Origin of the sequence: Pseudomonas sp. Y5-11, assembly GCF_022368695.1 — a bacterium.
Lineage (GTDB): Bacteria > Pseudomonadota > Gammaproteobacteria > Pseudomonadales > Pseudomonadaceae > Aquipseudomonas > Aquipseudomonas parakoreensis.
Genome location: NZ_CP058974.1, coordinates 83,250 through 140,920 on the forward strand (window position 1 = coordinate 83,250; position 57,671 = coordinate 140,920).

Consider the following 57,671-nt stretch of genomic DNA (forward strand, 5'->3'; position numbering starts at 1 on the left):
TGAGCGACTTCACCTACAGCTATGTGTCGCCGCATGCCGAGGATCTGCTCGGTTATCCACAGGCGCACTGGCTGATTCCGGGTTTCTGGCGCAACATCATCCACCCCGCCGACCTGACGCGTGCCCAGGCCATCTGCGATGAGGCAGTGCGCGAAGGGCGCGATCACACCCTCGATTATCGGGTGATTACCGCAGACGGGCGCTGCCTGTGGGTGCGCGATATTGTCAGCCTGATCGAGCACGGCCATGAGCCGGTGATGCGCGGGCTGATGATCGACATCAGCGAGACCAAACGTACAGAAGAAGCATTGCGGCTGTCGGAGCAGAAGTTCGCTTCGGTGTTCCAGCAATGCCCGGACATTCTGGTCATCGCGAGGCTGTCCGATGGCTGCCTGTTGGAGGTCAACGAAGCCTTTGAGGAACAGATCGGCCTGAAGGCCGAAGACGTCATAGGCCAGACCGCCACGGAACTCAATATCTGGGGCATTCCCGGAGTCGGTCCGGGACTGCTCCAGCGCTTGCAGGCCGGTAGCATCCGCAACCTGGAGATGCCCTTTCGCCGCAACAACGGTCAGGTATTCACCGGCCTGATCTCCGCCGAACCCTTCGACCTCGACACCACTCCAGCGCTGGTGGTGGTGGTGCGCGACATCACTCAGCTCAAGGAAACCCAACAACAACTGCAAACCTCCGAAGAGAAGTTCGCCAAGGCTTTTCATGCCTCACCGGACGGCTTGCTGCTGTCGCGTCAGAGCGATGGCTTGCTGCTGGAGGTCAACGAGGGCTTCAGCCGCATCACGGGATTCAATAGCGCGATGTCGGTGGATCGCTCGGCGCTGGACCTGGGGATCTGGGTCAACCTCAACGAACGCAAGCAGATGCTCGACCTGCTGCACCGCGACGGCTTCGTGCGCGACTTCACCTGCCATATCCGCCGCAGCGACGGGCAGATCCGCCTGTGCGAAGTGTCCAGCCGACCGCTGCCGATCGGCGAAGAAGACTGCATGCTGACCATCGCCCGGGACATCACCGAACGCCATCTGATGCAGGAAAAGCTGCAACAGGCCGCCACCGTTTTCGAGAGCACCGCCGAGGGCGTGCTGATCACCGACACCCAGCAGCACATCAGCGCGGTGAACCGTGCGTTCACCGAAATTACCGGCTACAGCGAAAGCGAAGCCCTCGGCCACACCCCGCGCCTGCTCGCCTCCGGCCTGCATGACAGCGCGTTTTACGCGGCGATGTGGCACCAGTTGACCGACGAGGGTCACTGGCAAGGCGAGATTTCCAACCGGCGCAAGAACGGCGAGCTGTACCCGAGCTGGCTGACCATTAGCGCCGTGCGCAACCGCGACAAATTCATCACCCACTTCGTCGCGGTGTTTGCTGACATCTCCAGCCTCAAACACGCACAAGCCAAACTCGACTATCAAGCGCACCACGACCCACTCACCGGCCTGCCGAATCGCACCCTGTTCGAAAGTCGCCTGCTCACCGCGCTGAACAGTCAGCAGGAAAATGGCGGTCAGGGCGCCGTGCTGTTTCTCGATCTCGACCGTTTCAAACACATCAACGACAGCCTTGGGCACCCGGTTGGCGACCTGTTGCTCAAAGGCATTGCCGTACGCCTGAAGGAGCAATTGCGCGATATCGACACCGTCGCCCGACTGGGCGGGGATGAATTCATTATCCTGCTGCCGGGCCTGCAACAAGCCAGTGATGCCGACAACATCGCAATCAAACTGCTCAACTGCTTTGGCGCACCGTTTCAGGCCGGTGAGCACGAGTTTTTCATCAGTGCCAGCATCGGCACCAGCCTCTACCCACGGGATGGCTGCGACGTTGCAACTCTGGTGAAAAACGCCGACGCCGCGATGTACCGCTCCAAGGCCAAGGGCCGCAACCGCGTCGAAAGCTACACCCGCGACCTCACCGCCCAAGCCAGCGAACGCGTGGCACTGGAACACGAACTGCGCCGGGCCATCGAACGCGAAGAGTTGTTCCTCTACTACCAGCCGAAAATCAGCCTCGACGACCATCGCCTGGTCGGCGCCGAAGCACTGATCCGCTGGCGCCACCCGACCTTCGGCGAAGTGCCGCCCGAGCACTTCATTCCGCTGGCCGAAGAGAACGGCATGATATTGCAGATCGGTGATTGGGTACTCGAGACCGCCTGCCGGCAGATGTTCGAGTGGAATCAGATCTACGACAGCCTCGGCCCGCTGTCAGTCAACCTCGCCGGTGCGCAACTGCGCCAGCCGAATCTGCTCGGGCGTATCGAACAACTGCTCAGGGACAACCGTTTGCAGCCGGATTTACTGCAACTGGAAATTACCGAAAACTTCATCATGAGTCAGGCCGAAGAGGCCTTGGCGGTGCTGCACCAGCTCAAACACCTGGGTGTACAACTGGCGATCGACGACTTCGGCACCGGTTATTCTTCACTCAGTTACCTCAAACGCCTGCCGCTGGACATCCTCAAGATCGACCAGTCTTTTGTTCGCGGACTGCCCGACGACCCGCACGACGCGGCGATCGTCCGCGCGATCATCGCCCTGGGCCGGAGCATGCAATTCACCGTGATTGCCGAGGGCGTGGAAACCCAGGCGCAACAGCAATTTCTGGCGGCTGAGGGCTGCGAACAGATTCAGGGCTACATCGTCAGCCTGCCACTGCCCCCGGAAGAATTCGCCGCAACGTTTCTTCGTGTAACCGTATCGGATTATTCGGATAGCACAGCCGAGAAACCGTCGTTATAATCCGCGACCTACTGAGGGCCTATAGCTCAGTTGGTTAGAGCAGAGGACTCATAATCCTTTGGTCCACGGTTCAAGTCCGTGTGGGCCCACCACATTTGAAAGCCGCGCTACATGCGCGGCTTTTTCTTGGGCGATCGGTTGGGGGGGGACAATCTTTGCGAGCGCAATGTTCGGAAGACTTCCCCGGAGTCTGTAGGCAAGTTCCGAAGCTGTGATTTAAAAGGCTTTGGTGTCTGTTGGGCTGTTCTTTGGCGGGATATTCTCGAGGCGTCGCTGCTTATCAGCGGTCGGGCTGGTCTACTCACGAAAAGGGAAGCAGATCCATCGACACTCGAATAGGCAGAGTTGAAAGTTCCCAAAAAGGGACCTATCGTTCCCTTTTTGGGACTTAAAGAGTTAACCATGCCGGCTATCCCGCTCAGCGATGCTCTCTTTACCGCGACCCAGCAGAAGGTATTGGCCATGTTGTATGGCAAACCGGATCAGAGCTTCTACGCCAACGAAATATCTCGCTGGGCACAGGTCGGCAAGGGCAGTGTCATGCGTGAACTGGAGCGTCTGCACGGTGCAGGCATTCTTACAATGAGTCGTCGGGGTAACCAGACGCACTACCAAGCCAACTCCGAATGTCCCATCTATGCAGAACTGCTGGGGATCGTGCGCAAAACTTTTGGTATTGCAGAGCAGTTACGTGCGGCCTTGGCTCCAGTGAGCGATCAATTGGTGTGGGCATTTATCTACGGCTCCGTCGCCAAGGGCAACGAGCATGGCGGCAGTGACATCGACCTGATGCTGATAGGCGAACACCTCAGTTACAGCGACTTGATGGAAAGGCTACTTCCCGTAGAGGAATACCTTGGCCGCACCATCAACCCTACGCTCTATACACTGGTCGACTGGCGAGCCAGAAAAGCGGCTGACAACAGCTTTGTTGTGCGAGTTGAACAACAAGACAAAATTGATTTGATTGGCCGTAACCCAGCGGAGATCACCAATGGGCAGCAGTGACAGTCTGGAAAACCTGGTGCGCAGCGGCGGCCTCAAAGCCGAGCCACCAGATCGCAAGGAATGTGAAGGCCTGATGCGATCAGCCACAGACCGTTTGAAGGATGCTCACAGTTGCGCACTGTCCTTTGCCAGTCGCTTCGACCTCGCCTACAACGCCGCACATGCCTTGGCACTGACTGCCATGCGCCTCAAAGGTTTTCGCTCCGACCGTCGCTATCTGGTGTTTCAGTGCCTTGTGCACACTCTCGGGCTGAACAAGGTCCAGGTTCGCCTGTTTGCACTTTGTCACGAGCGGCGCAATCTGGCCGAGTACGAAGGGTATATGGATGTGGACGAAACGCTCTTGGCGGAGCTGTTGGCGACAACTGATGCACTGTTACCTTTGGTGCAAAACGCGTTGCGCGCAGGCAAATAGTGCGCTGGCCCGTCCAGCAGTGAACAGCATTAGTCCCTCTCTCGGTTACAAGCGTCCAGTCAATCGAGCCTGTAACATGCTGGATCATTGACCCGCGCCTTTGGAGCCGCCCCTTTGCCCGACACCCGCCCCCCCGCCCTCGACGAAATCGACCGCCAGCTGATCGCCGCCCTGCAGATCAACGCCCGTGAAAGCGTGGCGATGCTTGCCCGGCAACTGGGCATTGCGCGCACCACCGTGACTTCACGGTTGGCGCGGCTGGAGAAGGCCAAGGTGATCACCGGTTATGGCGTGCGTCTGGGGCAGCGCGTGGTCGATGGCGGGTTGCAAGCGTATGTCGGGATCAAGGTGCAGCCGCGTTCCGGCAAGGAAGTGTTGCGCCGGCTGAGCGCGATGGCGCAGGTGCAGCAGTTGTGTGCGGTGAGTGGCGAATTTGATTATGTGGCGTGGTTGCGCACCGACTCGCCGGAGCAGCTGGATCAGCTGCTGGATCAGATTGGCAGTGTGGATGGGGTGGAGAAGACCACGACGTCGATCATTTTGAGTAGCAAGATCGATCGGGGACAGCCGGTTTAAATGTTTTGGCTGAGAGGGACTCTTCGCGAGCAGGTTCGCTTCTACACCTGGTCGATATGCAGTCACCCATCGTCATATTGATCAGTTAAATGGCAAAACGACGACACATTGCGTCTTATTAACGTGTTCCACGCTCCCTAGAATGGCTGGCATCTTTTCCTATACTCAGACGCGCGTCCTGCGTCGGGTCGCCAACAGGGTCAGCCATGAACAAGAACAATCGCCATCCTGCAGACGGCAAGAAACCCGTCACCATTTTCGGCCCGGACTTTCCGTTCGCGTTTGACGACTGGATCGAACACCCGGCCGGTCTCGGCAGTATTCCTGAACACCACCATGGCGCTGAAGTGGCAATTGTCGGCGCCGGTATCGCTGGTCTGGTGGCCGCGTACGAGCTGATGAAGCTCGGCCTGAAACCGGTGGTATACGAAGCTTCGAAGCTCGGTGGACGCCTGCGTTCGCAGGCGTTCAACGGTACCGACGGCATCGTTGCGGAACTGGGCGGCATGCGTTTCCCGGTGTCCTCCACGGCGTTCTACCACTACGTCGACAAGCTTGGCCTTGAGACCAAACCGTTCCCGAACCCGCTGACGCCAGCCTCCGGCAGCACGGTGATCGACCTGGAAGGTAAAACCCATTACGCACAAAGCCTGAAGGATCTTCCTGCCCTGTTTCAGGAAGTGGCTGACGCCTGGGCGGATGCGCTGGAGGCGGGCTCGCAGTTCGCCGATATCCAGCAAGCCATCCGTGACCGCGATGTGCCACGCCTCAAAGAACTGTGGAACAAACTCGTGCCGCTGTGGGACGACCGCACGTTCTACGACTTCGTGGCCACGTCCAAGGCCTTCGCCAAACTGTCGTTTCATCACCGCGAAGTGTTCGGTCAAGTCGGTTTCGGTACCGGCGGCTGGGATTCGGACTTCCCCAACTCGATGCTGGAAATTTTCCGCGTGGTGATGACCAACTGCGACGATCACCAGCACCTGGTGGTCGGCGGTGTGGAGCAAGTGCCGCAGGGCATCTGGCGGCACGTACCGGAGCGCTGCGTGCACTGGCCACAAGGCACCAGTCTGAAATCCCTGCACCGTGGCGCGCCGCGTTCCGGCGTGAAGAAAATCGCCCACGCGCCGGACGGCCGTTTCGCCGTCACCGACAACAACGGCGACACCCGCGAATACGCCGCCGTGCTGACCACCTGCCAGAGCTGGCTGCTGACCACCCAGATCGAATGCGACGAAACCCTGTTCTCGCAGAAGATGTGGATGGCACTGGATCGCACGCGCTACATGCAGTCGTCGAAGACCTTCGTCATGGTCGACCGCCCGTTCTGGAAGGACAAGGACCCGGAAACCGGTCGCGATCTGATGAGCATGACCCTCACCGATCGCCTGACTCGCGGCACCTATCTGTTCGACAACGGTGACGACAAGCCGGGCGTGATCTGCCTGTCGTATTCGTGGATGAGCGACGCGCTGAAAATGCTCCCGCATCCTGTTGAAAAACGCGTAGAGCTGGCGTTGAACGCGCTGAAGAAGATCTACCCGAAAGTCGATATCGCCGCGCGGATCATCGGCGATCCGATCACCGTGTCGTGGGAAGCCGATCCGTACTTCCTCGGCGCATTCAAAGGTGCCCTGCCCGGCCACTATCGCTATAACCAGCGGATGTACGCGCACTTCATGCAGGACGACATGCCAGCGGAGCAGCGCGGGATTTTCATCGCCGGCGACGATGTGTCGTGGACACCGGCGTGGGTCGAAGGCGCGGTGCAGACTTCACTCAACGCGGTGTGGGGCATCATGAAACACTTCGGCGGTTCGACACATAAAGAGAACCCGGGCCCGGGTGATGTGTTCAAAGACATCGGCCCTATCGCCCTGCCCGAGTAAGAGGAATCCCCGATGCGTGTAGCCCTTTACCAATGTCCACCGCTGCCCCTGGAACCCGCCGCCAACCTGCATCGCCTGCAGCAACTGGCAATGGAGGCCAAGGGTGCCGACCTGCTGGTGCTGCCGGAAATGTTTCTGAGCGGCTACAACATCGGCAAGGAAGCGGTCAGCACCTTGGCCGAGGTCTACAACGGCGAATGGGCGCAACAGATCGGTCGAATCGCCAAAGCCGCCGGGCTGGCGATCGCTTACGGATACCCCGAGCGCACGGCCGACGGGCAGATCTACAACGCCGTGCAGTTGATCGACGCGCACGGCGAGCGCTTGTGCAATTACCGCAAGACCCACCTGTTCGGTGATCTGGATCGGTCGATGTTCAGCCCCGGGGAGGATGACTTTCCAATCGTCGAACTCAACGGCTGGAAAATCGGTTTCCTGATCTGCTACGACCTGGAGTTTCCGGAGAATGCGCGGCGTTTGGCGTTGGCCGGCGCCGAGCTGATTCTGGTACCGACGGCGAACATGATTCCGTTCGATTTCGTCGCCGACGTCACCGTGCGTTCCCGCGCCTTCGAAAACCAATGCTACGTGGCGTACGCCAATTACTGCGGACAGGAAGGCGAGATCCACTATTGCGGGCAAAGCAGCATCGCTGCGCCGGACGGCAGCCGTATCGCCCAGGCCGGCCTCGATGAAGCGTTGATCGTCGGTGAGCTGGATCGGCAATTGATGGCCGATTCCCGCGCCGCCAACCGCTACCTCAACGACCGTCGCCCCGAGCTTTACCATGCGTTGGACAAGCGCTGACCCCACGCAATCCGCTAGCATGGGCACTTCACTGTTCTGGAAGTGCCCATGCCTGCGCCGACTCACACCCGCCCCCACACTGAAACCCTGGCCAACGGCTTGCGCGTGACCCTGCGTCAGGTGCCCGGTTTGAAGCGCAGTGCCGCTGCATTGCGGGTGGCCGCCGGTAGTCATGACGTGCCGCTGGAGTGGCCGGGACTGGCGCACTTTCTCGAGCATTTGCTGTTTCTCGGCACTGAGCGTTTTCCTGCGAGTCAGGCGCTGATGGCCTACGTGCAAAGTCACGGTGGCCAAGTGAACGCCAGCACCCGTGAACGCACCACCGACTTCTTTTTCGAACTGCCGACCTCCGCCTTCAGTGCCGGGCTTAAGCGTCTGTCAGACATGCTCGCCCAGCCGCGTATGAATCCGGACGATCAATTGCGCGAACGCGAAGTGCTGGACGCGGAATTTGTCGCGTGGTCGCAAGATCCCACAGCTCAGCAGGAACTGGCGTTGTACGACGGTTTGCCGGCAACACATCCGCTGCGCGGATTTCATGCGGGGAATCGCGACAGCCTGAAAGTTGAGTTACCAGCGTTTCAACAGGCGCTGAAGGATTTCCATCAGCAGTTTTATCGCAGCGGACAAATGACCCTGAGCCTGGTCGGGCCGCAGAGCATTGAGGCGTTGCGCACACTGGCGCAGCAGTTTGCCGCCGCGCTGCCGGTTGGGGATAAGGTCGAACAGGCAGCGACCCTGCCTTTGGCGGTGAACAGTTATCAACAGGTCGGCGAGCGAAGCAGCCATCTGTTGTTCGCTTTCGAAGCGTTGCCCGACTCGTCCGCCGAAGCGCTGGCGTTTCTCTGCCATTGGCTGAACAGCGCCAAGTCCGGCGGTTTGCTCGCCCATTTGCAGCAACAACGCCTCGCGGACGGTTTGAAAGCGGTGCCGCTGTATCAGTTCGCCGGGCAAGCGTTGCTGGACCTGCAATTTACCGCCCCAGCCGAATCCTTCAGCGCCATTCGTGAACAGTTTCTGGACTGGTTGAGCTTCTTTGCCGCGCAACGGGACTGGGCAGCGTTGCGCGAGGAATACGCCAAATTGCTGGAACGCCAGCAGCAAGTCAGTGGCGCACTGCATCTGGCGCGCCGCGACAGCGAACAGCTTGCACACGGCTTGTCGGAAAACGGCGTCGTTGTGCTCAAACACATCCTGCGCGACATCGGTGTTGTGGATAACTTCAGCGCGCATTGGCATCGGCCTGCCGCCAACCCATTCCTCGGTTCCAGCGAACCGCTGGCCAACGCCGAGCTGATCCGCGGCCAGACCAGCGCCCATCGTGGATTACGCACTTTCGCTCAGGATCGCTCGCGCGGGCGGCGTGAGCGTTCACCGATGCAGTTCAGTCAGGCGCTGCCGGACCACACTGATCACGGCGCGATCTACTTGCGTTGGCAAACCGCAGCGCAGGCTGGCGTCGATCTGCAAAGCAAGCTGCAACGCAGTCTGCAGGAAACTCAGGAAGATGCACGGCAGGCCGGCGTCGAAATCGCGTTCAGTGCCACCGGCACTCAGTGGCTGCTGAAACTGACGGGACTGCAGGAGCCGATGCCCGGTGTCCTGGAACACGCGCTGAAATGTCTGACGCAAATTGACGCCGATTCAGCCAACGCAGGGCCGGAAGCGCCGTTGATACCGATCCGTCAGTTGCTCAAGGCCTTGCCTGAACACTGCCTGCCATCGGCCGTCGAGTCGAACGACGCCAGACAGCTGTGGACAACTTCGCGCTGGGACGGACTGGCGCTTGGCCTCAACGCACAAACTCAATCGGCCATGGGCCTGGCCCTGAGCCGCATCCCCGGTACACCGGACAATCAACTGCCGACAGTGCCGACGATCAATGCGCAACATGTGTGGAGCCACATCGACACCGCCTCCAGCGAGCATGCGCTGCTGCTGTTCTGCCCGACCGCAGGCCACGAAATCGCTGACGAAGCCGCCTGGCGACTGCTCGCGCAGCTGTGCCAGACCCCGTTCTATCAGCGCCTGCGCGTCGAATTGCAATTGGGCTACGCGGTGTTCAGTGCCTTGCGGCAGGTACATGGTCAGAGTGGATTGCTGTTCGGTGTGCAGTCGCCAGAGACTGCGCCCGTTGAGCTGCTCGGTCATATTCAGCAGTTCCTCAAAAACATTCCTGCGCTGATCGAAAACCTCGACGAAGTGCATTTCACCCAACAACGCCAGTCACTCGCCGATCAGTTCGATGAGCGTCAGCTGTCCGGCAAAGACGCCGCCGAATTGTTGTGGCAGGCCAGACTCGCGGGCCACTCGTCGGATTATCTGGGACAACTGCACACGGCCATTGGTCAACTGCAACGCTCGACATTGCTGGCGGCAGCGCGGCGGTTGCTCAACGCCGAGGGCGGCTGGCGATGCCTGGCCAGCGAATCGTCACCCGGCGCACCGTGGCAAGCGACAAAATGATCATTACCAAGGCTGCAAGGAGCTTTCTCAAAGATTCACGGGCAATACCGTTGAAATTTTGAGTAACATAGCAGCCTAACTATTTGGAACATCCCTGCGCTGCCGTGGACTATAACTATGGACAGCGCTATCCCACCCACCCTGAAGGAGACACCCATGTCCTGGACAAAACCGGCTTACACCGACCTGCGTATCGGCTTCGAAGTCACCATGTACTTCGCCAGCCGCTGAGTTCTGCCTACGCAGACTTGCAGTGCAACGCCTCGGCTCGCCGAGGCGTTTTATTTTCAGCGTTGAAAGATGGGAGCGTTCATGTTCGTCCAGATTCTGGGTTCGGCCGCCGGTGGCGGATTTCCGCAATGGAACTGCAACTGCGTCAATTGCGCAGGCTTTCGCGACGGCAGCCTGAATGCCAAGGCCCGCACCCAGTCGTCCATCGCGATTTCCGACGACGGCGTGAACTGGGTGCTGTGCAACGCCTCGCCAGACATCCGCGCGCAACTGCAGAGCTTCGCGCCAATGCAACCGGGCCGCGCCCTGCGTGACACCGGGATCAGCGCGATCATCCTGATGGACAGCCAGATCGACCACACCACCGGCCTGCTCAGCCTGCGCGAAGGCTGCCCGCATCAGGTCTGGTGCACAGACATGGTTCACGAGGATTTGAGTACCGGTTTCCCGCTGTTCAAGATGCTCACCCACTGGAACGGCGGGTTGAACTGGAACCGCATCGAACTCGACCAGAGCTTCACCGTCGCTGCCTGCCCGAACCTGCGCTTCACTCCGCTGCCATTGCGCAGCGCCGCACCACCGTATTCGCCGCACCGTTTCGACCCGCACCCGGGCGACAACATCGGCCTGATCGTCGAAGACCTCAACACCGGCGGCAAACTGTTCTATGCACCGGGCCTGGGCAAGGTCGACGCGCCGCTGCTGGAAATCATGGCCGGCAGCGACTGCCTGCTGGTGGACGGCACGCTGTGGGATGACGATGAAATGCAGCGCCGTGGCGTCGGCACCCGCACCGGTCGTGAAATGGGCCACTTGGCGCAGAACGGCCCCGGCGGCATGCTCGAAGTGCTGGAGCAGTTGCCTGAGCAACGCAAAGTGCTTATCCACATCAACAACACCAACCCGATTCTCGATGAGGATTCGCCGGAGCGCGCGGAGCTCGCGCGGCGTAATGTTGAAGTGGCGTTCGATGGCATGAGTATTGTGCTGTAGCGGATGGCCCCATCGCTGGCAAGCCAGCTCCCACAGTGTTCTGTGGTGTACACAAAAACTGTGGGAGCTGGCTTGCCAGCGATGACGTCCGACCAGACACCCAAGATTTTAACGGTTGTTCCCCGGAGAACCGCAATGACCGACACCCCGCTGTCCCCCACCGAATTCGAAGCCGCACTGCGCGCCAAAGGCGCCTACTACCACATCTACCACCCGTACCACGTGGCGATGTACGAAGGACGTGCCACCCGCGAGCAGATTCAGGGCTGGGTCGCCAACCGCTTTTACTATCAGGTGAACATCCCCCTGAAAGACGCGGCGATCCTCGCCAATTGCCCGGATCGCGAGATCCGTCGCGAGTGGATTCAACGCCTGCTCGACCACGACGGCGCCCCCGGTGAAGACGGCGGGATTGAAGCCTGGCTGCGCCTCGGGCAAGCGGTCGGCCTCGACCCGGATCAGTTGCGTTCCCAGGAGCTGGTGCTGCCCGGCGTGCGTTTCGCTGTCGATGCCTACGTCAACTTCGCCCGCCGCGCCAGTTGGCAGGAAGCCGCCAGCAGCTCGTTGACCGAGCTGTTCGCGCCGCAGATCCACCAGTCGCGCCTCGACAGCTGGCCGCAGCATTACCCGTGGATCGACCCGGCCGGTTACGAATATTTCCGCACCCGCCTCGGTCAGGCGCGGCGCGATGTCGAGCATGGTCTGGCGATCACGCTCGAGCACTACAAGACCCGCGAGGGTCAGGAGCGCATGCTGGAAATTCTCCAGTTCAAACTGGACATTCTTTGGAGCATGCTCGATGCCATGAGCATGGCTTACGAACTGAACCGCCCGCCGTACCACAGCGTCACCGAACAACGGGTCTGGCACAAAGGAATCACCTTATGAGTTTCGATCGCAGCAAGATCCCGACCTGGCGTCCCGGCTACCGCTTCCAGTACGAACCGGCGCAAAAAGGCCACGTGCTGCTCTACCCCGAGGGCATGATCAAGCTCAACGACAGCGCCGCGCTGATCGGCGGTTTGATCGACGGTGAGCGTGATGTCGCGGCGATCATCGCCAAACTCGATGAGCAGTTCCCCGGCGTGCCCGAGCTCGGTGACGACATCGAGCAATTCATGGAGGTTGCCCGTGCGCAGCACTGGATCGAACTTGCCTGAGACATCGGTGCAAGTACCGCCAAAACCTGAAGTCGGCCTGCCGCTGTGGCTACTCGCCGAGCTGACCTACCGCTGCCCGCTGCAATGCCCGTACTGCTCCAATCCGCTGGATTTCGCCGAGCAGGGCAAAGAGCTGAGCACCGAGCAGTGGATCAAGGTGTTCCGCGAAGCGCGGGAGATGGGCGCCGCGCAATTGGGGTTTTCCGGTGGTGAGCCACTGGTGCGCCAGGATCTTGCCGAGCTGATTCGTGAAGCGCGGCAGCTGGGTTTCTACACCAACCTGATTACCTCGGGCATCGGCCTGACCGAGCAGAAGATCAGTGACTTCAAGAAGGCCGGTCTCGATCACATCCAGATCAGTTTCCAGGCCAGCGACGAGCAGGTGAACAACCTGCTCGCCGGCTCGAAAAAGGCTTTCGCGCAGAAGCTGGAAATGGCTCGCGCGGTGAAGGCCCACGGCTATCCGATGGTGCTGAACTTTGTCACCCATCGGCACAACATCGACAAGATCGACCGCATTATCGAGCTGTGCATCGCGCTCGAAGCGGACTTCGTCGAGCTCGCCACCTGCCAGTTCTACGGCTGGGCCCAGCTCAACCGTGTCGGCCTGCTGCCGACCAAGGAACAGTTGGTGCGTGCCGAACGCATCACCAACGAATATCGCGCCAAACTGGAAGCCGAAGGACATCCCTGCAAGTTGATTTTCGTCACCCCGGATTACTACGAAGAACGCCCGAAAGCCTGCATGAACGGCTGGGGCAGCGTCTTTCTGACGGTGACTCCGGACGGCACTGCGCTGCCCTGTCATGGCGCCCGTCAACTGCAGGTACAATTTCCCAATGTGCGCGACCACAGCATGCAGCACATCTGGTACGACTCATTCGGCTTCAACCGCTTTCGCGGCTATGACTGGATGCCCGAGCCGTGCCGCTCCTGCGACGAGAAGGAACAGGACTTCGGCGGCTGCCGCTGTCAGGCGTTCATGCTCACGGGGGACGCGAGTAACGCCGATCCGGTGTGCAGCAAGTCCGACCATCACGGCGTGATTCTCAAGGCCCGCGAAGAAGCCGAGACCGCCACCCAGACCATCGAACAACTGGCCTTCCGTAATGAACGAAACTCACGCCTCATCGCCAAGGGCTGAGCCTTTCAGCGCCACCCAGGCCGTCGCCGCCGGAATGGATTTCGCCGAACTGCAACTTGGCATTCACGGTTTGTTCTGGAATGAATATCGCCCCGAAGACGCCGCGTGCCGGATCTGGCACTGGCGCGACGACGCGGCGAAATGTCTGACGCCGAATGGCTTCAGCGTGCGTAGCCGGGTGTACGAATATGGCGGTGGCGCGTTTTGTCTGACGCCAGACGGGGTGGTTTTCGTCAATGAGACGGATCAACAGTTGTATCGGCAGACGTTGCAGGGTACGCCTGAAGCGCTGACGTCAGGCGAGTGTCGTTATGGTGATCTGCATTTTGCATGCGGGCAGGTTCTGGCGGTTGAGGAGCAGCAAGATCAGCATCGACTCGTCGCCATTGATCTGGCTGACGGCACCCGGCATTTGCTGACTGAAGGTGCGGATTTCTATGCTGCACCCACCATCAGCCCGGATGGCCGACGTTTGGCGTGGATCGAGTGGAGCCGACCACATCAGCCATGGACGTGTACGCGATTGATGGTCGCCGAGCGTCTGGCTGAGGGTGGCTTTGGCGCAACGCGTTGCCTGGCGGGAGCTGAACTTGAAGAGTCGATCCAGCAACCGCGATTCGACACTGAAAATCGCCTGTACTGCCTGACCGATCGCGGCGGCTTCTGGCAGCCGTGGGGCGAAACGTCTGACGGTTTGCAGCGGCTGCCCTGCGCCGAGGCCGATCATGCGCCCGCCCCTTGGCAACTGGGTGGTTGCACCTGGTTGCCGGTGGGCGATTCGTTTCTGGCGAGCTGGACCGAGGGCGGTTTTGGTCGCCTGGCGCTCGACGGCGACGACTTCACCGGCGACTACAGTCGTTTCCGGCACCTGGCGCTGGATCAGCAACTCATCTATTGCATCGCCGCCTCGCCAATCAGCCCCTCGGCGGTGATAGCCATTGATCGCTCCAGCCGCGAAGTGAATGTGCTGGCCGGTGGTATTGCGCCACTGCCGGCGGAACGCATCAGCCGGCCGCAGACCTTGCGCTACCCGAGCGGCAGCGGGGAGGCCCACGGTTTCTTTTATCCGGCGATGAACGACGAAGCGCAGCCACCACTGGTGGTGTTCATCCACGGCGGCCCGACCTCGGCCTGCTACCCGATGCTCGACCCGCGCATCCAGTACTGGACGCAACGCGGTTTTGCTGTCGCCGACCTCAACTACCGCGGCAGTAGCGGTTATGGCCGCGAATACCGTCAAGCGTTGCATCTGAGCTGGGGCGAGGTGGACGTCGAGGACGCCTGCGCGGTGGTGGCGTATCTGGCCAGACAAGGTCTGATCGACGGCGAGCGCGCGTTTATCCGCGGCGGTAGCGCCGGGGGTTACACCACGTTGTGTGCGCTGGCGTTTCATCAGGTGTTCCGCGCGGGCGCCAGCCTCTACGGCGTCAGCGACCCGGTGGCACTGGCCCGGGCGACGCACAAATTTGAAGGCGATTATCTCGACTGGCTGATCGGCGATCCCCAGCAGGACGTCGAGCGCTACGCCGCACGCACACCTTTGCTACACGCGAACAACATCCGGGTGCCGGTGATCTTCTTTCAGGGTGAACTGGATGCCGTGGTGGTGCCGCAACAGACCCGCGACATGGTCACGGCGCTGGAACGCAATGGCATCCCGGTCGAGGCGCATTACTACGCAGAAGAGCGCCATGGTTTTCGCCGGGCGGTGAATCAGGCACATGCGCTGGAGCAGGAGTGGACGTTTTATCGGCGGGCGATGGGGTTGGCGGACTGAATACCGCACTTCTTTCAAAATGGCGCCGCCCCCATCGCGGGCAAGCCCGCTCCCACAGGTTCTTTGGTGTACACAAAATGTGTGACCTACCGAAAACACTGTGGGAGCGGGCTTGCCCGCGATAGCAATCTATCTCGCGCCGCTGAACTCAGCGCTTGGCGATGATGTACACCGCATGCACGATCCCCGGGATATAACCACACAGCGTCAGCAGAATGTTCAGCCAGAACGCCCCGCCGAACCCGACCTGCAGAAACACACCCAGTGGCGGCAACAGAATGGCGATGATGATACGAATGAAGTCCATGGGTCAGCTCCTGAATGGGGGTTGGCTCACATGAGCCATACAAGCTAATCGACCTGCGCCGTTCGTCAGGGTTCAGTGCAAACGCCATTTGATCGCCACTATCGGGCATAAAAAAACGCCCCACGCCAAAAGAATCAGGCGTGAGGCGTGCGTTATACCGCGAGACGGTTCTTGAAATCGGGCAGGAAACTTCAGGTCAGACGGCAATCCCTTTGCGGCATTGCAGTTGCGCGGTGCGCACCCGCGAGAAGGCGCGGGCCAGGCGCAGGAGCATTTCGTCGATGTTGGCCTTGCTGACGGTGAGTGCCGGGGTGAAACGCAGGCAATCGGCTTGCGGCGCATTGAGCAGCAGGCCTTCATGCAGGGCGGCACTGACTACGGCATCGGCGCAATCCTCTGACAGGCTCAATCCCCAGAACAGGCCTTGACCACGCAGTTCGCCATGGCCGTAACGGTGCGCCAGACGCGCGAGTCCCTCGCGCAAGTGCTGACCGTGGTCTTTGACCTGTTCGAGAAAGGCCCGGTCCTGCACGCTGTCGAGCACCACCAGACCGGCCGCGGTCATCAGTGCGTTGCCGTGATGAGTGCCGCCCAGTTCCCCGGCATCAAAGCAGCAGGCCTTGCCTCGGGCCAGCAGCGCTGCCAGCGGCACACCACCACCCAGGCCCTTGCCGAGTACGACAATATCGGCGCGCACACCGTAAGACTGCTCGGCGAGCAAAGTGCCACAGCGGCCGATACCGGTCTGCACTTCGTCGAGGATCAGCAGAATGCCCAGTTCGCGGCACAGCCGTTCAACGCCTTTGAGGTAATGCTCAGTGGCCGGAATAACCCCGGCATCGCTCTGAATCGGCTCAAGCATGATCGCCACGGTTTGCGCATCGACAGCCGCATGCAGCGCCGGCAGGTCGTTGAATGGCACCAGATCGAAACCTGGCAGCAGCGGAGCGAAACGGTTGTGCAGGTTGCAACTGTCTGATGCGGAAATCGTCGCCAGACTACGGCCGTGACAACCTTGCTTCGCCACGATGATTCGCGACGCCCCACCACGATGCAGCTGGCCCCATTTGCGCGCCAGTTTGATTGCCGCTTCACAGGCCTCGCTGCCACTGTTGAGCAAGTAAGCCTGGTCGCTGGAAGTGCTGGCACACAAACGTTCGGCAAGGTTGAGCATGCCGCGATTGTGCAGATTGAAACCGGGATTGATCAGTGCCTGCGCCTGACTGGCAATCGCTTTGACCAGCGCCGAGGGGCTGTGCCCCAGACTGTTGGCACCGCCGGCCTGGGAGAAGTCGAGGTAGGCGCGATCATGACCGTCCCACAGCCAGGAACCCTGACCACGAACGAACACCTGCAGCGGGCGCTCGACGCTGGGCATCAAGCGCTCGGCATTCAGACTGTCGCCTGCCCCGGCGGGATGGATCTCGAACGCAAGGTCATCAAGACTCGGCGCCTGGCGCCGCAAACAGAACAGATTCATTGAAAAAAACCTCGTTTGAGGTTTTTTGAACTGCCTATGCAAACACTGTCGAAGCAAACGCTATTCATCGCGCTCTTTGGCCCTGTAAGCCTTGTGATTGCGGTTAGACTAGGCTCACAGCCGGCTTCGGGCCATTTCGATTTACCAGCATTTTCGATAAGCATTACTTATGGATTTCAAACAACTGCGTTATTTCGTCGCGGTCTACGAAGAAGGCCATGTGGGCCGGGCCGCTGAGCGCCTGTCGATCTCGCAACCGGCGCTCTCGCAACAGATCCGCCAGCTCGAGCAGAACCTCGACGTCACCCTGTTCGAACGTAGCAGCAAACGCCTGCTACCGACCCTCGCCGCGCACACCCTGTACAACCACGCCCTGCCACTGCTCGATGGATTGCAGCGCGCGCGCGAGGCATTGGGCAATTTCAAGGGCCAGGCTTTGCGCACCTTGGCGATCGGCGTACTGCAAACCGTACACACCAGCCTCGTCCCGCAAATGCTCGAGCGGGTGCGAAAGGCGCAGCCGCATCTGGTGGTGCAGATTTACGAGCTGACCGGTCTGGAGATCGAGCGCCGCCTGCTCAACGGCTCGCTGGATATCGGCATCAGCTACCTGCCACCGCGACAACCCGGGCTGCATGGCGTGATGCTGTATGAAGATGAGCTGACGCTGGTGATCCCGGCGGATCATCCGCTGCGTGAATTCAAGAAGGTCTCGATGCGACAGGCAGCGGAATTGCCGATGTTGCTGCTGGGCGAAGAGTTTCAGATCCGGCAGATCTGGCAGGCGCAACTAACCAGCCTGGGGCGACGCCCGCAAGTGCAGGCCGAGCTGAACAATATGCTGGGGATTCTCGACAGTTTGCCGCACACCAAACTGGCGACGGTGCTGCCCGGGCGCTCACAGAGGGAATACGACGATCAGGATCTGCTGTGGAAACCGCTGAGCGAGCCACGGGTGCCCCTGCAGGTTGGCCTGGTGTGTCGCGATGTGCAGCGCCAGCAGGCGTCTTTGGCATTGCTGCGCACGTTGCTGGAAGAGGTGATTCAGCGTGAAGACAAACCGCTGAAAGCCGCGCCACCACTGGATCCGTTGCTCTGAAAACTTTTCTTCAGACAAAAGAAAACCCCGCCGAAGCGGGGCTTTGCAGACTGTTTCCCTGACATCCATTTCACTCCGCCACCCTGGCAGAATCCTACGTGTCCGTGTTGTTGCTTTGCGCTTCCTGCGCGACGTCCATGAGTTGTAGATTAGCTGTGGATCCAATCTACGCCTATGGGAGAACAGCAGCACGTCATGTAAGAGAATGCTTACATGACGTTACATCATCAGAACTGCTCAGCACTCAGCAGGAACAGCGACTCGCTGCCGGCCTTCACCGATGCGCTCAGCGAGTGGATACGCGGCAGCAGACGGGCGAAATAGAAGCGCGCGGTGCCTAGCTTGCTGGCGTAGAAATCGTCCTGCGCTTCTTTGCCGAGTGCGGCTTTCGCCATCAGTGCCCACATGTAGGCATAAGCGGTGTAGCCGAACGCTTGCAAATATTCGACCGAAGCCGCGCCGATTTCGTTCGGATTGGTTTTCGCCCGATCCAGCAGCCACGCCGTCAGCTCGTCGAGGGTGCTGACGGCATCGTTCAACGGCTTGGTGAATTCGCCGAGGTCAGCGCTGGCGGTTGCGGTGAAGTGGCGGATCTCGTCAGCGAACAGCTTGTAGAACGCGCCGCCGCTGCCGACGATCTTGCGCCCGACCAGGTCCAGGGCCTGAATGCCGTTGGTGCCTTCGTAGATCTGGGTGATACGCACGTCACGCACCAGTTGCTCCTGACCCCACTCGCGGATGTAACCGTGGCCGCCGAAAATCTGCTGGCCGTGGACGGTGGTTTCCAGGCCCAGGTCGGTGAGGAATGCCTTGGCCACCGGGGTCAGCAACGCGACCAGATCTTCTGCGCGCTTGCGGGTGGTGGCGTCTTCGCTGAACTTGGCGGTGTCGAGTTGCATTGCCACGTAGGTCGAGAAGGCGCGACCGCCCTCGTTCGAGGCTTTCATGGTCAGCAGCATGCGACGTACGTCCGGATGAACGATGATCGGGTCGGCAACCTTGTCCTTGTTCTGCGCGCCGGTCGGCGAACGGCTCTGCAGACGATCGCGCGCGTATTCGACGGCGTTCTGATAGGAGCGCTCGCCGCTGGCCAGGCCTTGAATGCCGACGCCCAGACGTTCGTAGTTCATCATGGTGAACATCGCCGCCAGGCCCTTGTTCGGCTCGCCGACCAGATAACCCACGGCTTCGTCGAAGTTCATCACGCAGGTCGCGGATGCCTGGATGCCCATCTTGTGCTCGATCGAACCGCAGTTTGCCGGGTTGCGCGCGCCCAGGCTGCCATCGGCATTGACCATGAACTTCGGCACCAGGAACAGCGAAATGCCTTTCGGACCGGCCGGGGCGTCCGGCAGTTTCGCCAGCACCAGGTGGATAATGTTCTCGGTGAGATCGTGCTCACCGCCGGTAATGAAAATCTTGGTGCCGCTGACCTTGTAGGTACCGTCAGCCTGCGGTTCGGCCTTGGTGCGGATGATGCCCAGGTCGGTGCCGGCATGCGGCTCGGTCAGGCACATGGAACCGGCCCAGATCCCGGCATACATGTTCGGCAGGTAGGCGGCTTTCAGCTCTTCGCTGGCGTGGGCGTTGATCGACAGGCAGGCACCGGCGGTCAGCATCGGGTACAGACCGAACGACAGGCTGGCGGAGTTGACCATTTCTTCGACCTGCGCCGAAACGGCTTTGGGCATGCCCATGCCGCCGTAGGCCGGATCGCCACCGACACCGACCCAGCCGCCCTCAGCGTAAGTCTGATAGGCCTGCGGGAAACCGGCGGGCGTGGTAACGGCGCCGTCCTTCCAGTGGCAGCCTTCTTCATCGGCAGCACGGCTCAGAGGCGCGATGCTTTTGCTGGTGACCTTGCCGGCTTCTTCGAGAATGGCTTCTACGGTTTCTGCATCGACAGTCTCGGCCAAGGCCGGCAGTTCGGCCCAGAGTTTGGCGACTTCGAATACTTCATTGAGGACGAAGCGCATATCGCGCAGCGGCGCTTTGTAGTCAGCCATGGCAAACCTCGCAAGATCTAAACAGGTGATTCGTGGAAGAGTGTTTTCGTTGAGGCCGAGTGTACCTCAACAACTTTTGCGACACATAGGGTCAACCGGTGACTGATTTGTTATTTTTGGTCATCAACATTCAGCGATAAAACAAAGCCCGCAATCAGCGGGCTTTTGAGCGATGGCGTGTGGCTTGACTCAGCCCGCGGCGCTGTCCATGCGCACCGCGCCGCGACGGTTCTGACCGAACGCCATGACGCAGTTACGCCCGGCGCCCTTGGCGCTGTACAACGCCTGGTCGGCAGACTTGAGGACTTCTTCCGGGGTGCGCTGCTCGACGCGTTCGGCAACACCGATACTGACCGTCACCGAGACACTGGAAGCACCGCTGCCGCCACGCCGCTGACGACCTTGCTGGTCATCTTGCGGACGGTTTTCCTGATTACGCAACTGAATGTTGTAGGAAGCAATCGACTCGCGGATCACTTCCAGGTGCGGCATGCATTCCTCGAGGGTTTTGCCCGCAAACACCAAGGCGAATTCCTCACCACCATAGCGATATGCCCTGCCGCCACCGCTGATTTTCGACAGTTTGCTCGCGACCAGGCGCAGCACCTGATCACCAACGTCATGACCGTGAGTGTCGTTGAATTTCTTGAAGTGATCGACGTCGCTCATCGCCAACACATAATTGCGACCCAGGCGCTGCATGCGCTCATTAAGCGCACGCCGCCCCGGCAAACCAGTCAGCTCATCGCGGAAGGCCATTTGGTAGGCCTCATGCGCCACGGCGGCGGCAATCATCAGCATCACCTGACTGCACATGATGTTCAGGGTGAACGGCAGGATGAAGGTTTTCGGCAGCATCCAGAACAACCCGAGCAAGCCGACCAGTTGTGCCGCATGCAACGGGCGCGGGTTGCGCCAGTATTGCCAGGCCAGCAACAGGAACGCCGAGAGAAACACCGGATAGGACATCTGGATCAGGCTCATCCAGGCGCCGTGCAGCGCTGGCCAGCGGATTTCCGAGAGCCACATCAGCAACGCCTGGGGATAACTTTGCTCAAGGCCGAGGGCGACGCTGCCAAAGGCCAGCAGCACGGCGAATCGCGCGACCATGTCCTGAAAAAGATGGGTGCGCTCCTGCCACGCGGCGAACAGCCCGAATAACAACGGCAACAGCAGACAGACAAGGTGGAACACCACGGCGGCGTCTTCGCGCACTTTGCCGTTATCGCGGTAATAGTCAGTCTGGGTGTCGAGCAGAAAGTAGGCGATGTACACCGTGAGCATCAGAAACAGTTCGCGCTGACGCCGGTAAACCGCACAGTAAGCGCCGCCCAACAGCAGCACCAGGGTCGGCAGCACGTTGAACAGTGAAGTAAAGAATACGTTGAGGTCTTTGACGTACGCAGCCGCCAACCCCGCAAGCAATAACAGCAGTGAAGGCAGGAAATGACTGAAACGTACAGCGGAAGAACGCGGCAAGGGTAAAGCTCCGACCCGTCATATCAAAGAGATGGCATTGTGCCTGCAATGTGGCCAGTTAAGCACACACAATGTGATCCAGATCACAGGCAGTCTCTTTAACGGCAGAAAAGCCGGGTTGCTGAGCGATTCAGCAACAAAAAAACCGCTGCCCCCGGAGGAGCAGCGGTTTGGTCAGACCGCGTTGAGGCTTAGTAGCCCAGTGCGAAGTCTTCTTCTTTCATGTCCATCAGGTTATTGGCGCCCGACAGCATGGTGGCCACGTGGGTACGGGTACGTGGCAGGATGCGCTGGAAGTAGAAGCGCGCGGTTTGCAGCTTGGCGGTGTAGAACGCCTCGTCGGTGGTGCCGGCAGCCAGTTTTTCAGCAGCCAGGCGCGCCATGTCAGCCCAGAAGTAGGCCAGGCAGGCGTAACCGGAGTACATCAGGTAGTCCACGGAGGCCGCGCCGACTTCTTCACGGTCTTTCATGGCTGCCATACCGACCTTCATGGTCAGCTCGCCCCATTCCTTGTTCAGTGCAGCCAGCGGTGCAACGAATTCTTTGACGGCTTCGTTGCCTTCGTTGTTCTGGCAGAACTTGTGAACGATCTTGGTGAAGCCTTTCAGGGCCTCGCCTTGAGTCATCAGCACTTTACGGCCCAGCAGGTCGAGTGCCTGGATGCCGGTGGTGCCTTCGTACAGCATCGAAATGCGGCTGTCGCGAACGTTCTGCTCCATGCCCCACTCGGCGATGAAACCGTGACCACCGTAGATCTGCACGCCATGGTTGGCGGCTTCGAAACCGACTTCGGTCATGAACGCCTTGGCGATCGGCGTCATGAACGCCAGCAGTGCGTCGGCCTTCTTCTTCTCTTCTTCGTCGACGCCGTACTTGACGATGTCGACCTGTTTGGCGGTGAAGTACACCATCGCGCGGTTGCCTTCGGCGAAGGCCTTCATGGTCAGCAGCATGCGACGTACGTCAGGGTGCACGATGATCGGGTCAGCGGCCTTGTCCGGCGCTTTCGGGCCAGTCAGAGAGCGCATTTGCAGACGATCACGAGCATATTTCAGGCCGCCCTGGAAGCCGATTTCGGCGTGAGCCAGACCTTGCAGCGCGGTACCCAGACGTGCGGTGTTCATGAAGGTGAACATGCAGTTCAGGCCTTTGTTCGCCGGGCCGATCAGGAAACCGGTGGCGCCGTCGAAGTTCATCACGCAGGTCGCGTTACCGTGGATACCCATCTTGTGTTCCAGCGAACCGCAGCTCACTGCGTTGCGCGCACCGATGGTGCCATCGGCGTTCGGCAGGAATTTTGGAACGATGAACAGGGAAATGCCTTTGGTACCAGCCGGTGCGTCCGGCAGGCGGGCCAGTACGATGTGGACGATGTTGTCGGCCATGTCGTGTTCACCGGCCGAGATGAAGATCTTGGTCCCGGAAACCTTGTAGGAGCCATCGGCCTGAGGCTCGGCCTTGGTGCGCAGCATGCCCAGGTCGGTGCCGCAGTGCGGTTCGGTCAGGCACATGGTGCCGGTCCACTCGCCGGAAACCAGTTTGGTCAAATAGGCTTCTTGCTGCTCAGGGGTGCCGTGCTCGGAGATGGTGTTCATCGCGCCGTGCGACAGGCCTGGGTACATGCCCCACGACCAGTTGGCTTCACCGACCATTTCGCTCACAGCCAGACCCAGCGACTCCGGCAGGCCCTGACCGCCGTGCTCGACGTCGTGCGCCAGGCTTGGCCAGCCGCCTTCGACGAATTGCTTGTAAGCCTCTTTGAAGCCCGTCGGGGTTTTCACACCGGACTCGCTCCAGGTGCAGCCTTCGAGGTCGCCCACGCGGTTCAGCGGTGCCAATACCTGCTCACAAAACTTGGCGCCTTCTTCGAGGATGGCGTCAACCATGTCCGGCGTTGCTTCGGAGCAAGCTGGAAGGCTCTGATAGTGCGCTTCGTAGCCGAGCAGTTCGTCACGAACGAAGCGAATATCACGCAAGGGGGCCTTGTAGTCAGGCATAGCGATAAACCTCTGCTGATGTAACCGGGAATGAACGACCGCGTTGATTTGTTGTGACGGTCAAACAGTTGTTTGAAACATACGTTTACGCCGAAATCTTGTCAAGCGTCGATCTTTTGCCGTTCGTCATGACTTTTTTCAAACGCCGGACACAGCAAACGGCCATGTGCTGCAAAGCGCCACGGGTAATGAAAAAAGATTAGTTGAGGGAGAAGGACTTACAACGAAAAACGCCGCGACAAAGCGCGGCGTTCGGCAAACGATGAATGTGATAAATCAGGCAAACGTATCAATGATCGTCCCGAGCATTTCATCGGAAGCCTTGGCGACCTTGGTGCCCAGCTCCACCTGAAACTTGCCCTGGGCCATTTCGGCCATGGCGCTGCCCGGATCCATTTGCTGGCTGCGGTCGATACCGCGCAGGCGATCAATCTGCGCCTCGGAAGACTGGCTGGTAACCGAACGCTCGATCGTATTATTGGCGATCTGGCTGGCGGCCTGATCGACACGATTCTGCCCGGTTTGAATGGTGCTCAAACCCGCATAAAAAGCTGTGTTACCGGTGATTTCCATGGGAGTTCTCATCCTTGGGAAGGATCAATGGTTGCCATTGAAGCAGAGGCGTCAGAAAAACACCCGTCAAAAATACTGATGGCACAGTGCCCTGTCATAGCAAAAGCATTAGTCCAGCAGATCGAGCTGCAAGTGGGCAGCCACCGCTTCGGCACTGAGCGCCTTGAGTTTCGGCACGCGCCCCAGACACGGCGCTGGAAGCCGCTCGGCCAGCGTCGCCAGATTCTCTTCCAGCCGCGACGTCTTCGGATCGATGATATTCGCCACCCAACCGGCCAGTTGCAGACCATCGCGGGCAATTGCCTCGGCCGTCAGCAAGGCATGACTGATACAGCCCAGGCGCACGCCCACCACCAGAATCACCGGCAGCTTCAGCGCGATGGCCAGATCCGACAGATTGTCCTGATCCGCCAACGGTACCCGCCAGCCACCGGCCCCTTCAATCAAGGTGAAATCGGCATTCAGTGCCAGAATTTCGCGCATCGGCGCCAACAGCGATTGCACGGTCAGCGCGACACCCGCCTCGCGCGCCGCCAGATGCGGCGCGATGGCCGGCTCGAACGCCACCGGATTGACCTGTTGATAAGTCAGCGGCACCGAACATTCAGCCAACAACGCCAGCGCGTCAGCATTGCGCAAACCCTTGGCGGTTACCTCGCACCCCGAAGCCACCGGTTTGCCCGCCGCCGTACTCAGCCCCGCCAAGCGCGCAGCATGCAGTAACCCGGCAGCCACGGTGGTCTTGCCGACATCGGTGTCAGTCCCGGTGATGAAATAGGCTGCGCTCATAAGGGTTTCTCCAACACGGCGTAAACCACCTGGTAAGTCGCCGGCAATCCCTGCGGCTGACGGAACTGTTCATACGCCTCGATCAGGCCGAGGATCCGCGCCCGCCCGGTCAAACCACCCGGCCGCCCGGGGTTCAGATTGTGTGCACCGAGCGCCTTGAGTTCGTGGGTCAGGTTGCGCACATCCGGGTAGTGCAGCACATGCGCCTGATTCTGCAGATTCACCGAACGCAAGCCACTGGCGGCGCACAACTGCTCATACCGGGCGAATTCGCGGAAGCGGTTGACGTGCACCAGCCCATCCACCTGCCGCCAACTGTCGCGCAATTCGTACAACGTCCCGACACAAAGACTAGCAAACGCGAAAATCCCGCCCGGCTTGAGCACACGAAAAGCTTCGCTGAGCACCGATTCGAAGTCCGCACACCACTGCACCGCGAGGCTGGAGAAGATCAGCTCGCAGGTCGAATCCTGCAATGGCAGACGCTCCGCATCACCCGCGATGAAATGCTGCGCGCCGCCCAGTGGCCGTGCGTGATTGAGCATGCCCTCGGCGATATCCAGTGCCAGCCCCTGCCCCTCGACATATCGCTCGGCCAATGCGCGAGTGAAATAGCCGGTGCCACAGCCAAGATCCAGCCAGCGTGACGGCAGAAAATCTTCCGGCAACCGCTGCAGCAACTGTGAGCCGACGTCACGCTGCAATTCGGCAACACTGTCGTAGCTGGCCGCCGCACGGGAGAAAGAGGCCGCGACCTGGCGCTTGTCGGGCAAGCCGCCGGGCAGCGCAACTAGAGACAAATCAGTCATCACCGCACTCGTGTAGAAAAGCCTGGATCGCACCCGCCACGCCATGGGGATCTTCCAGAAGAAACGCATGACTGGCCTGTTCGATCAGACCAATTTCGATATCCGGCAACAGGGCGAACAACGCGCCCGCCGCTTCCGCCGGCACCAGGCCGTCCTGCCCGGCGAACAGGTGCAACTGCGGGCCGCGAAACGCCTGCAACGCTTCCCGGGTATCCAGTTGAGCGAGCAGTTCCAGCCCGGCCAACAAGGTTTCGGGGGCCGTATTCGGCGCGCCGCCCAGCAGCAGTCGCGACATGCCGCGCGGGTCCTGCGCGCCCTGAGCACACAACAGCGAGAATCGTTTGAGGGTCAGCCGCGGATCGGCCTGGCAGCCGGCAAGAAATGCATCGAACGTCTCGCCCGGCATTGCACTCGGCCATTGCTCGTGAGCCACGAAAGAAGGATTGCTCGCCAACGTCAGCAGACCGCAGCAACGCTCGTCGCGCCGTGCCGCCAATTCGGAGGCAAGCATGCCGCCCAGCGACCAGCCGCCTAGCCACACATCTTGAGGAATACGTTCATCGAGATCGTCGAGCCACTCCTGCACGTCGCTTGAATCAAGTTCGGGCAACGGCTCGATCTCGACATTCAGATGCTCGTCGAGCCCCTGTAATGCTGCGGCCAAAGGCTCCAGCGGCGAAACACCAAGGCCCCAGCCGGGCAGCAGAATCAGACGATCACGCATGGCTTGGCTCCGGCGGCAGTTGGGCAAAGCAATCGGCCAGTCCTTCCAACAATAGCTGCACCTGCGCCTCGCTGTGGGCAGCGGTCAGGGTCACGCGCAGGCGTGCGCTGCCCGCCGGGACAGTCGGCGGACGGATTGCCGTGACCATCAAGCCGCGCTCGCGCAGCATCTGCGACAGGCGCACGGCGCGACCGGCATCGCCGATCAGGATCGGCTGGATCGGGGTGAAGCTGTCCATCAATTGCAGACCGATCTGCTCGGCGCCGTGGCGGAACTGGCGGATCAGCGTCTGCAGATGTTCACGACGCCAGTGTTCCGTGCGCAGTAGTTCCAGACTTTTCAGCGTTGCGCAGGCCAGCGCCGGTGGCTGGCTGGTGGTGTAGATGTAGGGCCGGGCGAACTGGATCAGGCTTTCGATCAGCTCCTCACTGCCGGCGACAAAAGCACCCGCCGTGCCGAACGCCTTGCCGAGGGTGCCGACCAGCACCGGCACATCGTCCTGACTCAGGCCGAAATGCTCGACGATTCCGCCACCATTGACGCCTAGCGGGCCGAAGCCATGGGCATCATCGACCATCAGCCACGCGCCCTTGGCCTTGGCTTCCCGGGCCAGCGCGGGCAGATCGGCGATGTCGCCGTCCATGCTGAACACGCCATCGGTGACCACCAGCGTGTTGCCGGTAGCCTTCTCCAGACGCTTGGCCAGGCTGTCGGCGTCGTTGTGCAGATAACGATTGAAACGCGCGCCGGACAACAGACCGGCATCCAGCAACGAGGCGTGATTGAGGCGGTCTTCCAACACCGCATCGCCCTGCCCCACCAGTGCCGTGACCGCGCCGAGGTTGGCCATGTAGCCAGTAGTGAACAACAAAGCACGCGGCCGGCCAGTGAGATCGGCGAGGGCTTCTTCCAGCGCGTGATGCGGGCCGCTGTGGCCGATCACCAGATGCGACGCTCCGCCACCGACGCCCCAGCGCTCGGCACCGGCGCGCCAGGCTTCGATCACCTGCGGATGATTGGCCAGACCAAGGTAGTCGTTATTGCAGAACGCCAGCAACGGCTGACCGTCGACCACCACTTCAGGCCCCTGCGGGGACTCGAGCAACGGCCGCTGGCGATAGAGATTTTCAGCACGGCGGGCAGCAAGGCGTGCGGCGAGATCGAAAGACATGCAGGCCTCACATTTGAAAAATGACTATGTAGGAGCTGCCGAAGGCTGCGATCTTTTGAGCTTGTCTTTTAAAAAACAACATCAAAAGATCGCAGCCTTCGGCAGCTCCTACATGGAATCCGTACGTTGATCAGACCGCAGCGTTATAGAACTGCTCGCTGCTCTTCTGCTCCACCAGCGCCTGCTCGATCGCGGCCTGATGCACCTCATCGGCGTGCTCTTCACGGGCTTCTGGCTGAATACCCAGACGCGCGAACAGTTGCATGTCCTTGTCGGCCTGCGGGTTGGCAGTGGTCAGCAGTTTGTCGCCGTAAAAAATCGAGTTGGCACCGGCAAAGAATGCCAACGCCTGCATCTGCTCGTTCATCGCTTCGCGGCCGGCGGACAGGCGCACGTGGGATTGCGGCATGAGGATGCGCGCCACGGCAAGCATGCGGATGAAGTCGAACGGATCGACGTCGTCGGCGTTTTCCAGCGGCGTACCGGCCACTTTCACCAGCATGTTGATCGGCACCGACTCCGGATGCACCGGCAGGTTAGCCAACTGGATCAGCAGGTTGGCGCGGTCGTCCAGCGACTCGCCCATGCCGAGGATGCCGCCGGAGCAGATCTTCATCCCCGACTCACGCACGTAGGCCAGGGTCTGCAGGCGCTCGCTGTAAGTGCGGGTGGTGATGATGCTGCCGTAGAACTCCGGCGAGGTGTCGAGGTTGTGGTTGTAGTAATCCAGGCCAGCCTTGGCCAGCGCCTCGGTCTGCTCCTGATCGAGACGCCCGAGGGTCATGCAGGTTTCCAGACCCATCGCTTTCACGCCTTCGACCATCTTCAGCACGTACGGCATGTCTTTGGCGGACGGGTGCTTCCACGCCGCGCCCATGCAGAAACGCGTGGAGCCGATGGCTTTGGCGCGGGCAGCCTCCTCGAGGACTTTCTGCACTTCCATCAGCTTTTCTTTTTCCAGCCCGGTGTTGTAGTGACCGGACTGCGGGCAGTACTTGCAGTCTTCCGGGCAGGCACCAGTCTTGATCGACAGCAGGGTCGAAACCTGCACCCGGTTGGCGTTGAAATGTGCGCGGTGCACCGTCTGCGCCTGAAACAGCAAGTCGTTGAATGGCTGTACGAAGAGCGCTTTGACTTCGGCTAAAGACCAATCGTGACGCAGGGTGGCAGAGGTGCTGGCGCTCATGGGCAGTTCCTTGGTTATGCTTGGCTGGCGGCTGCGGGAACGTAATACCCACAGGCGCGACACGGATGTTCGGCATATTTAAGGAAGAGTCATGCGCTGTCAACCACGATACGCACAACAGGTTTACATCTGTTTAAAAAACGTACAGACCTGCTTGCTGTGCGATGAGCCCGCAGAAGCAGAATTGCCAATGTGCGTCGCCTGCGAGACCGAGCTGCCCTGGCTCGGCGACCAGTGCCAGACGTGCGCTTTGCCGATACCGGCTGTCGGTCTGACCTGCAGCGAGTGCCTGCTAGAGCCGCCGGCGTTCGAACAGGTGGTCGTACCGTGGCGCTATGACTTCCCGGTGGACAGTCTGATTACACGCTTTAAACACAAGGCGAAATGGCCGTTTGGTCACCTGCTTGCCGACGTTGCCGGACAATACCTGCAACATCGCTTCGATGAAGGTTTGCCGCGACCCGATGTGTTGTTGCCGGTGCCACTGGCGAGCAAACGTCTGCGCCAACGCGGGTTCAATCAAGCCGCGATGCTCGGGCGATGGTTAAGCCAACAGCTGGATCTGCCTTTTGAGGAACAGGCGCTACGGCGGATCCACGACACCAGCGCCCAGCAGGATCTCGACGCCAAGGCGCGCAAGCGCAATTTGCGTCATGCCTTCGCGCTGAACCCTGACACCGATGTGAAAAGTCGGCACTTCGCATTGATCGATGACGTGCTGACCACCGGCGCCACGGCCCAGGCATTGGCGCGACTGCTAAAAAATGCAGGCGCAGCGCGGGTTGATGTGTATTGCCTGGCGCGCACGCCAAAACCGGGAAATTGAAAGTCAGCACAATCCCCTTGTGGGAGCGAGCCTGCTCGCGAAAGCGCAGTGTCGGTCATCATCAGCGTTGAATATGCTGACGCCTTCGCGAGCAGGCTCGCTCCCACAGGGTTCTGTGTCAGGCTTGACTCCGGCGTTGCAAGCCGCCAATTTCCCCCCACCGCCACCGTGAAAAAGCCCCCACCCATGTCCCTGCCCACCCTGCTCTCCCAGCACATCGTCCGCCGTCCGCAGCGCATCGCCCTGCTGCAACACATTGCCGAACAGGGCTCGATCACCCGCGCCGCAAAAAGCGCCGGGCTGAGTTACAAGGCCGCTTGGGATGCGATCGATGAGTTGAACAACCTGGCGCAGAAGCCACTGGTGGAACGTGCGGTCGGCGGCAAGGGCGGCGGTGGCGCCAGATTGTCCAGCGAAGGCGAGCGGGTGTTGCGCCTTTATCAAAAGCTGCAGGCTTTGCAGGCGCAAGTGCTGGAAGCGGCTGAAGACGCCAGTGATCTGGATCTGCTCGGGCGATTGATGCTCAGAACCAGCGCCCGCAATCAACTGCACGGCAAAGTCGTGAGCATCGAAGGTCAGGGCCGCAATGACTTGATCCGCCTCGAACTGGCTGAAGGTTTGTGGATCAACGCACAGATCACCCACGACAGCACCGTGCACCTGGAACTGCAACCGGGCACTGAAGTAGTGGCATTGATCAAGGCCGGCTGGCTTGAACTGCTGGCGGCGGATCAAGCGGCAACATCTGGACACAATCTACTGAGCGGCACGCTCGAAGCCATTCTCGATGCCGAGGACGGCCCCAGCGAAGTGCGCATCGCTTTGCCCAACGGCCAGACGCTCTGCGCTCTGGCTGAGCCGCTGCAGCTTCGCACCCGCGGGCTGAGTGTCGGGCAACTGGTGCAGGTGCAGTTTTCGCCGTCCAATGTACTGATCGGCACGCCGCTGTAATCAGACGCTGCAACGAAAGCGTAATCGACGCTCATTAAGGTGGCTGCCAAAACCAAGCAGGGAGCCTGATGTGAGCCTATTAGAAGAAAACCAATCGACAGACCTGGAAAAAATGGTCGGCCTCAGCCGTCGCGGTTTCATCAGCGCCGGCGCGCTGTGCGGCGCCGCCATGTTTCTCGGCGGCAACCTGCTCAGCCGCAGCGCGCTGGCCACCGGCATCAGCGCCGGCAACAGCCGCCTGCTCGGTTTCGAGAGCATTCCCGCCGCCACCACAGACGTCATCAGCCTGCCGAAGGGCTACAAGTCCTCGGTGCTGATCAGTTGGGGTCAGCCATTGCACAAGAACGGCCCGGCGTTCGACCCGAGCGGCAATGGCACCGCCGCCGCACAGGAAGTGCAATTCGGCGACAACAACGACGGCATGAGCCTGTTCGAATTCCCCGACGACAGAAACCGCGCGTTGATGGCGATCAACAACGAATACACCAACTACCGCTACCTCTACCCGCACGGCGGCATGCCGCAATCGGCCGAAGACGTGCGCAAGGCACTGGCCTGCGAAGGTGTGTCGGTGATCGAAGTGCAGCGCAAGAACGGCCAATGGCAGTTCGTCCAGGGCTCGCGCTACAACCGGCGCATCCACGGCAACTCGCCGCTGCGCATCAGCGGCCCGGCCGCCGGTCACGAGCTGATGAAGACGGCCGCCGACAAGCACGGCAAAAAAGTCCTCGGCACCTTCCAGAACTGCGCCAACGGCAAGACGCCGTGGGGCACCTATCTGACCTGCGAAGAAAACTTCACCGACTGCTTCGGCAGCAGCAACGCCCAGCAGCAGTTCGACCCGGCGCAAAAGCGCTACGGTGTCTCTGCCGCCAGCCGCGAGATCAACTGGCACCCGTTCGACCCGCGCTTCGACATGGCCAAGAACCCCAACGAACTCAACCGTCACGGCTGGGTGGTCGAGATCGATCCGTTCGATCCGCAATCGACCCCGGTCAAACGCACCGCGCTGGGTCGTTTCAAACATGAAAACGCCGCACTGGCCGAGACCGACGACGGCCGCGCCGTGGTGTACATGGGCGACGACGAACGTGGCGAGTTCATCTACAAATTCGTCAGCCGCGACCGCATCAACCACCGCAACGCCAAGGCCAACCGCAACATCCTCGACCACGGCACTTTGTACGTGGCGAAATTCGATGCCGGTGACGGCAACCCGGATCATCCGAAAGGCCAGGGCCAGTGGATCGAACTGACCCATGGCAAGAACGGCATCGATGCCAGCAGCGGTTTCGCCGATCAGGCCGAAGTGCTGATCCACGCCCGCCTCGCCGCCAGCGTGGTCGGCGCCACGCGCATGGACCGCCCGGAATGGATCGTCGTCAGCCCGAAGGACGGCCAGGTCTATTGCACCCTGACCAACAACGCCAAACGCGGCGAAGACGGGCAGCCGGTGGGCGGGCCGAACCCGCGCGCGAAGAACGTCTACGGTCAGATCCTGCGCTGGCGCACCGACCGCGACGATCACGCCTCGAAGACCTTCGCCTGGGATCTGTTTGTGGTCGCCGGCAATCCAGGCGTCCATGCCGGTACGCCGAAGGGCGGTTCGTCGAACATCACCCCGCAGAACATGTTCAACAGCCCGGACGGGCTGGGCTTCGACAAGGCCGGGCGGCTGTGGATTCTGACTGACGGCGACTCGAGCAATGCCGGCGACTTTGCCGGGATGGGCAACAACCAGATGCTCTGTGCCGACCCCAAGACCGGCGAAATTCGCCGCTTCATGGTCGGGCCGATTGGTTGCGAAGTTACCGGGATCAGCTTCTCACCGGATCAGAAGACCCTGTTTGTCGGGATTCAGCACCCGGGCGAGAACGGTGGTTCGACCTTCCCCGAGCATCTGCCGAATGGCAAGCCGCGCTCGTCGGTGATGGCGATTACCCGTGAGGACGGTGGAATCGTCGGCGCCTGACAGGCCCTAATCGCTGGCAAGCCAGCTCCCACAGGTTCTGCGCTGATTTGAAAATAGTGCAAGACTTTGTGAGAGCTGGCTTGCCAGCGATAGCGTCCTCCCAGACACCAACCCACTCCCCCCCTGCCATCTGCGCTACCATGCTGGGCCGGACGCGGCAGCCTGCTGCGCGCAGGAGTCAGCATGGCCCACCCGTTTGAAACCCTTACACCCGATCTCGTGCTCGATGCCGTCGAAAGCATCGGTTTCCTCAGCGATGCGCGCATTCTCGCGCTCAACAGCTATGAGAACCGCGTCTATCAGGTCGGCATCGAAGACTCCGAACCGCTGATCGCCAAGTTCTATCGCCCGCAGCGCTGGACCAATGACGCCATCCTCGAAGAACACCAATTCACCTTCGAACTGGCCGACGTTGAAATTCCGGTGGTGGCGCCGTTGATCCACAATGGCGAAACCCTGCACGAGCATGCCGGTTTCCGTTTCACCCTGTTCCCCCGTCGCGGCGGCCGTGCGCCGGAGCCGGGCAATCTCGATCAGTTGTATCGCCTCGGCCAGTTGCTCGGGCGCATTCATGCGGTCGGCGCCACCAAGCCGTTCGAACACCGCGAAGCCCTCGCCGTGCAGAATTTCGGCCACGCCTCGCTGGCAACATTGCTTGAAGGCAACTTCATCCCCAAGAGCCTCCTGCCAGCCTACGAGTCTGTGGCCCGCGACTTGCTCAAGCGTGTCGAAGACGTCTACGCCGCCACGCCGCACCAGAACATCCGCATGCACGGCGACTGCCACCCCGGCAACATGATGTGCCGCGATGAAATGTTCCACATCGTCGACCTCGACGACTGCCGCATGGGCCCGGCCGTGCAGGACATCTGGATGATGCTGGCGGGCGATCGTCAGGAATGCCTCGGCCAGCTCTCGGAACTGATGGATGGCTACAACGAATTCCACGACTTCGATCCGCGCGAACTGGCGCTGATCGAACCGCTGCGTGCCCTGCGGCTGATGCACTACAGCGCGTGGCTGGCGCGGCGCTGGGACGACCCGGCGTTTCCGCACAGCTTTCCTTGGTTCGGCACCGAACGGTATTGGGGCGATCAGGTGTTGGCGCTGCGGGAGCAACTGTCGGCGCTCAACGAAGAACCTTTGAAATTGTTCTGAATTCAAGATCAAAAGATCGCAGCCTTCGGCAGCTCCTACATGGATCGCATTCCCCTGCAGGAGCTGCCGAAGGCTGCGATCTTTTCGCTTTCTGACACGACACATCTATACAACCTCCTTACAATCCCTCCTTTGTTAGCTGCCTAAGCAAGGATTCTGCATGCAAGCCGCCAACCCGCGTCGCGGGTACATTCTGGGCCTGAGTGCCTACATCATCTGGGGCCTGTTCCCGATCTACTTCAAAGCCATCGCCGAAGTACCCGCTGTCGAGATCATCATTCACCGGGTGCTGTGGTCGGCGCTGTTCGGCGCCCTGTTGCTGATGGTGTGGAAGCATCCGGGCTGGTTGCGCGAATTGCTCGACAACCCCAAACGCCTGGCGATTCTGGCCCTGAGCGGTACCTTGATCGCGGCCAACTGGCTGACCTACGTGTGGTCGGTGAACAACGGACGCATGCTCGAAGCGAGTCTCGGTTACTACATCAACCCGCTGGTCAACGTGCTGTTGGGGATGCTGATTCTCGGCGAACGCCTGCGGCGCATGCAGTGGATCGCCGTGGGGCTGGCGGCCATCGGCGTGGCGCAGCAAGTGTGGCAGGTCGGCAGTCTGCCGTGGGTGTCGCTGGTGCTGGCGCTGACCTTTGGTTTTTACGGTTTGATCCGCAAACAGGCGCCGGTCAAAGCCTTGCCGGGGCTGGTAGTGGAAACCTGGATGCTGGTGCCGATCGCCATTGCCTGGCTGTTGTTCAACCAGACCGCAACCAGCGCGCAACCCGAATTCTGGACCACCTCGCAAGCCTGGTGGCTGGTAGCCGCCGGCCCGGTGACGCTGGTGCCGCTGGTGTGCTTCAACGCTGCCACGCGCCACCTGCCTTACACCACCATCGGCTTCCTGCAATACCTGGCACCAACGCTGGTGCTGCTGCAGGCGGTGTTGCTGTTTGGTGAGCATCTGTCGTCGAGCACGCTGATCGCGTTCATCTTTATCTGGGCCGGTCTGGCCGTTTATAGCGTCGATGCGGTGATCAGTCTGCGTCGGCGCAGCTGATCAAAAAACGCACAAAGCTTTGCAGGCCACGATTCTCGCGGCCTGCAACGATCCTTCCCAAGGTTATCCACAGCGTGATCCCCGCCGTCTGTGCGCAAGTCACTGAATGCTGGCGTTTTTTTGATCAGTTCCCGGCAAGCCACAGCCCGCGTGGCGTTGCGCCCGGTCTCTACAGGTTATCCACAGGCAGGTGCACGTTAAAACTGGATAACCCCAGCGGCGCCTAAACGTCTGTGCGTAACACCAGTTCGACCATCAGATCATCGGCCAGGGTTTCCAGGCGCGATTGCAGCACGTCCAGCGACAGGGTCAGCGGCACCGCGAGAATTGCTTCAGCGTGGAATAACGGCTCGCTGCTCATCGGTGCCGGGCGCACTTCGGTCACCAGCCGTTCGAGGTTCACCCCCTGCTCGCTGAGCAAACGGGTGATGTCGCGCACGATGCCCGGACGGTCGTTGCCCACCAGCTCCATGGCGATCGGTTTCCAGGTGCAAGACTGCTCGATGCCGCTCTCGGCAATCAGCACGCGAATACCCTGCGCCGACAATGCTTGTAGGGAATCGACTAATTCGTCGTAAGCCTCCGCCGGCACGCCCACCCGCAGAATCCCGGCGAACTGCCCGGCCATCCGTGACATGCGGCTTTCCAGCCAGTTACCGCCATGCTCGGCGATGCATTGGGCGATGCGCTCGACCTGCCCGGGCTTGTCCGGAGCAAACACAGTGAGTACGAGATGGTCCATGGCGCAGCCCTCTTGTCATGACTTTTGTTATAGAAAGGCAAGTATAGGCAAGGGTTTGATTCAGCCCAGGCAGCAGACCTGTGTCCTGGTTTTGGATGCAACCTGTGGCGAGGGGATTTATCCCCGATCGGTTGCGCAGCAGCCGTAAACCCTGTCAGCTCGGTCTACCTGTCAGCGCGCAGGGGGCGGCTTCGCCACCCATCGGGGATAAATCCCCTCACTACAGAAGTGTGCACCGCAGGGGGATGCCATAGCAGGCAGAAAGCATTTATGTGTACAACTTTTTATATTTAACTGGAACAATCTGCTGGTTTTTTGAGAACATCCCGTTCCGCGACGTGACCGCAATGCGTCATGAGGTCGCAGAACGACGTAATTAGTCTGATTTTCACAAGCGCGACGCATCATGTAGTATGCCGCAGCGCGCACTACATAACGCTGGATCGATGTCTGCCCAAGGCACGTTCGCAATCCTGAAAGCCCCGTCAGCAAGGCCCCCAAGCCGTTGATTGGTCCCAGCCCAGCCGCCAGCAATGGCATGTACTGGTCGGAAGGTTTGTGGTTTAAATGGCCAGAGGCTTCATTGTTAAATTGAAGAGCTGAAAAGCGAAATAGCTGAGCAGAGTGAGGCAAGCAATGACTGAACACGTTCAAGTCGGTGGCCTGCAGGTCGCCAAAGTCCTGTTCGACTTCGTGAACAACGAAGCCATTCCCGGTACCGGCCTCACCGCCGAAAAATTCTGGGAAGGTGCCGACAAGGTCATTCATGACCTGGCGCCGAAGAACAAAGCCCTACTCGCCAAACGCGATGACTTCCAGGCTCGTCTTGATGCCTGGCATCAGGAACACGCCGGCCAGGCGCACGACGCCGTGGCCTACAAAGCCTTCCTGCAAGAAATCGGTTATCTGCTGCCAGAAGCGGCTGATTTCCAGGCAACGACGCAAAACGTCGATGATGAAATCGCCCGCACCGCCGGCCCGCAACTCGTGGTACCGGTGATGAACGCCCGCTTCGCCCTCAATGCCTCGAACGCCCGCTGGGGTTCGCTGTACGACGCCCTGTATGGCACCGACGCGATCAGCGAAGACGGTGGCGCGGAAAAGGGCAAAGGCTACAACAAGGTGCGTGGCGACAAAGTCATCGCCTTCGCCCGTGCGTTCCTCGACGAAGCGGCGCCACTGGCTGCCGGCTCCCACGTCGACTCCACCGGTTACAAGATCGCTGACGGCAAACTGCTGGTCTCCCTCAAGGGCGGCAGCAACACCGGCCTGCGTGACGATGCTCAGCTGATCGGTTTCCAGGGCGATGCCAATGCCCCGATCGCGATCCTGCTGAAAAACCACGGTCTGCATTTCGAAATCCAGATCGACGCCAGCACCCCGGTCGGCCAGACCGACGCCGCCGGCGTCAAAGACATCCTGATGGAAGCGGCACTGACCACCATCATGGACTGTGAAGACTCCGTGGCTGCCGTCGATGCCGACGACAAAGTGGTGATCTACCGCAACTGGCTCGGCCTGATGAAGGGCGACCTGTCCGAAGAAGTCGCCAAGGGCGGCCAGACCTTCACCCGCACCATGAACCCGGATCGCACCTACACCAAGGTCGATGGCAGTGAACTGACCCTGCACGGGCGCTCGCTGTTGTTCGTGCGTAACGTCGGTCACCTGATGACCATCGACGCGATCCTCGACAAGCACGGCAACGAAGTGCCGGAAGGCATTCTCGACGGTCTGGTGACGTGTCTGGCAGCGATGCACAACCTCAACGGCAACACCTCGCGCAAGAACACCCGCACCGGCTCGGTCTACATCGTTAAACCGAAGATGCACGGCCCGGAAGAAGCGGCGTTCACCAACGAGCTGTTCGGTCGCATCGAAGACGTGCTGGGCCTTGCCCGCAACACCCTGAAAGTCGGGATCATGGACGAGGAGCGCCGCACCACGGTCAACCTCAAGGCCTGCATCAAGGCTGCCAGCGAGCGCGTGGTGTTCATCAACACCGGCTTCCTCGACCGCACCGGTGACGAAATCCACACCTCGATGGAAGCCGGCCCGATGGTGCGCAAGGCCGACATGAAGGCCGAGAAGTGGATCGGCGCCTACGAGAACTGGAACGTCGATATCGGTCTGAGCACCGGCCTGCAAGGTCGCGCGCAAATCGGGAAAGGCATGTGGGCGATGCCCGACCTGATGGCGGCAATGCTCGAACAGAAAATCGCTCACCCGCTGGCCGGCGCCAACACCGCCTGGGTACCGTCGCCGACCGCCGCTGCACTGCACGCGCTGCATTATCACAAGGTCGACGTGTTCGCCCGTCAGGCCGAACTGGCCAAGCGTACCCGCGCTTCGGTGGACGACATCCTGACCATTCCGCTGGCGGTCAACCCGAGCTGGACGCCGGAACAGATCAAGAACGAACTGGACAACAACGCCCAGGGTATTCTCGGTTACGTGGTGCGCTGGATCGACCAGGGCGTGGGTTGCTCGAAAGTGCCGGACATTAACGACGTGGGCCTGATGGAAGACCGTGCGACGCTGCGCATCTCCAGCCAGCACATCGCCAACTGGCTGCGCCACGGTATCGTAACCGAAGCGCAAGTGATGGAAAGCCTCAAGCGCATGGCGCCGGTGGTCGATCGGCAGAACGCCAACGACCCGCTGTACCGTCCGCTGGCACCGGACTTCGACAGCAACATCGCCTTCCAGGCGGCGGTCGAACTGGTGATCGAAGGCACCAAACAGCCGAACGGCTACACCGAGCCGGTGCTGCACCGTCGTCGTCGCGAGTTCAAGAAGGCCAACGGCCTGTAACTTGCGCTGATGTGAAAAAGCCCTGGTCGAGAGATCAGGGCTTTTTCTTTGGAAAGCAGAATCAAAAGATCGCAGCCTTCGGCAGCTCCTACATGAGATCACCTGTAGGAGCTGCCGAAGGCTGCGATCTTTTGATCTGCAAAAAGTCAGGGCTCGATGCCCAATTCGTGTTTGACCAGGCCCAGCAACTGGGCCGTATCAATCGGTTTGAGCAAAAAATCCACCACGCTCAGATGCATCGCGGCAATCGCGTCTTTTACATCGGCATCGCCGGAAACAATGATGATCGGCATCGCTGCCCGCACCGATTCGCGTACCTGGCGGATCAAGTCCAGGCCATCGACGTTGCCCATGCGCAGATCCGTGATCACCAGACCAATCGAGGGTTTTTCCGCGAGCATCTTCAGTGCGGTTTCACCGCTGGCGGCGGTCATGCAGTGAATACCGTCCAACGCGAGAATCTCCGACAACAGCTCCCGGGCGTCCTTGTCGTCATCGACGATCAGTACACGTTGCGGCGGCAAGTCGGGTTCGAGCATGACAGCGCTGAGCGCTTCACGCTCGGCGTCGCTCAAAATATCGTGGTCGGACATGGCACTCTCTACGTTTTCAATTCAGTCACCTGGCACAGTCGTCAGACATCGCTAAGCACAGCTTCAATGTGCACTTCGTCGGATTTTTTTCCAAGAGGCTGACGCGAGAATTTCCGACTGTTTTTGTAGGGTTCTTCCCAAATGTGCCGAACGGCAACCCCAACCTAGACTTACGTCCAATGGGCACCCTGCACGCAGGGGCCGACCATGGCTGCATCGATCCGACAACAACAATTCAAAAAAGACTGCGGTAATGGTTATGAGTAAAGCGGACGCCTTCACCCAGGCAGGGAAAACCGCGGTGTTGCAGAACATTCAGGGCACCCTGCAATTCCTCCAGCGCTTCCCGCCCTTCAATCAGATGGAACACGCCCACCTGGCTTTTCTGGTGGAGCAATGTCAACTGCGCTTCTATGGCCAGGGCGAAAGCATCATCAAACCTGCCGACGGGCCGGTCGAATATTTCTACATCGTCAAACAGGGCCGCGTGATCGGTGAGCGTCAGCACATCACCCGACCCGGCACCGAAACCACTTTCGAGATCACCACCGGAGAATGCTTCCCGTTGGCCGCACTGATTGGCGAACGGGCAACCCGTACCGAACACCTGGCCGGCGAAGACACCTTCTGCCTGCAGCTGAACAAACCGGCGTTCATCAAACTGTTTGCCCTGTCCGGCAGCTTCCGCGATTTCGCCCTGCGCGGGGTCAGCAGCCTGCTCGATCAGGTCAACCAGCAAGTCCAGCAGAAAGCCGTGGAAACCCTCGGAACCCAGTATTCGCTCAACACCCGCCTCGGCGAATTGGCGATGCGCCATCCGGTGACCTGCAGCCCCGACACGCCACTGCGCGAAGCAGTGAAGCTGATGCACGAGCAACAAGTCGGCAGCATCGTCGCAGTGGATGAACACAAGGCGCCGCTGGGGATCTTCACCCTGCGCGACCTGCGCGAGGTGGTCGCCAATGGCAGCGGTGATTTCAGCGAAGCCATCGAGCGCCACATGACCTGCTCGCCGTTCTTTCTGTCGCCGGATCACAGCGCCTTCGACGCGGCGATCGCCATGACCGAACGGCACATCGCCCACGTCTGTCTGGTCAAGGATCAGCGCTTGTGTGGCGTGGTCTCCGAGCGCGATCTGTTCTCCCTGCAACGGGTCGATCTGGTGCATCTGGCCCGGACCATCCGCAGCGCCCAGCGCATCGAGCAACTGGTGAGCCTGCGCGGCGAGATCGGCCAACTGGTCGAACGCATGCTGGCTCATGGTGCATCTTCGACGCAGATCACTCACATCATCACCCTGCTCAACGACCATACCGTGTGCCGGGTGATCGAACTGACCCTCGCCGAAAAAGGCGACCCCGGCGTACCGTTCAGTTGGTTGTGCTTCGGCAGCGAGGGCCGGCGCGAACAGACGCTGCACACCGATCAGGACAACGGCATTCTCTTCGAAGCGAGGGACGCGGCGCAGGCGGCGGAGATTCGCGGCAAGCTGCTGCCGATCGCCCAGCAGATCAACCAGAGCCTGGCGCAGTGCGGCTTCAGCCTGTGCAAGGGCAACATCATGGCCGGCAACCCCGAGCTGTGCCTGTCCCGGGCAGAATGGGCGCGACGCTTTGCAGCGTTCATTCGCGAGGCGACGCCGGAGAACCTGCTCGGTTCGAGCATCTATTTCGACCTGCGGGTGGTCTGGGGCGACGAAAAAAGCTGCGCGCAACTGCGCCGCCGGATTCTCGATCAGGTCGGCGACAACCGTTTGTTCCAGCGCATGATGGCCGAGAACGCGCTGCGTAATCGCCCGCCCGTGGGGCGTTTCCGCGAGTTTGTGCTGGCGCGCAAAAACGGCGAGAAAGCCACCCTAGATCTCAAGGTCCAGGGCCTGACGCCCTTCGTCGACGGTGCACGCCTGTTGGCGCTGGCCCATGGCATCGAAACCAACAACACCCTCGAACGTTTGCGTCAGCTGGTCGAAAAACAAGTCATCGAACGGCTCGACGGCGCAGCGTATGAAGAGGCTTATCACTTCATCCAGCAGACGCGCATGCAGCAGCATCAGATCCAGACCCGTGAAAATCTGCCCTGGTCCAACCGCGTCGACCCGGACAGCCTCAATCATCTGGACCGGCGCATCCTGCGTGAATCGCTGCGCCAGGCCCAGCGCCTGCAAAGCAGCCTGGCCTTGCGGTATCAGCTATGAGCCTGTTTTCGTGGCTGCGGCCGACCAGCCCACTGCTGTCGGCAGACCTGCAACAGCGCCTGGCAAAACTGCCGACCATTGGCGAACTGAAAGAATGCAGCCTGCGCGAGCAGCGCTGGGTGGTGCTCGATCTGGAAACCACCGGGCTGAACCTGAACAAGGATCGCGTGTTGTCGATCGGTGCAGTGGTCATCGAGGACGGCGCAATCGACTTCAGCCAGCAGTTCGAACGCACCCTGCAATGCCGGGAGCTGAAGCTCAGCCCCAGTGTGTTGATTCATGGCCTGGGGCCGAACGCGATTGCCGCCGGCAGCGACCCGGCCGAAGCGTTGCTGGAACTCATGGAGTTTATCGGCGACAGCCCGGTGCTGGCGTTTCATGCGCCCTTCGATCAGCACATGCTCGGACGCGCCCTAAAGGAGCACTTGGGCTACAAGCTGCAGAACGTGTTTCTGGATGTCGCGGACATGGCGCCGTTGTTGTGCCCGCAGGCGAGTATTCGCGAGGCCGGGCTGGATGAATGGATCGACTGGTTCAAACTTGAGGTGTTCGAGCGGCACAATGCGAGTGCTGATGCGCTGGCCACGGCGGAGCTGGCGTTGATCCTGTTCAGCCGGGCGCGGCAGCAGCAGATTCATAGTCCGTTGAATTTGCAGCAGCGTTTGAGTCAGTGGAAACGCCGTCAGCAGGCGCCCTCCTTCTAGATTTTCGGCCGAACCACATCCCCTGTAGGAGCTGCCGCAGGCTGCGATCTTTTGATCTTGCTTTTAAAAACAAGATCAAAAGATCGCAGCCTGCGGCAGCTCCTACAGGGCTCGCCGTTAACCTCACCCGACCAGTGGCCAATTGCTAACCATTCCCACCTCTGCGAGAATCGCGAACAATTCTCGTTGGTTAACATTTCCCAATCGGTGCGTCTGGTGTCGTCAGTCCCAAGCCCTCACAGTGAACTCGTCGGTGCGTTGTATCGCGACCATCGCGGTTGGCTGCTGAGCTGGCTGCGGCGCAATGTGGCGTGCCCGCAACGGGCCGAAGACCTGAGCCAGGACACCTTCGTGCGCCTGCTCGGTCGCGATCAACTGCTGACCCCGCGCGAACCCCGGGCGTTTCTGGTGGCGATCGCCAAGGGCCTGTTGTTCGACTACTTCCGCCGCGCCGCGCTGGAACAGGCCTATCTCGCCGAATTGATGCTGATCCCCGAAGGCGAACAACCTTCGGTGGAGGAACAGCAGTTGATCCTGGAAGACCTCAAGGCCATCGACCGACTGCTCGGCAAACTCTCGACCAAGGCCCGCGCCGCTTTCCTTTATAACCGCCTCGACGGCCTCGGCCACGCCGAAATCGCCACGAAGCTCGGCGTCTCGGTGCCCCGCGTGCGGCAATACCTCGCGCAAGGCATTCGCCAGTGCTACATCGCCCTGTACGGTGAGCCGACATGAATCCGGCCAGTTCAAAACCGGTCTCGGCCCAGGTGCTGGACGCGGCGATTGCCTGGCAATTGTCGCTGGACTCCGGCAGTCCGCTGGAGCGCGAGGAGTTCGCCAAATGGCATGCGGCCCATGAAGAACACGCCCGCGCCTGGCGCCAACTGGGCATGCTCGATCAGCGTTTCAACGTCGCCAACGGCCCGGCCCGCGCTGCGTTACTGCAATCGCGCGAAGGCATTCGGCGGCGCGTGCGCAAGCTCGGCAGCGGATTGGCCAGCGTGCTGGCGGTGATCGGTCTGGCGCTGTTTGCCGGTGATCGGTATTTGCCTCTGGATTACTGGCTTGCCGATCAACGCACCGCCACCGGCGAACAGCGCACGGTACGCCTGGCCGATGGCACCGTGCTCAATCTCAACACCCACAGCGCGGTGGATGTGCGCTTCGATGCCAGGCAGCGGCTGGTCGTACTGCAGGAAGGCGAAATCATGGTCGAGACCGGTCACGGTGATGCGCGGCCGTTCATCGTCGAAACCCGCGAAGGCAGCATGCGTGCATTGGGGACACGGTTTCTGGTCAAGCGTGAAGAACAAGGCACGCGTCTGAGCGTCCTGCAATCGGCGGTGGCGGCGCATCCGCAAAGCCATCCTGAAGAGCAGATCCTGCGCGAAGGCCAGCAAGTGCTGATCCGCAATGACGGCCTCGACGCGGTCGCGGCGCTCACGCCCGGCGCCGATGCCTGGACCCGCGGCATGCTGGTGGTGGACAACGCTCGATTGGAAGATCTGGTGCGTGAGCTTGGACGCTACCGGCGCGGGCATCTGGGCGTGGCGCCGGAAGTCGCTGACCTGCGCATCACCGGCAGTTTCCCGCTGCACGACACCGACAAGGCCTTGAGTGCCCTGCTGCCGACGCTGCCGGTGCAGATCGAGCAGCACACGCCGTATTGGGTCACGGTCGCCAAAGCAGATACAAAGCCCTGATTTATCTGGTGCCCGAGCGGCCGCCATCGCTGGCAAGCCAGCTCCCACAGAGATCGATGGTGAATATCAATTCTGTGAGCTGCGCTGAACCTGTGGGAGCTGGCTTGCCAGCGATGGGGCCGCCCGCAACTGCACAAAACCAATGTTGCCACGCGAATCGGCTGCCCCACTCCCAGTTAATCGACATTATTTTCATCCAGCCCTATCACTTTTCAATTCTCGTCCGGCACACAGGCAATTGAGAAATATTTCCATTCAGGAGCCTTCGCATGTCCCGTTCGCTAGACACCTTGTTGCGCCCCAGTCTGCTGGCCATCGCCATTGCCCTCAGCGCGCCGCTGCTCAGCAGCCCGTTGCTCGCTGCTGAACAGGCCTCCAGCGTGCGTGCCTACAACCTGCCGGAGGCGCCGCTGTCGACCACGCTGAACCAGATCGCCAGCCAGGGTGGCCTCGCGCTGTCGCTCAATCCGTCGCTGGCGGCGGGCAAGACCTCGTCGCCGGTCAACGGGCAATACGACGCCGCCGGCGCTCTGCGTGTGGCGCTGCAAGGTACCGGCCTGCAACTGGAACAAAGCAGCACTGGCACCTACAGCCTGGTAGCCGTGCCTGAAGGGACACTGGCGCTGCCGGAAACCGCAGTGATCGGCGTGGAAAACTACGAAACGGCCTGGGGCCCGGTCGAGGGCTACACCGCCACCCGCACCGCCGCCGGCACCAAGACCGACACCGCGCTGGTCGAAGCACCGCGCTCGATCTCGGTCGCCACCCGTCAGCAAATGGACGACCGCAGCGTGCACAGCCTCGATGACGCCGTGCGTTATATGCCGGGCATCACCGCCAGCAGCTACGGCAGCGACACCCGCGCCGACTGGCTGCGCGTGCGTGGCTTCGAGCCGACCCAGTTCCTCGATGGGCTGCCACTGCCAAAAGGCGTGTACGCCAACCCGAAACAGGAAACCTGGAACCTCGATCGCCTCGCCCTGTTGCGCGGCCCGGCCTCCTCCGTCTACGGCCAGACCCCACCGGGCGGCCTGCTGGACATGGTCAGCCGGCGCCCGAGCAGCGACGCCAGCAGCGAAATCCAGCTGCAGTACGGCAGCGACAACCACCGCCAGATCAACTTCGCCAGCACCGGCAAGATCGACGACGCCGGCCAGTTTCTCTACGGCATCAGTGGGGTGGTGCGCGACAGCGACACGCAGATCGATCACATCGAAAACAAGCGCTACAACATCGCGCCGAGCCTGACCTGGAACATTGACGACGGCACCAGGTTCACCCTGCTGAGCCAGTTCACCCGCGACGATACCGGCATTACCAGCCAGTTCCTGCCGGTGCAGGGCACCAAGATCGACATGCCGTTCGGTAGCGTCTCGCACCACAAAAACCTCGGCGACCCGGATTGGGAATATTACGACCGCACTTACTACGCGCTCGGCTATGCGTTTGAACACCGGCTGAACGATGTCTGGCAGTTCAAGCAGAACCTGCGCTACACCAAGTCGGATCTGTCGTTCCAGGCCCTGACTGTCGGTTCTTATCCGTACACCCTGGTGGACGATCAAGGCAACGTCGGGCGCACCAGCACCAGCGTTGACGAAGACATCAGCCAGTTCGCGGTGGACAACAACTTCCAGGCCGACTTCGCTACCGGTGACATTCGCCACACCGTGCTGTTGGGGCTGGACCACCAGCGCAGCAACACCAACTACCTGTCGATCTACGGTGACGGTCAGAAAACCAACGTGCTGAAGCCGATCTACGGCCAGCCGATCGTTCGTCCGGATCGCTCGACGGCGTATTACGACTACGACCAGAAGACCTACCAGACCGGCCTCTACGTGCAGGACCAGATGGCCCTCGACCAATGGCGCCTGACGCTGGGCGGTCGTGAAGACTGGGTCCACACCGGCACCACGTTCTTCAACAAGGCCGATGCGACCAACACCCAGCGCGACAAGAACTTCAGTGGTAACGCAGCGCTCAGCTACGTGTTCGACTCGGGCTTCGTCCCGTACATTTCCTACGCCGAATCCTTCCAGCCCACCACCGGCGCCGACGCCTCCTCCACCGGTTCGCTGAAGCCGACCGAAGGCAAGCAGTGGGAAATGGGCGTCAAGTACCAGCCACCGGGCAGCAAGACCCTGCTGACCGCCGCCGTGTATGACCTGACGCAGAAAAACGTCGCAGTCACCACCACCGTCGGCAACACCCCGATCACCAGCCAGACCGGCGAAGTGAAAGTCAAAGGCCTGGAACTGGAGGCGACCTCGGACGTCACCGATAACCTGAAAGTGATCGCCGCCTACACCCTGGCCAAGTCCGAAGTGCAGAAAGGCGACTACAAAGGCAACCGCCTGCAGCTGATGCCGAACCAGCAGGCCTCGCTGTGGACCGATTACACCTGGCACAACGGCGTGCTCGACGGCTTCGGTATCGGCGGCGGCGTGCGTTACACCGGCAACACCTACGGCGATCAGGGCAACACTTGGCTGGGCAAGGCCGATGCTTACACCGTGTTCGATGCCTCCGTGCATTACGATCTCGGTCGCCTGGACAACAGCCTCAAAGGTGCATCGGTGGCGGTCAATGCCACCAACCTGTTCGACAAGGACTACATCTCCACCTGCGACGGCTTCTATTGCTACTACGGCGACCAGCGCAGCGTCGTCGCCAGCGCCACCTACAAGTGGTAAGCGCGTGAGCTGAAACAGGTCCTGTCACCAGGCCGTCCCCCGTGGACGGCTTCGGTGTTTTTGAAGGTCATGAAATGAAAAGTAAAACAATTCGCCGCTGGTCGTTCATCCACACCTGGACCAGCCTGATCTGCACCGTGTTTTTGCTGCTGTTGGCACTGACCGGTCTGCCGCTGATCTTCCATCACGAGATCGAACACCTGCTCGGCGATGCCCCGCAAGTGCGCGAAATGCCCGCCGACACCCCGCGCCTGAACCTGGCGCAACTGGTCGAGGCGGCAGAACAACATCGTCCCGGCGAAGTGGTGCAGTACTTCGGTTTCGAGGACGACGAGCCCAACGCGGTGCTGACCATCATGGCGAAAACCGCCGGTACCGAGCCGAATTCTTCGCACACGTTCATACTCGATGCGCGCACCGGTGAAGCGCTGGAAACCCCGTCGGCCAACGGAGGCCTGATGTTGTTCATCCTGCGCCTGCACGTGGACATGTTCGCCGGCCTGCCGGGCAAGTTGCTGCTGGCGTTCATGGGTTTGCTGTTCGTGGTCGCGATCATTTCGGGGACTGTGTTGTACCTGCCGTTCATGCGCCGCTTGCAGTTCGGCACCGTGCGCCAGGACAAGTCTTCCCGCCTGCGCTGGCTCGACCTGCACAACCTGATCGGCGTGGTTACATTGACTTGGGCGCTGGTGGTCGGTGTCACCGGAGTGATCAGCGCCTGTGCCGATCTGATCATCGCCGCGTGGCGCAATGACTCGCTGACTGCCATGGTTGCGCCCTACCGCGATGCCCCGCCGCTGACCCGACTGGCCCCGGCCACCCGCCTGCTCGACATCGCTCGGGACGTGGCGCCGGGGATGAACCCGGACTTCATCGCCTTCCCCGGCACGCGTTTTTCCAGCGAGCATCATTACGCGGTGTTCATGAAGGGCGGCACGCACCTGACCTCGCACCTGCTGACGCCGGTGCTGATCGACGCCGGCACCCTGCAGGTCACCGCCGTGGCCGAGCGCCCGTGGTACATGGACGCCATGGGCCTGTCGCAGCCATTGCACTTCGGTGACTACGGCGGCATGCCGATGAAAATCCTCTGGGCAACCCTCGACGTGCTGACCATCATCGTCCTTGGCAGCGGCGTGTATCTGTGGGTGGTGCGGCGTAAAGCGGCGAAACCGGTGACGGTGGAGGCGGCCGCATGAAGCCGCGTCAGAGCAATTTCTGGAAGGTCTTCAGCACGCCGCTGGTGATTGCGCTGCTAAGTGCGGCGGGGTTGTTTGCGGCGTTGTTGGGCGATGGAATCTGGGATGCGTTGAGCTGGGTCGGGCTGGGTGTACCGGCGTTTCTGGCCATAAGAGGTTTGTTGCAGCGCAGGTAGTTTTTGTGTTGTCGGTGATGGCCTCATCGCTGGCAAGCCAGCTCCCACGGGGGTTAATGCTGAATCTGAAATTTGTGTTCGCTGCAAAAACTGTGGGAGCTGGCTTGCCAGCGATGGCGATCTCACGAACACCATCAATTCCTCGCCAGCCACAGTGGTTGTAGCTAGGCTAACCTGCTGTTCTTCGATGACCACCGAGGTTTGCCCATGTCCGCCCCCAGCATGACCCTGTTCCACAACACGCTCTCCCCGTTCGTGCGCAAAGTGATGGTGCTGCTGCATGAGACCGGCCAGCAGGATCGCGTCGCTCTGCAAGATTGCGTGCTCAGCCCGGTCAGCCCGGACGCTGCACTCAACGCCGACAATCCGCTGGGCAAGATCCCGGCCCTGCGTCTGGCCGACGGCAGCGTGATCCATGACAGCCGCGTAATCCTCGAATACCTCGACCAGCAGCACGTCGGCAACCCGCTGATCCCCCGCGACGGCGCGGCCCGGTGGCGGCGTCTGACCCTGGCCTCGCTGGCCGACGGAATCATGGATGCCTCGGTGATGGTGCGTTACGAACTGGTATTGCGCGCCCCGGAAAAGCACTGGGACGAATGGCTCGAGGCCCAGCGCGAGAAGATCCGCCGCGCCTTGGCCTATCTGGAAGCTGACGCCATCGCCGAGCTGACCAGCCATTTCGACGTGGCCGCCATCAGCGTCGCCTGTGCGTTGGGTTACCTTGATCTGCGTCATCCGGATCTGGACTGGCGCAGCGCCAATCCGCAATTGGCCAACTGGTTCTTTGAAGTGAGTCAGCGACCGTCCATGGTCGCCACCCTGCCCAAGCCTTAAATCGGCGGAACCTGTTCTGGCCTCATCGCTGGCAAGCCAGCTCCCACAATGGATTTGGGTATGACAGAACCCTCTGTTTCAGCACAAATCCTGTGGGAGCTGGCTTGCCAGCGATGGCACCACCTGGGTTGCGGCGGCAGTGCTGCAACAATCAGCGTCACCAAAACCTCCACCTCTCGCTGATCTTCACGCAATCCCAACCCGCTCATTGCATCGCCCCCACATCAAACGCCAGCGGCTTGGCCGGTTTCTGCCCGATCCCGTACCAGTCGAGTTTGCGCGTCAGCACCATGAACACCCCGAGCAGGCCGAACAGCAACAGCGAACCCATCAGCAACGCATAGTCCTCGGCGCTCAGCAGGCCATACAGCAGGCCATACAACGCTGCCAATCCCGCGGAAAAACTCAGGCCGTGGCGCACGCTGTGCAGCACGTGACAGACATAAAATCCGATCAACAACACACAGCCACTGGCCGACAGCAGATAGGCCAAAGCAAAGCCGATGTGCTCCGACAGCGACAGCAACAACAGGTAGAAGAACGCCAGCGCCACCCCGACCAATGCGTATTGCACCGGGTGCACCGCAAGACTCTTGAGCACTTCGAACAAGAAGAAACCGGCGAAGGTCAGGACGATAAACAACAGCGCATATTTGATCGCCCGGTCACTCTTCAAGTACTGATCCACCGGGTCGATGAAACTCACGCCAAAACTGCGCCCGTTGAACGCCTCGCAATCATTGCCCATCACACAGCGGTTCATCGCTTCTTGCAGGTTGGTGGAGAAAAACGAAGTCTGCCAATCGGCGCTGAAACCTTGATCATTGATTTCGCGTTTGGCGGGCAGGAAGTTGCCGATGAAGCTGGGGTGCGGCCAGTTCGCCGCCAGGCTGACGCGGCTGGCCTTGCCTACCGGCAGCACTTGCAACGAACCAGTGCCTTGCAGGCGCAGGTCGAAACCGAAGGTCAGCTCCGTGGCGTTGCGGGTGTCCAGTGTCGGCAACGTGACCCGCACACCTTCGCCGAGCCAGCCCACCTGGGTGCCAGGCACAAAGTCCAGACGCTGGCTGTCGAGTTCCAGTTTCAGCGCATTTTCAATACCGCGAATATCGCTGATGCCCACCGCCAGAAACGGCGCGTCGAACTGGTAATCGGCAAAGTCTTCTTTGATGCCTAACTGCGCTGGCAACGAGAAATGCCCGTTGATGCGATTGTCAGCATGGAACAATCGCGCTTGGTAAATGCCCCGGGCGCGCAGCTCGGTCTGCACCTGGCCGTCGAGTTCGAAGCGTTCCGGCAGAAAGTACAAACGACCGCGCTCCTCACCGAGTTCTTCATAGCGCTGACTGGTTTTCTCGTTGGTCTTCCAGGTACGCACCACTTTGCGATACGGCACCACCATCACCGGCCCGCTCAGTTGCTGGCTGTAGCTGGAACTGCGGGCGATGTCTTCGAGCACACCATCGCGCAGTTGCTGGCGATCATCGATGATGCCGTCGATCATCAGCAGCGGGATCAGCAACAGCAGGATCAACAGGGCGACAGCCCCGAGTTTGATAGTCAGATTTCGATTCATAACGACGCTCCCTGGTTGGAATGCGGCCAGTCTGGGAGTGCTTTGTGGTTTTGTTATGGAGGTTGTGTGGGCTTTGCGTGGAAATACCTGTAAAAGGCTTTTTCCTCATCACCCTGGCAATGTTCAAAGAAAGGACCGACACGTTGCGCAACAACTCTTTCGATTTGATTCGGCACATAGCGGCACTCATGGTGCTGATCAGCCATCACTTTGCGCTGTGGGGTCTGCCGGAGCCAGGCATTGCCGGCTTCAACTCGCTGGGCGGTATTGCCGTGATCGCATTCTTTGCGATCTCCGGCCTGCTGATCACTCGCAGCTTCGTCAACGCCACGAACTTCACCGACTATCTGATCAAACGCATTGCCCGCATTTTTCCAGCGCTGATTCTCTGCGCCTTTGCGATGACCTATATCGCCGGAGCTCTGTTTACCGAAGGTTATGTCACAGGCTCAAGTGCGCTAATCGATTTCCTGCGCATCTCGGTTTTCGGTCGAGCCACTATCGAACAGATCACCAATGGATTTATCTTCGACGAGTCCTTCAACGGCAGTCTCTGGACGCTGAAAATCGAATTCGGCTTTTACTTGCTGCTGGCGGCGGTTCTGGGTCTGTACCGAAAAGCCCTGTTGCCATGGATCCTGCTGACTGGGTTCGCCTTGGCAACCTATGTCCTGAGCAATGTCGTCGCCGGCGCCATGGCGCAAAAACTGGCGACCTACTGCGGTGCTGGTATCGCCTTCTTTGCCGGTTCGGTGATTGCCTTTCACAAACAGTACCTCAGCGATCCCCGTGTGCTGGCGATCGCTCTGACGGTGGGGGCCGGATTGATCTACCTCAGCGTCGGCACCCCATTGGCCACAGTGCTGGCGACACTGGGCTGTGCGTTGGTCACCCTGAGTCTGGGCCTGCTCTACGTCGACAAAAGTATCCGGGGCCGATTCGATATTTCTTACGGAATCTACCTGTATGCGTTCCCGGTCCAGCAACTGATCATCAACAAATCCCACCTGAGCTTTCTGCCGTCCATGGTTGTCTCGGCGCTGATCGTGATCGCGCTGGCAATCGCTTCATGGCGTCTGGTGGAGCAGCCAGCGTTGAACTTTGCCCATCGGAAAAAGCTTCAGCACACCGCAGCGGCCTCGTCCCCACCCTGAGCATGCGCCTGCCCGTGAGGTTTCAGGGCAGGCTCAGAACGGCTTGCACACCGCCCGACACGTTGCTGATCGACAGTTGGCCGCCATGCAACTTGGCCACCTCTTCAACAAAGTTCAGCCCCAACCCGGTGCTCTTGCGCCCACTGTCCGGACGCGGCAACGAATAAAATCGCTCACTCAAGCGCGGCAAGGCGTAATCGGGAATCGGGGCGGCTTCGTTGAACAAGCGCAACTCGACCTGCTCCCCGACACGTTCGGCACTGAAACGCAGCAACCCGGCGACCGGGGTGAAATCCAGTGCATTGTCCAGCAGATTGCCCAGCGCCTGACGCAGCAGAAACGGCTCGCCGATCAGCAGCAGATCCGGCGCAATCGTCTGCTCGACCGTGAGCCGCCGGCCTTCGATCCGCGCTGCCTGCGCGCGTAATAATTCATCGATCAGCGCCGCCAGCGGCACCGCCACGCGCTCCTCGAGACCCTGGCGCTGTTCCACCTGAGCCAGATTCAACAGGCGCTCGATCAACTGCTGCATCCGCGCGCTTTCGCTGTCGATATTGCCGACAAAGCGCAGGCGCTGAATCGCTGGCATTTCATCCTGCAGCAACTCTGCGGCACCGCGAATGGCCGCCAGCGGACTCTTCAATTCATGGGTCAGCGTGTGCACGTAGCGTTCGACGTAAGCCTTGCCTTCGAGCTGGGTGCGCATCTGCTCCACCGCCGTGGCCAGTTGTTCCAGCTCACCGCCACGGTAATGCGGCACCTCCACCCGGCGCCCCTCACTGACCGCTTTGGCGTAACCGGTCAAACGGTGCAGCGCGCGGCTCAGCCACCACGACAGCAAGGCACCGAACAGCAGGCCGAGGCCGATCAGCCCGGCCCCGTAAAACAACAAGCGCCGCTCGGTGCGATCGACGTAAGGCTGCAAGGAGCTATTGGGCTTGGCCACGGTGACCACGCCGATGATTTTGCCGTTGTCGCGGATCGGCGCGCCGACGTGCATCACTGACGACGCAGGATCGTTCGGATCGCTGCGGGTTGAGCGCGCACCGTATACGCCGCGCAGGGTCAGGTAGACGTCGTTCCAGCGCGAGTAATCCTGACCGACCGCCACGCCGCTGGAATCCAGGACCACGATGCCTTTGACGTCGGTGACGTAGATGCGATGGTTGACCTGATTTTTCGGCAACCCCCAGATGGTCGCCTGCGGCTGGCGTTCTCCGTAGGCACGCAACAATTCGGGCCAGCGGTTCTCGCTGAGCGTGCCGGCCTTGAAATCATCACGCAAAATCTCCGCCATCAGGTTGGCGGTGTCGACCAGGGTTTCTTCGGTGGACTGACGCACACCGGGGCGGATTTCTTCCATCACCGTGTTGAGCACGAAGTAACCGGTCAGGCCGATAAACAGCACATACACCAGAAAGATCCGCAGCCCCAGCGACATCAGCTGTGCCCCGGGCTGTAGCTGTAACCGAGGCCGCGATGGGTCTGGATCGGCTCGGCGTCGGCCCGCACCAGACGCAATTTGGCGCGCACGCTTTTGATGTGGCTGTCGATGCTGCGCTCGTAGCCGGCGTCGGCAGCAACCCCCAGCGCGTCGAGCAGTTGCTCGCGGCTGAACACCCGCTGCGGTTGTTCGAGCAGGCATTGCAACAGGCGAAATTCATGGCGGGTCAGGCTCAACGGCTGTCCCCGATAGACGATCTGCACACGTTCGGCATCGATGCGAAACAGCGTCGAGGACGCTTCAACCGCAGGACGCGGCGCCATGCGCTTGAGAATCGCCCGGACCCGCGCCGCCACCTCACGCGGGCTGAACGGCTTGACCACGTAATCGTCGGCGCCGATCTCCAGCCCCACCACCCGGTCGATCTCGGCGTCCCGGGCGCTGAGGAACAGCACCGGCACTTCACTGAAGCGCCGCAGCTGTTTGCAGGTTTCGAAACCGCTGATGTCCGGCAGGCCGATATCAAGAATGATCAAGTCGGCCGGGGTCTGCCGTTGATGCTCCAGCGCCGCGGCGCCCAGGCTCAGCCACGTGGTCGTGAACCCCTCGCCCTGCAGGGCAAAAATCAGCGTATCGGCAATCGCCGCTTCGTCTTCGACAATCAGGATATGAGGCATGGCGTCCGAGCCCATGGGTTAAGTGCGCGAACGGTGCCCCAAGCCTGACGTTACGTCAATGAGACCACTTAGCAGTCCGGCTTGTCGGCGGTGAAACGCCGCGCCGGGTTCACTGCGGCGCCAAACTCGCGCAAGGCCTTGGCACCGATCAGCAGCGGGTAGTTGAAGTTGCTGCGGTCGGTCAGGTTGACCTCAACGGTACGCTTGACGTTGCCCAGGCACAGTTCCAGATCGACCACCGGGCGTTTGGCGACTTCAGTGCTGTCGCCCTCGTCTTCTTCGTCTGAACGGCTCTTGATCTTGCTGATCCGCGCGATCTTGTGCTCGTAGACCTTGTTGCTGGCGTCCTTGGTGCCGAGGCGGAAGCGCACCCAGTTTTCACCGTCGCGGGTGAAGGTCTCGATGTCCTTGGCCGACAGCGACGCGGTCAGCGCGCCAGTGTCCATCTTGGCCTTGAGCACCTCACCACCGATTTCCGGCAGCGCGATGTATTCATAACGCCCGTACAGGGTCGGTTCGGCGGCCATGACCGGCAGGGCGACGAGGGCAAACAGTGCAAGGAGGGATTTCACGTAGAGGGCTTCCTTGGAAAATGAGGGCGTCAGACGCGAGATTTTAGACAGCCATCAAGGAATTCGTTCGCCCTTGATATTGCATCGCTGGCAAGCCAGCTCCCACAGGTTTCTCTGCCATTCACGGAAATCACATGCACTGGAGATCCTTGTGGGAGCTGGCTTGCCAGCGATGGGGCCAGCACAAGCCTCACTAATTGGCTCCAGCATAGCCGCCCAAAAGTGAAACATTCGTCACCGCCGATTTGGCCTGTCGCCCGAAGCCACTTATCATGGCGCGCCCATCCGCCTTCATAGAGTTGCTTATGCGCCGCCTGCTCACCGGCTGTTTCGTCACCCTGCTGCTGTTGCTCAACACCCTGATCCTGATCGGGCCGTTGATGGTCTTTGCCCTGCTCAAACTGATTGCGCCCGGGCGCTGGCGCGATTACGCCTCGTGGGCGGTGATGTGGATTGCCGAGACTTGGGCGGAAATCGACAAGCTGATCTTTCGTCTGTGCATCCCCACTCAGTGGGACATTCGCGGCGGCGCAGACCTGCGCGGTGACACCTCGTATCTGGTGGTCAGCAACCACCAGTCGTGGGTCGACATTCCGGCGCTGATCCAGACCCTCAACCGGCGTACGCCGTTCTTCAAGTTCTTCCTCAAGAAAGAGCTGATCTGGGTGCCGTTCCTCGGTCTGGCGTGGTGGGCGCTGGATTACCCGTTCATGAAGCGCTACAGCAAGGCGTTTCTGGCGAAGCATCCGGAGCTGGCGGGCAAAGATCTGGAAATCACCAAACAGGCCTGTGAGCTGTTCAAGCGCCAGCCGGTAACGGTCGTGAACTATCTGGAAGGTACTCGCTACACCGCGGCGAAAAGCGCGCAGCAGCAGTCACCGTTCAAGCACCTGCTCAAACCCAAGGCGGGCGGCGTGGCGTTTGTGCTGGCGGCGATGGGGGAGCAACTGGATGCGTTGCTCGACGTGACCGTGGTTTATCCACAGGAGAACATTCCGGGGTTCTGGGATCTGATCAGCGGCAGCGTGCCGCGGGTGATCGTCGACATCCAGACCCGCGAACTCGACCCGGCGCTGTCGCAGGGCGATTACGAGAACGATCCGCAGTTTCGCCAGCAGGTCCAGAACTGGGTCAACCAGCTCTGGACCGAGAAGGATCAGCGCATCAGCGAACTGCGCGGTGAGCGCAGCTGAATCAGCTGCCGCTGCCGGCGCCCCAGATGTTGCCCAGACTGCTCAACAGCGAACCGCCAACACCCTGTTGACCCAGGTATTGCAGGATCACCGGGGCAAACTGGCCCACCATGCCGCTGTCCATGCCCAGCGCACTGAAAGCGTTGTTCAGGTCGCTGGTGGTCTTGACGTTGCCCAGCGCATTTTCCAGCCCGGCTGACTTGCCCGACGAGCCCAGCAACCCGCTCAATGCCGCCAGATTGCCGCTACCGCCCGACAGTTTGTCGATGCCCGGCACTTCTTTGGCCAACTGCGAATAATCGGTGCTGCTCAATTGGTTCTTGGCCAGGCCCAACATCGCACTGGTTCCCCCTACAGCTTGCTGGGGTGTGATGTTCAGCGCACTCAAGGCACTCAGCAATCCAGCGGTTTCCGAAGTCGGTGCAGCGGCGGCAGCCTTGTCCCCCCCTTGCATCCCCGAGACTGCACCGGCGACATCGTTCAAGCTGAAACCGGCAAATACCGGGCTCGCTGCGAGGGTCATCAGTGAAGCAAAGGCCATACCGCGTGAAATCTTCATTCAGACATCCTCTTGCGCTGTGGTAACCGCCCGCTTATGGGCGGCAAAACTGCCGATTTGACCGGGTTTGCGCTGGCATGTTCCTCGCCGGCGCATCCATTTTCAGGATAGCCACGTATATAAAACGTGAAACCGTGGATAACCCGAGATGAATGGCACAAGCGCTGTCGCTGAACTAGCCTGTGAACAGCCCGAGCAGCGCCCTCGTCGTCCGCCCATTGCCTGGAGAACCGTCATTTCCACCGCCGACCCCGATCAGTTGCGCCAGTTGTTGGCCCAGTGTTCACTGGGCGATCGGCGTGCATTCGAAACCCTCTATCGCAGCGTCGGCCCGCGCTTGCACGGTGTCGCCTTGCGTTTCATGGGCCGGGCAGATCTGGCCGAGGACGTGCTGCAGGAAAGCTTCGTGCGCATCTGGAACAACGCCTCGCGCTACGAAGCCCATTTGTCGGCGCCGCTGACCTGGATGATCAACATCACTCGCCACCAGGCCATCGACCAGTTACGCAAACAGCGTGACCGACCGCTGACCGACTTCGAACAGGAGACCCTGCCGGACGAAGGCCCTTCGGCCCACGACCTGTTGAACAGCAGCCGCGAAGCCAGCGCGTTGCACCGTTGCCTGGACACCCTCGACGGCATGCAGCGCCAGTCGATCAGCGTCGCCTATTTTCAGGGCCTGTCCTGCTCGGAACTCGCCGAACACCTGGCCGCGCCGCTGGGTTCGGTGAAGTCGTGGATTCGCCGTGGCATGGAACGTCTGCGCAGGTGCCTTGAATCATGAACTACCAGACCCCTGCCCTGCGCCGCGCCCTCGCTGCCGATTACGCCATCGGCCTGATGTCGTCGGCGGCGCGCCGGCGCTTTGAACAATTGCTACTGGATGATGCAGCACTGCGAACCGAGTTGGCGCAGTGGCAGGAGAGCCTCGCCAGCCTTACCGATACATTGCCGGAGCAACCGGTGCCGGATCGGGTGTGGCAAGGCATTACTGCACGCATCGAACCGCAAGTGCTGCACGTCCCGGAAAAACGACCGTTCTGGAACTGGCTGCGAGTCACCGCTGCACTCTGCTCGATCGTGGTGCTGGTGTTCCTCGGTTCCCTGTACAACCGCGACGACGCCCGCTACCGCGCCACCCTGCTGAGCGCCGACGCGCAACCAGCGCTGAAGGTCGAGGCGCATGCGGACTATCTGCAAGTCGAACCGCTGACATTGGCGGCAGTCGGGCCAGATCGCAGCCTGGAACTGTGGGCGATACCCGCCGATGGCAAGCCGATTTCGCTGGGGGTGATTCCTGCAGGCGGCAAAGGCAAGGTTGAACTGAGCGCGGCACAGAAAGCCTTGATCGGCCAGCCGATTGCGCTGGCGGTGAGTCTGGAGCCGCAAGGTGGGTCGCCGACCGGGCAGCCGACCGGGCCAGTGCTGTATCAGGGCGCTTTGGCAGCCCTCTGAATGCAAAAATCAAAGATCGCAGCCTTCGGCAGCTCCTACAGGGATCGATGTAGGAGCTGCCGAAGGCTGCGATCTTTTGATCTAAAAAAAGGCGACCCGTGGGTCGCCCTATTTACTTACGCCGCACTGAACAACCGATGCGGATCGATCACAAACTTCTTCGGCACACCGGCATCGAACTCGCCATAGCCTTCCGGCGCCTGGTCGAGGCTGATGACTTGCACACCCACCACTTCGGCGATGTTGATGCGGTCCCACATGATCGCCTGCATCAGCTGGCGGTTGTATTTCATCACCGGGGTCTGGCCGGTGTGGAAGCTGTGGGATTTGGCCCAGCCCAGGCCGAAGCGGATGCTCAGGCTGCCCATTTTCGCGGCGGCATCTACAGCGCCCGGATCCTCGGTCACGTACAGGCCCGGAATACCGATCTTGCCGGCGACGCGCACCACGCCCATCAACGAGTTGAGCACGGTGGCCGGGGCTTCGGCTTTCACCCCGTCATGCCCGTGGCCGCGCGCTTCGAAGCCCACGCAGTCCACCGCGCAATCAACTTCCGGCTCGCCCAAAAGTGCGGCGATCTGCT

At 60.7% G+C, this 57,671-nt stretch carries 51 protein-coding genes and 1 tRNA gene (2 of these 52 cut by a window edge); 33 read left to right on the top strand and 19 right to left on the bottom strand.

Going from position 1 to position 57,671, the window contains the following annotated elements; translation table 11 throughout:
• The 14 genes from HXW87_RS00335 to HXW87_RS00400 form a co-directional block, all read left to right on the top strand.
• A protein-coding gene (locus tag HXW87_RS00335; protein ID WP_121187492.1) for a bifunctional diguanylate cyclase/phosphodiesterase crosses the window boundary here: on the top strand, positions 1-2,759 show its 3' portion. Its footprint begins 988 nt before the window's first position; 2,759 of the gene's 3,747 nt are visible here — the last part of the coding sequence; its start codon lies beyond the left edge, outside the window; its stop codon occupies positions 2,757-2,759.
• A 15-nt stretch (positions 2,760-2,774) separates the two neighbouring features.
• A tRNA-Ile gene (locus HXW87_RS00340) sits at positions 2,775-2,851 on the top strand.
• Between the two features lie 310 nt (positions 2,852-3,161).
• Positions 3,162-3,767, top strand: coding sequence for a nucleotidyltransferase domain-containing protein (locus HXW87_RS00345; RefSeq protein WP_145593507.1), 606 nt, complete (start codon positions 3,162-3,164; stop codon positions 3,765-3,767).
• A complete protein-coding gene (locus tag HXW87_RS00350) occupies positions 3,754-4,182 on the top strand; it encodes a hypothetical protein (RefSeq protein WP_095668167.1) in 429 nt (142 codons plus the stop codon). The genes HXW87_RS00345 and HXW87_RS00350 overlap by 14 nt, the downstream gene beginning before the upstream one ends.
• A 114-nt stretch (positions 4,183-4,296) precedes the next feature.
• Positions 4,297-4,758, top strand: coding sequence for an Lrp/AsnC family transcriptional regulator (locus HXW87_RS00355; RefSeq protein WP_007966501.1), 462 nt, complete (start codon positions 4,297-4,299; stop codon positions 4,756-4,758).
• A gap of 206 nt (positions 4,759-4,964) precedes the next feature.
• Positions 4,965-6,647 carry an NAD(P)/FAD-dependent oxidoreductase gene (locus HXW87_RS00360; protein WP_047297002.1) on the top strand — a complete coding sequence of 561 codons (1,683 nt, stop codon included), beginning with the start codon at positions 4,965-4,967 and terminating at the stop codon, positions 6,645-6,647.
• Positions 6,648-6,659: 12 nt separating this feature from the next.
• Positions 6,660-7,454 carry a carbon-nitrogen hydrolase family protein gene (locus tag HXW87_RS00365; protein WP_239778291.1) on the top strand — a complete coding sequence of 265 codons (795 nt, stop codon included), beginning with the start codon at positions 6,660-6,662 and terminating at the stop codon, positions 7,452-7,454.
• Between the two features lie 48 nt (positions 7,455-7,502).
• A complete protein-coding gene (gene pqqF / locus HXW87_RS00370; RefSeq protein WP_239778292.1) occupies positions 7,503-9,920 on the top strand; it encodes a pyrroloquinoline quinone biosynthesis protein PqqF in 2,418 nt (805 codons plus the stop codon).
• Between the two features lie 156 nt (positions 9,921-10,076).
• Positions 10,077-10,151: a pyrroloquinoline quinone precursor peptide PqqA gene (pqqA, locus tag HXW87_RS00375; protein WP_003422658.1), complete on the top strand. Its 75-nt coding sequence runs from the start codon at positions 10,077-10,079 to the stop codon at positions 10,149-10,151.
• 81 nt (positions 10,152-10,232) lie between these two features.
• Positions 10,233-11,144 (top strand): pyrroloquinoline quinone biosynthesis protein PqqB, encoded by a 912-nt coding sequence (gene pqqB, locus HXW87_RS00380; RefSeq protein ID WP_041070011.1) that lies wholly within the window; start codon positions 10,233-10,235, stop codon positions 11,142-11,144.
• Positions 11,145-11,279: 135 nt separating this feature from the next.
• The gene (gene pqqC, locus HXW87_RS00385; protein ID WP_003228879.1) at positions 11,280-12,032 is read left to right on the top strand and encodes a pyrroloquinoline-quinone synthase PqqC; all 753 of its coding nucleotides are present in this window, start codon (positions 11,280-11,282) and stop codon (positions 12,030-12,032) included.
• The gene (gene pqqD, locus HXW87_RS00390; RefSeq protein WP_041070005.1) at positions 12,029-12,304 is read left to right on the top strand and encodes a pyrroloquinoline quinone biosynthesis peptide chaperone PqqD; all 276 of its coding nucleotides are present in this window, start codon (positions 12,029-12,031) and stop codon (positions 12,302-12,304) included. Before pqqC ends, pqqD begins: the two co-directional genes overlap by 4 nt.
• Positions 12,276-13,448: a pyrroloquinoline quinone biosynthesis protein PqqE gene (gene pqqE / locus HXW87_RS00395; RefSeq protein ID WP_239778293.1), complete on the top strand. Its 1,173-nt coding sequence runs from the start codon at positions 12,276-12,278 to the stop codon at positions 13,446-13,448. The genes pqqD and pqqE overlap by 29 nt, the downstream gene beginning before the upstream one ends.
• On the top strand, positions 13,414-15,225 hold the full coding sequence (locus HXW87_RS00400; RefSeq protein WP_239778294.1) for a S9 family peptidase: 1,812 nt from the start codon (positions 13,414-13,416) through the stop codon (positions 15,223-15,225). Before pqqE ends, HXW87_RS00400 begins: the two co-directional genes overlap by 35 nt.
• Before the next feature lie 148 nt (positions 15,226-15,373).
• Here HXW87_RS00400 and HXW87_RS00405 read toward each other — a convergent pair whose 3' ends face one another.
• Both HXW87_RS00405 and HXW87_RS00410 read right to left on the bottom strand, forming a co-directional pair.
• Positions 15,374-15,532, bottom strand: a complete 159-nt coding sequence (locus HXW87_RS00405) for a YqaE/Pmp3 family membrane protein (RefSeq protein WP_003228885.1) — start codon at positions 15,530-15,532, stop codon at positions 15,374-15,376.
• A gap of 196 nt (positions 15,533-15,728) precedes the next feature.
• Positions 15,729-17,012 carry an aminotransferase class III-fold pyridoxal phosphate-dependent enzyme gene (locus HXW87_RS00410; RefSeq protein ID WP_239778295.1) on the bottom strand — a complete coding sequence of 428 codons (1,284 nt, stop codon included), beginning with the start codon at positions 17,010-17,012 and terminating at the stop codon, positions 15,729-15,731.
• Between the two features lie 169 nt (positions 17,013-17,181).
• Between HXW87_RS00410 and HXW87_RS00415 the strand changes: the two genes are divergently transcribed.
• A complete protein-coding gene (locus HXW87_RS00415; protein ID WP_239778296.1) occupies positions 17,182-18,111 on the top strand; it encodes a LysR family transcriptional regulator in 930 nt (309 codons plus the stop codon).
• 227 nt (positions 18,112-18,338) lie between these two features.
• On the opposite strand, the gene HXW87_RS00420 is transcribed toward HXW87_RS00415, so the two are convergent.
• The 9 genes from HXW87_RS00420 to bioB all read right to left on the bottom strand — a co-directional run bounded on the left by HXW87_RS00420 (position 18,339) and on the right by bioB (position 28,845).
• The gene (locus HXW87_RS00420) at positions 18,339-20,117 is read right to left on the bottom strand and encodes an acyl-CoA dehydrogenase C-terminal domain-containing protein (protein ID WP_131670542.1); all 1,779 of its coding nucleotides are present in this window, start codon (positions 20,115-20,117) and stop codon (positions 18,339-18,341) included.
• Between the two features lie 189 nt (positions 20,118-20,306).
• Positions 20,307-21,596 (bottom strand): GGDEF domain-containing protein, encoded by a 1,290-nt coding sequence (locus HXW87_RS00425; RefSeq protein ID WP_041069989.1) that lies wholly within the window; start codon positions 21,594-21,596, stop codon positions 20,307-20,309.
• A gap of 191 nt (positions 21,597-21,787) precedes the next feature.
• Complete coding sequence (locus HXW87_RS00430; RefSeq protein WP_041069986.1) at positions 21,788-23,593, bottom strand: phenylacyl-CoA dehydrogenase; 1,806 nt, start codon at positions 23,591-23,593, stop codon at positions 21,788-21,790.
• 276 nt (positions 23,594-23,869) lie between these two features.
• Positions 23,870-24,166: a hypothetical protein gene (locus HXW87_RS00435; protein ID WP_047297018.1), complete on the bottom strand. Its 297-nt coding sequence runs from the start codon at positions 24,164-24,166 to the stop codon at positions 23,870-23,872.
• A 108-nt stretch (positions 24,167-24,274) separates the two neighbouring features.
• Complete coding sequence (bioD, locus tag HXW87_RS00440) at positions 24,275-24,955, bottom strand: dethiobiotin synthase (RefSeq protein ID WP_095668158.1); 681 nt, start codon at positions 24,953-24,955, stop codon at positions 24,275-24,277.
• Complete coding sequence (gene bioC, locus HXW87_RS00445; RefSeq protein ID WP_239778297.1) at positions 24,952-25,764, bottom strand: malonyl-ACP O-methyltransferase BioC; 813 nt, start codon at positions 25,762-25,764, stop codon at positions 24,952-24,954. Before bioC ends, bioD begins: the two co-directional genes overlap by 4 nt.
• Positions 25,757-26,488: an alpha/beta fold hydrolase gene (locus HXW87_RS00450; protein ID WP_239778298.1), complete on the bottom strand. Its 732-nt coding sequence runs from the start codon at positions 26,486-26,488 to the stop codon at positions 25,757-25,759. The genes bioC and HXW87_RS00450 overlap by 8 nt, the downstream gene beginning before the upstream one ends.
• Positions 26,481-27,659, bottom strand: coding sequence for an 8-amino-7-oxononanoate synthase (bioF, locus tag HXW87_RS00455; RefSeq protein ID WP_239778299.1), 1,179 nt, complete (start codon positions 27,657-27,659; stop codon positions 26,481-26,483). The genes HXW87_RS00450 and bioF overlap by 8 nt, the downstream gene beginning before the upstream one ends.
• A gap of 130 nt (positions 27,660-27,789) precedes the next feature.
• Positions 27,790-28,845 carry a biotin synthase BioB gene (gene bioB / locus HXW87_RS00460; protein ID WP_239778300.1) on the bottom strand — a complete coding sequence of 352 codons (1,056 nt, stop codon included), beginning with the start codon at positions 28,843-28,845 and terminating at the stop codon, positions 27,790-27,792.
• Between the two features lie 91 nt (positions 28,846-28,936).
• Between bioB and HXW87_RS00465 the strand changes: the two genes are divergently transcribed.
• From HXW87_RS00465 to rarD, 5 genes are all read left to right on the top strand, one after another.
• The gene (locus HXW87_RS00465; RefSeq protein WP_239778301.1) at positions 28,937-29,671 is read left to right on the top strand and encodes a ComF family protein; all 735 of its coding nucleotides are present in this window, start codon (positions 28,937-28,939) and stop codon (positions 29,669-29,671) included.
• Between the two features lie 186 nt (positions 29,672-29,857).
• Complete coding sequence (locus HXW87_RS00470) at positions 29,858-30,622, top strand: TOBE domain-containing protein (RefSeq protein ID WP_239778302.1); 765 nt, start codon at positions 29,858-29,860, stop codon at positions 30,620-30,622.
• A gap of 70 nt (positions 30,623-30,692) precedes the next feature.
• Entirely contained in the window at positions 30,693-32,594 is a 1,902-nt protein-coding gene (locus HXW87_RS00475) for a PhoX family phosphatase (RefSeq protein ID WP_239778303.1), read from the top strand.
• A gap of 183 nt (positions 32,595-32,777) precedes the next feature.
• Positions 32,778-33,752 (top strand): serine/threonine protein kinase, encoded by a 975-nt coding sequence (locus HXW87_RS00480; RefSeq protein ID WP_047297034.1) that lies wholly within the window; start codon positions 32,778-32,780, stop codon positions 33,750-33,752.
• A 160-nt stretch (positions 33,753-33,912) separates the two neighbouring features.
• A complete protein-coding gene (gene rarD / locus HXW87_RS00485) occupies positions 33,913-34,800 on the top strand; it encodes an EamA family transporter RarD (protein ID WP_041069958.1) in 888 nt (295 codons plus the stop codon).
• 223 nt (positions 34,801-35,023) lie between these two features.
• Here rarD and HXW87_RS00490 read toward each other — a convergent pair whose 3' ends face one another.
• Positions 35,024-35,542, bottom strand: a complete 519-nt coding sequence (locus HXW87_RS00490) for a glycine cleavage system protein R (protein WP_007966538.1) — start codon at positions 35,540-35,542, stop codon at positions 35,024-35,026.
• A gap of 636 nt (positions 35,543-36,178) precedes the next feature.
• Between HXW87_RS00490 and HXW87_RS00495 the strand changes: the two genes are divergently transcribed.
• Positions 36,179-38,356, top strand: a complete 2,178-nt coding sequence (locus HXW87_RS00495; protein WP_239778304.1) for a malate synthase G — start codon at positions 36,179-36,181, stop codon at positions 38,354-38,356.
• 146 nt (positions 38,357-38,502) lie between these two features.
• On the opposite strand, the gene HXW87_RS00500 is transcribed toward HXW87_RS00495, so the two are convergent.
• Complete coding sequence (locus tag HXW87_RS00500) at positions 38,503-38,949, bottom strand: response regulator (protein WP_239778305.1); 447 nt, start codon at positions 38,947-38,949, stop codon at positions 38,503-38,505.
• A 259-nt stretch (positions 38,950-39,208) separates the two neighbouring features.
• On the opposite strand from HXW87_RS00500, the gene HXW87_RS00505 reads away from it, so the two are divergent.
• The 8 genes from HXW87_RS00505 (at position 39,209) to HXW87_RS00540 (ending at position 48,458) form a co-directional block, all read left to right on the top strand.
• Positions 39,209-41,143, top strand: coding sequence for a putative nucleotidyltransferase substrate binding domain-containing protein (locus HXW87_RS00505; RefSeq protein WP_345773060.1), 1,935 nt, complete (start codon positions 39,209-39,211; stop codon positions 41,141-41,143).
• Entirely contained in the window at positions 41,140-41,847 is a 708-nt protein-coding gene (locus HXW87_RS00510) for a 3'-5' exonuclease (protein ID WP_239778307.1), read from the top strand. Before HXW87_RS00505 ends, HXW87_RS00510 begins: the two co-directional genes overlap by 4 nt.
• A 216-nt stretch (positions 41,848-42,063) precedes the next feature.
• Complete coding sequence (locus HXW87_RS00515) at positions 42,064-42,582, top strand: RNA polymerase sigma factor (protein WP_239779128.1); 519 nt, start codon at positions 42,064-42,066, stop codon at positions 42,580-42,582.
• Entirely contained in the window at positions 42,579-43,550 is a 972-nt protein-coding gene (locus HXW87_RS00520) for a FecR family protein (protein WP_182402760.1), read from the top strand. The genes HXW87_RS00515 and HXW87_RS00520 overlap by 4 nt, the downstream gene beginning before the upstream one ends.
• A gap of 269 nt (positions 43,551-43,819) precedes the next feature.
• A complete protein-coding gene (locus tag HXW87_RS00525; RefSeq protein ID WP_239778308.1) occupies positions 43,820-46,246 on the top strand; it encodes a TonB-dependent siderophore receptor in 2,427 nt (808 codons plus the stop codon).
• 74 nt (positions 46,247-46,320) lie between these two features.
• Complete coding sequence (locus HXW87_RS00530; RefSeq protein WP_239778309.1) at positions 46,321-47,445, top strand: PepSY domain-containing protein; 1,125 nt, start codon at positions 46,321-46,323, stop codon at positions 47,443-47,445.
• Positions 47,442-47,621 carry a hypothetical protein gene (locus tag HXW87_RS00535; RefSeq protein ID WP_047297051.1) on the top strand — a complete coding sequence of 60 codons (180 nt, stop codon included), beginning with the start codon at positions 47,442-47,444 and terminating at the stop codon, positions 47,619-47,621. Before HXW87_RS00530 ends, HXW87_RS00535 begins: the two co-directional genes overlap by 4 nt.
• A 207-nt stretch (positions 47,622-47,828) precedes the next feature.
• Positions 47,829-48,458 carry a glutathione S-transferase gene (locus tag HXW87_RS00540; protein WP_047297052.1) on the top strand — a complete coding sequence of 210 codons (630 nt, stop codon included), beginning with the start codon at positions 47,829-47,831 and terminating at the stop codon, positions 48,456-48,458.
• Positions 48,459-48,663: 205 nt separating this feature from the next.
• On the opposite strand, the gene creD is transcribed toward HXW87_RS00540, so the two are convergent.
• Complete coding sequence (creD, locus tag HXW87_RS00545; protein WP_239778310.1) at positions 48,664-50,034, bottom strand: cell envelope integrity protein CreD; 1,371 nt, start codon at positions 50,032-50,034, stop codon at positions 48,664-48,666.
• Between the two features lie 143 nt (positions 50,035-50,177).
• Between creD and HXW87_RS00550 the strand changes: the two genes are divergently transcribed.
• Positions 50,178-51,188: an acyltransferase gene (locus tag HXW87_RS00550; RefSeq protein ID WP_095669275.1), complete on the top strand. Its 1,011-nt coding sequence runs from the start codon at positions 50,178-50,180 to the stop codon at positions 51,186-51,188.
• Positions 51,189-51,210: 22 nt separating this feature from the next.
• Here the strand turns inward: HXW87_RS00550 and creC are convergent, their stop codons facing one another.
• From creC to HXW87_RS00565, 3 genes are all read right to left on the bottom strand, one after another.
• Complete coding sequence (gene creC, locus HXW87_RS00555) at positions 51,211-52,629, bottom strand: two-component system sensor histidine kinase CreC (protein WP_239778311.1); 1,419 nt, start codon at positions 52,627-52,629, stop codon at positions 51,211-51,213.
• Positions 52,629-53,309: a two-component system response regulator CreB gene (gene creB, locus HXW87_RS00560; protein WP_041070160.1), complete on the bottom strand. Its 681-nt coding sequence runs from the start codon at positions 53,307-53,309 to the stop codon at positions 52,629-52,631. The genes creC and creB overlap by 1 nt, the downstream gene beginning before the upstream one ends.
• Before the next feature lie 68 nt (positions 53,310-53,377).
• Positions 53,378-53,881, bottom strand: a complete 504-nt coding sequence (locus HXW87_RS00565) for an ATP-dependent zinc protease (protein WP_041069928.1) — start codon at positions 53,879-53,881, stop codon at positions 53,378-53,380.
• A 305-nt stretch (positions 53,882-54,186) separates the two neighbouring features.
• Here HXW87_RS00565 and HXW87_RS00570 point away from each other — a divergent pair, with 305 nt between their 5' ends.
• Positions 54,187-55,074, top strand: a complete 888-nt coding sequence (locus HXW87_RS00570) for an acyltransferase (RefSeq protein ID WP_047297055.1) — start codon at positions 54,187-54,189, stop codon at positions 55,072-55,074.
• 1 nt (position 55,075) lies between these two features.
• Here the strand turns inward: HXW87_RS00570 and HXW87_RS00575 are convergent, their stop codons facing one another.
• Positions 55,076-55,633 carry a DUF2780 domain-containing protein gene (locus HXW87_RS00575; protein ID WP_182402768.1) on the bottom strand — a complete coding sequence of 186 codons (558 nt, stop codon included), beginning with the start codon at positions 55,631-55,633 and terminating at the stop codon, positions 55,076-55,078.
• Positions 55,634-55,781: 148 nt separating this feature from the next.
• On the opposite strand from HXW87_RS00575, the gene HXW87_RS00580 reads away from it, so the two are divergent.
• Both HXW87_RS00580 and HXW87_RS00585 read left to right on the top strand, forming a co-directional pair.
• Positions 55,782-56,417 carry a sigma-70 family RNA polymerase sigma factor gene (locus tag HXW87_RS00580; protein WP_239778312.1) on the top strand — a complete coding sequence of 212 codons (636 nt, stop codon included), beginning with the start codon at positions 55,782-55,784 and terminating at the stop codon, positions 56,415-56,417.
• Entirely contained in the window at positions 56,414-57,088 is a 675-nt protein-coding gene (locus HXW87_RS00585) for an anti-sigma factor (protein ID WP_131670555.1), read from the top strand. Before HXW87_RS00580 ends, HXW87_RS00585 begins: the two co-directional genes overlap by 4 nt.
• A 116-nt stretch (positions 57,089-57,204) precedes the next feature.
• Here the strand turns inward: HXW87_RS00585 and fdhA are convergent, their stop codons facing one another.
• A protein-coding gene (fdhA, locus tag HXW87_RS00590; RefSeq protein ID WP_027610665.1) for a formaldehyde dehydrogenase, glutathione-independent crosses the window boundary here: on the bottom strand, positions 57,205-57,671 show its 3' end. It continues 733 nt past the right edge of the window; the window shows 467 of its 1,200 coding nt (coding positions 734-1,200); the start codon falls outside the window, past its right edge; its stop codon occupies positions 57,205-57,207.

What these genes read in the sequence shown, in the direction of transcription:
- HXW87_RS00345 (WP_145593507.1), top strand. Translation starts at nt 3,162, where the DNA reads ATGCCGGCTATCCCGCTCAGCGATGCTCTCTTTACCGCGACCCAGCAG.
- HXW87_RS00350 (WP_095668167.1), top strand. Translation starts at nt 3,754, where the DNA reads ATGGGCAGCAGTGACAGTCTGGAAAACCTGGTGCGCAGCGGCGGCCTC.
- HXW87_RS00360 (WP_047297002.1), top strand. Translation starts at nt 4,965, where the DNA reads ATGAACAAGAACAATCGCCATCCTGCAGACGGCAAGAAACCCGTCACC.
- HXW87_RS00365 (WP_239778291.1), top strand. Translation starts at nt 6,660, where the DNA reads ATGCGTGTAGCCCTTTACCAATGTCCACCGCTGCCCCTGGAACCCGCC.
- pqqF (WP_239778292.1), top strand. Translation starts at nt 7,503, where the DNA reads ATGCCTGCGCCGACTCACACCCGCCCCCACACTGAAACCCTGGCCAAC.
- pqqB (WP_041070011.1), top strand. Translation starts at nt 10,233, where the DNA reads ATGTTCGTCCAGATTCTGGGTTCGGCCGCCGGTGGCGGATTTCCGCAA.
- pqqC (WP_003228879.1), top strand. Translation starts at nt 11,280, where the DNA reads ATGACCGACACCCCGCTGTCCCCCACCGAATTCGAAGCCGCACTGCGC.
- pqqD (WP_041070005.1), top strand. Translation starts at nt 12,029, where the DNA reads ATGAGTTTCGATCGCAGCAAGATCCCGACCTGGCGTCCCGGCTACCGC.
- HXW87_RS00400 (WP_239778294.1), top strand. Translation starts at nt 13,414, where the DNA reads ATGAACGAAACTCACGCCTCATCGCCAAGGGCTGAGCCTTTCAGCGCC.
- HXW87_RS00405 (WP_003228885.1), bottom strand. Translation starts at nt 15,532, where the DNA reads ATGGACTTCATTCGTATCATCATCGCCATTCTGTTGCCGCCACTGGGT.
- HXW87_RS00410 (WP_239778295.1), bottom strand. Translation starts at nt 17,012, where the DNA reads ATGAATCTGTTCTGTTTGCGGCGCCAGGCGCCGAGTCTTGATGACCTT.
- HXW87_RS00415 (WP_239778296.1), top strand. Translation starts at nt 17,182, where the DNA reads ATGGATTTCAAACAACTGCGTTATTTCGTCGCGGTCTACGAAGAAGGC.
- HXW87_RS00420 (WP_131670542.1), bottom strand. Translation starts at nt 20,117, where the DNA reads ATGGCTGACTACAAAGCGCCGCTGCGCGATATGCGCTTCGTCCTCAAT.
- HXW87_RS00430 (WP_041069986.1), bottom strand. Translation starts at nt 23,593, where the DNA reads ATGCCTGACTACAAGGCCCCCTTGCGTGATATTCGCTTCGTTCGTGAC.
- HXW87_RS00435 (WP_047297018.1), bottom strand. Translation starts at nt 24,166, where the DNA reads ATGGAAATCACCGGTAACACAGCTTTTTATGCGGGTTTGAGCACCATT.
- bioD (WP_095668158.1), bottom strand. Translation starts at nt 24,955, where the DNA reads ATGAGCGCAGCCTATTTCATCACCGGGACTGACACCGATGTCGGCAAG.
- bioC (WP_239778297.1), bottom strand. Translation starts at nt 25,764, where the DNA reads ATGACTGATTTGTCTCTAGTTGCGCTGCCCGGCGGCTTGCCCGACAAG.
- HXW87_RS00450 (WP_239778298.1), bottom strand. Translation starts at nt 26,488, where the DNA reads ATGCGTGATCGTCTGATTCTGCTGCCCGGCTGGGGCCTTGGTGTTTCG.
- bioF (WP_239778299.1), bottom strand. Translation starts at nt 27,659, where the DNA reads ATGTCTTTCGATCTCGCCGCACGCCTTGCTGCCCGCCGTGCTGAAAAT.
- bioB (WP_239778300.1), bottom strand. Translation starts at nt 28,845, where the DNA reads ATGAGCGCCAGCACCTCTGCCACCCTGCGTCACGATTGGTCTTTAGCC.
- HXW87_RS00465 (WP_239778301.1), top strand. Translation starts at nt 28,937, where the DNA reads ATGCGCTGTCAACCACGATACGCACAACAGGTTTACATCTGTTTAAAA.
- HXW87_RS00470 (WP_239778302.1), top strand. Translation starts at nt 29,858, where the DNA reads ATGTCCCTGCCCACCCTGCTCTCCCAGCACATCGTCCGCCGTCCGCAG.
- HXW87_RS00480 (WP_047297034.1), top strand. Translation starts at nt 32,778, where the DNA reads ATGGCCCACCCGTTTGAAACCCTTACACCCGATCTCGTGCTCGATGCC.
- rarD (WP_041069958.1), top strand. Translation starts at nt 33,913, where the DNA reads ATGCAAGCCGCCAACCCGCGTCGCGGGTACATTCTGGGCCTGAGTGCC.
- HXW87_RS00490 (WP_007966538.1), bottom strand. Translation starts at nt 35,542, where the DNA reads ATGGACCATCTCGTACTCACTGTGTTTGCTCCGGACAAGCCCGGGCAG.
- HXW87_RS00495 (WP_239778304.1), top strand. Translation starts at nt 36,179, where the DNA reads ATGACTGAACACGTTCAAGTCGGTGGCCTGCAGGTCGCCAAAGTCCTG.
- HXW87_RS00500 (WP_239778305.1), bottom strand. Translation starts at nt 38,949, where the DNA reads ATGTCCGACCACGATATTTTGAGCGACGCCGAGCGTGAAGCGCTCAGC.
- HXW87_RS00505 (WP_345773060.1), top strand. Translation starts at nt 39,209, where the DNA reads ATGAGTAAAGCGGACGCCTTCACCCAGGCAGGGAAAACCGCGGTGTTG.
- HXW87_RS00510 (WP_239778307.1), top strand. Translation starts at nt 41,140, where the DNA reads ATGAGCCTGTTTTCGTGGCTGCGGCCGACCAGCCCACTGCTGTCGGCA.
- HXW87_RS00520 (WP_182402760.1), top strand. Translation starts at nt 42,579, where the DNA reads ATGAATCCGGCCAGTTCAAAACCGGTCTCGGCCCAGGTGCTGGACGCG.
- HXW87_RS00525 (WP_239778308.1), top strand. Translation starts at nt 43,820, where the DNA reads ATGTCCCGTTCGCTAGACACCTTGTTGCGCCCCAGTCTGCTGGCCATC.
- HXW87_RS00530 (WP_239778309.1), top strand. Translation starts at nt 46,321, where the DNA reads ATGAAAAGTAAAACAATTCGCCGCTGGTCGTTCATCCACACCTGGACC.
- HXW87_RS00535 (WP_047297051.1), top strand. Translation starts at nt 47,442, where the DNA reads ATGAAGCCGCGTCAGAGCAATTTCTGGAAGGTCTTCAGCACGCCGCTG.
- HXW87_RS00540 (WP_047297052.1), top strand. Translation starts at nt 47,829, where the DNA reads ATGTCCGCCCCCAGCATGACCCTGTTCCACAACACGCTCTCCCCGTTC.
- creD (WP_239778310.1), bottom strand. Translation starts at nt 50,034, where the DNA reads ATGAATCGAAATCTGACTATCAAACTCGGGGCTGTCGCCCTGTTGATC.
- creC (WP_239778311.1), bottom strand. Translation starts at nt 52,629, where the DNA reads ATGTCGCTGGGGCTGCGGATCTTTCTGGTGTATGTGCTGTTTATCGGC.
- creB (WP_041070160.1), bottom strand. Translation starts at nt 53,309, where the DNA reads ATGCCTCATATCCTGATTGTCGAAGACGAAGCGGCGATTGCCGATACG.
- HXW87_RS00570 (WP_047297055.1), top strand. Translation starts at nt 54,187, where the DNA reads ATGCGCCGCCTGCTCACCGGCTGTTTCGTCACCCTGCTGCTGTTGCTC.
- HXW87_RS00575 (WP_182402768.1), bottom strand. Translation starts at nt 55,633, where the DNA reads ATGAAGATTTCACGCGGTATGGCCTTTGCTTCACTGATGACCCTCGCA.
- HXW87_RS00580 (WP_239778312.1), top strand. Translation starts at nt 55,782, where the DNA reads ATGAATGGCACAAGCGCTGTCGCTGAACTAGCCTGTGAACAGCCCGAG.
- HXW87_RS00585 (WP_131670555.1), top strand. Translation starts at nt 56,414, where the DNA reads ATGAACTACCAGACCCCTGCCCTGCGCCGCGCCCTCGCTGCCGATTAC.